Source organism: Klebsiella sp. D-Nf1, from assembly GCF_002810515.1.
GTDB lineage: Bacteria > Pseudomonadota > Gammaproteobacteria > Enterobacterales > Enterobacteriaceae > Klebsiella > Klebsiella variicola.
The window spans coordinates 57,672-114,927 of the sequence record NZ_PIOK01000006.1 but is presented as its reverse complement, the minus strand read 5'-3'; the positions used below and the strand labels follow the sequence as shown (position 1 = coordinate 114,927).

Below are 57,256 nucleotides of genomic sequence, written 5' to 3'. Positions count from 1 at the left end.
ATCGTGATCGTTCTTCCATTTTGCTCTGAAGATGACTGATTTCCCATGACCGATTCCCTGTTTAAATTCAGCTGAGATTGTATTCGTAGTTATTTCGCCCACGCAACTTAATTGGCGTGAGCGGTAACAGGAAATAATGTGGGAAATAGATCACGTAATGCAGATTGATAAACATTTAAGCCGCTCTTTTTTGTGATTCGAATTGCATTTATTCGCAGAGCACCCTTGATCTTACGGAGTAAAGGGAAGACATTTCAATTCACTTGCAATCGTTCCTGCAATCGATTTCAAGAAGGGGATTTTATCATCTTTATCTGTTGAAATGTGTAAGGAGTTAACATGAAAGCACTTGATTTGCGTGGTATTGTTCCAGCCCCCGTTACCCCTTTTACCCGTGATGGACGCATCGATCATAAAGCGATCAAACGCTTAGGTTCCTGGCTTGGCAGCGTGAAAGGCGTGAAAGGTCTGGTGGTGCTGGGACATGCCGGGGAAGGTACCTTCCTGACGCATCAGGAGCAGGCCGACGTTATCCGTAGTTTTGTTGACTCGACCGAAGGCCGCGTGCCGGTCATCGCCGGTATTACTGGCGAAGGGACGGAAGTGGCGGCGCTGGAAGCACAGCGTGCCGTCGACGCTGGCGCCTCTGCTGGCCTGCTGTATCCTTCCCATGGCTGGCTGCGTTTTGGCTACCAAAAAGGCGCTCCGCAGGATCGCTATCGCGTGGTATACGAAGAGAGCGGCTTACCTCTTATTTTGTTCCAGTATCCGGATGTCACTAAAGCCACCTATAACCTCGAAACGATGCTGGATATCTCCGCGCAACCGGGAGTCTTTGCGATGAAAAATGGCGTGCGGAATATGCGCCGCTGGGATACGGAAATTCCGGTTATTCGCCGCGAACGCCCCGACTTACAGATCCTCAGCTGCCATGATGAATATCTGCTGCATACTGCTTTTGATATTGATGGTTTCCTGGTGGGGTATGGCAATATTGCGCCAGAACTCCTGTTAGAGCTGCTGGAAGCCGGTAAAGCGCAGGATTATGTGAAGGCCAAAGCGGTTCACGACCGTCTGCTGCCGGTCACCAGAGCCGTTTATCACCGTGGCTCACATATGGAAGGCACGGTCGCACTGAAACATGCTTTGGTTGAACGTGGCATTCTGGAACACGCGACCGTTCGTTCACCGTTGTTACCGCTGGAACCCGGCGCGGAAGAAGAGATCAAAGCGGCTATCCGTGAAGCAGGTATTAAAAAAGCGGTTATTTAATTCATTATTTGTATGTTAAACCCGTATTCAGCATGAATACGGGTTGGTTTTACCAGGGACTATCCGGTTTTATTTAATATATAAGGTTGGCCATATAATATTCTGTAAAGATAATATAATGAGGCTGTCATGAATAATTTAGAAAAAACATCTTCCGCTGTACCCGCACAAATAGAAAAACTTCCCTTCGCTCAATTAATTCGCCGTATTGGTCCGGGCATTGTTCTTACCGGAGTCGTTGTCGGCCCCGGCGCTATCACCACCGCGTCGATGTTAGGGGCGGACTATGGCTACTCTCTGCTATGGCTGCTGATCCCCATTGCCTTTATGGGGATCACATTTATGTTGACGACCTATCGTATCTCTATGCTCACCGGAATGCCGTCAATCGAGGCGATACGTCACTATTACGGTAAAGTCGCCTCGGGGTTTGTGGGGGTGGCTACTTTTTTAGCCTGTCTTTTTTTTACCATGGGGAATATCTCGGGGACCGGGGCCGGCATGAACCTGGTTTTCGGCATTGACTGGAAACTCGGTGCATTAATTATGATTGCGGTGATGATCTATTGCTATTTCTCTAAAGGCGTTTATTCCAAAGTCGAAAAAGGGATCACTATTTGTATTGTGGCAATGATTATCGCCTTTTATATCACCCTGGTGGGAACGGGGGGACCAGACTGGAAAGCCAGCGGCGAAGGATTAACGCATTGGATCTTTCCTGCGGGTAGTTTAGTCACCGCCCTGGGCTTTATCAGTACCAATGCCTCCCTGACGACCGGGATCTACGGGACTTACCTTGGCAAAGAGAAAAAATGGAAAAAAGATGACCTCTTTAATGGTGTGATGGTGGCGGATACCGTCGCCCATATTATCGGTGTGCTGCTGATCAGCGGGGCGATTATTCTGGTAGGAGCCATCGTCCTTTTTCCGCAGGGGATATCAATCAATACGCCGACGCAGCTGGCCGATTTGCTAACGCCAAGCATGGGGCGGGCGGCAAAATACATTATGGGTATCGCGTTATTGGGGGCGGGTTTCTCATCTCTACTGGGGAATACTCAGCGTGGGGTTGTGCTGCTCAATTCGGGGTTCAACAAATCTACCGGGCTGGAGAGTAAAGCGGTTCAGTGGGGATCCATGGTGGTGCTGGTGGTGGCGGGGTTAATCTGCTTTAGCTTTGGCGGTTCGCCGGTGCAGTTAATTTACTTAGCGAATGTGGCTACGGCGGTATCCACGCCGGTCGCCGGCCTGTTTATTTGTCTGCTGCTGTGGCGAAAGGATATTAATAAGGGATACAAGGCGCCACGGTTATTACAAATATGCATGGCGATCAGCTATCTCTTTTGTTTGTTGCTCACTCTCGTTGCGCTGATAAATACCTTACCTAAGTTTATGTCCTCTCTTTCAACCCTGTTTTGAGGTGGGGTATGGCAGATGCTGCGCGGTTAAGCGAAGGCTGGAATCAGATGCGTCCCGGCATGGGCGTTGTGCAAGTACGTATAACAGAGGGAAAATAAAATGGAAGAGACTGTTTTACTGGATGTGCAGAGAATACAGACCTCCGAACAGAGCAGCATTATTCTTCACTCTGTCCGGGCGGTTGATTTAGTGAATCACCTGGTACCTGAGTTACACCTCCTCGATAGTCACAGCGAGCCATACAACGCCCAAAAAACAGTGGTGAACTGCCTTTATGCCGGACAGCAGCTTGCCAGAGAACGGCGGGTTGTTTTGCCATTATTGCCAGAGTCGCTCTATTTGCTGGGCGGGGTGGTGATTGCTGCCGGGAAGACCATCGAGAAAAAAGAGGTTATTACCCATAATCGTCTGTGCGAAGAGGCCGGGAGGCTGCTGAAAGACGAGGCGGTATGGGAGAGTATCGACATTATAAGAAGTGTTGCTCTGCCTGTTTACCGCCGGCTGGTGAAAGAGCAGCGCACCCACGTCGCCTCTTTATTACAGGCCATGCTGCATATCCTTGCCTGGCGTAGCGAGAGTGGCTGGGCGCGGGACCAGGCGCAAAGAATACTATGGGCCGGGGGGGTGTTCGGAACGGCAGGCATCGATTCGCTAATCGATTTCGATCTGGCATTGGCAGAAAAAGAGATGACGTTCCCGTCATTGCGTGAATGGTTAACCGTGACGGCATTTCTGGCCCACTTCCCTGCGGGCCCGGTCTTTTCTGATTAACCACCACTTCCCGATAGCGCAATCGGGTTGTTACTGAGGCGGCAGGCACACGCCGATGCCGCCGATGCCGCAATAGCCGTGCGGGTTTTTATACAGATACTGCTGATGATCGTCCTCGGCATAGTAGAACGGTTTGGCGGTAGCGATCTCGGTAGTGATGTGACGGGTATCGTGCGCATCATTCATCGCCGCCTGGAAGCGGGCGAGACTGGCCTTTGCCGCTGCCGTTTGTTCCGGCGTCAGCGGGTAAATCGCCGAACGGTACTGGGTACCGTGATCGTTCCCCTGTCGCATGCCCTGCGCCGGGTCGTGATTTTCCCAGAACACCTGCAATAACTGCTCATAGCTAATCACCTGCGGATCGTAAACCACGCGCACTGCTTCCGCGTGTCCGGTCTGGCCGCTGCACACTTCGCGATAGGTCGGATTTGGCGTATAGCCGCCGGTATAGCCTGCGGCGGTGCTGTAAACCCCCGGCAATTGCCAGAACAGGCGTTCAACTCCCCAGAAGCAGCCCATGGCGAACAGCGCCACTTCCATCCCCGCCGGGACGTTGGTCATCGAGTGGCCGTTAACTGCGTGGAGCGTCGCCACTGGCATGGGGGTATTGCGTCCAGGCAGCGCATCCGCCTGGGCGACAAGATGCGTTTTATCAAATAGACTCACGGTTGGCCTCTCAATACAGAAATCGTCGTTAAGGTTGTAACGAAGCGTGTCTTTTAACACAATAAACACGCGTAATACGTCTAGATTAATACATAAGAATTATTTGGGTTATTGCCACTTTTTCAACCCTGGTTGTTAGGGTTTTGTTAAGCCGTGGAGCGGCGCCAGTGTTTCCTGTGGGGGGAAACAGGGATATTCAGGAGAAAATGTGCTAAAAATCCGCCAGTTATGTGTCACCAGCCTTTTGCTGGTCAGCGGGGTCGCCAGCGCAGCGAATGTGCGTTTGCAGGTTGAGGGATTATCCGGGGAACTGGAGAGAAACGTTCGCGCCCAGCTTTCCACGATCCAGAGTGATGAAGTCACGCCGGATCGTCGCTTTCGCGCGCGCGTCGATGACGCCATTCGCGAAGGTCTGAAAGCGCTGGGTTATTACGAGCCGACGATTGAATTTGATTTACGTCCGCCGCCGCAAAGAGGGCGTCAGGTGCTGATCGCCAAAGTGACCCCGGGTGAACCGGTGCGCATTGGTGGAACCGAGGTCATTCTGCGCGGCGGCGCCCGCACCGATAGCGACTATCTGGCGCTGCTAAAAACGCGTCCGGCCATCGGGACGGTGCTGAACCATGGCGATTATGACGGTTTCAAGAGCTCGTTGACCCGCGTCGCCCTGCGCAAAGGCTACTTTGACAGCGAGTTCAACAAAAGCCAGCTCGGGGTCTCCCTTGACCGCCACCAGGCGTTCTGGGATATCGATTACGACAGCGGCGAGCGCTATCGCTTTGGTCACGTCACCTTCTCCGGATCGCAAATTCGCGATGAATACCTGCAAAACCTCGTGCCGTTTAAAGAGGGCGACTACTACACCTCGCAGGATCTGGCCGAGCTAAACCGCCGCCTGGCGGCGACCGGCTGGTTCAGTTCAGTCGTGGTGGCGCCTGATTTCGCTAAATCACGGAAAACCAAGGTGCTGCCTCTGCAGGGCGTTGTTTCGCCACGCAAAGAGAACACCGTGGAAACCGGGGTTGGTTTTTCAACCGATGTCGGGCCGCGCGTGAAAGCCACGTGGAAAAAACCGTGGATGAACTCGTATGGCCACAGCCTGACCTCCAGCGTCAGCCTCTCCGCTCCGGAGCAGCAGTTCGACTTTACCTATAAAGTCCCGCTGCTGAAGAGCCCGCTCGAGCAGTACTATCTGATGCAGGGCGGCTTTAAGCGCACCGATCTTAATGACACCCAGGCCGACTCCACCACGCTTGGGGTATCGCGTTTCTGGGAGATGTCGAGCGGCTGGCAGCGGGCGATCAACCTGCGCTGGAGCCTGGACCACTTTACCCAGGCGAACGTCACCAACACCACCATGCTGATTTACCCTGGGGTCTCGGTGAACCGCACTCGCTCTCGCGGCGGTCTGATGCCCACCTGGGGCGATTCACAGCGCTACTCCGTGGACTACTCCAACACCATGTGGGGCTCGGACATCAACTTCATCGTGATGCAGGCCCAGGACGTCTGGATCCGTACCCTCTATGACCGCCACCGCTTTGTGGTGCGCGGCAACCTTGGCTGGATTGAAGCGGACAACTTTGACAAGGTGCCGCCGGATCTGCGCTTTTTCGCCGGGGGCGACCGCAGTATTCGCGGCTATAAATACAAATCTATCTCGCCGAAGGACGATGACGGCAAGCTGATCGGGGCCTCGAAGCTGGCGACCGGCTCGCTGGAGTATCAGTACAACGTCAGTGGTAAATGGTGGGGCGCCGTGTTTGTCGATAGCGGCGAAGCGGTCAGCGATATTCGCGAGAGCGATTTCAAAACCGGCGCCGGGGTGGGCGTGCGCTGGCAGTCGCCGGTGGGGCCGATCAAGCTGGATATCGCCCGGCCGATCGGCGACAAAGAAGAGCATGGTTTACAGTTTTACATCGGTCTGGGGCCTGAATTATGAGTTTATGGAAGAAGATAAGCCTCGGCGTCTTAATCGTGTTGGTGCTCCTGCTGGGCACCGTCGGGTTCCTGGTGGGGACGACCACCGGCTTGCATCTGGTGTTCAAAGCGGCGGATCGCTGGGTACCGGGGCTGGATATCGGCAAAGTCACCGGTGGCTGGCGTGATTTAACCCTCGATAATGTTCGCTACGAGCAGCCCGGCGTGGCGGTCACCGCCGGCCAGTTTCACCTCAGCGTCAGGTTGCGCTGCCTGTGGGACAGCAGCCTGTGCGTGAACGACATCGCGCTGCGCGATATTTACGTCGCTGTCGATACGAAGAAGATGCCGCCCGCCGCGCCGGTCGAGGAAGAAGACAGCGGGCCGCTGAATCTCTCCACCCCTTATCCGATCACCCTCAGCCGCGTCGCACTGCATAACGTCAACGTCAAAATCGACGATACCGCAGTGTCCGTGCGCGATTTTTCCACCGGCCTGAACTGGCAGGAGAAAAACCTGACCCTGACGCCGACCTCGCTGCAGGGGCTGCTGATCGCCCTGCCGAAAGTGGCGAAAGTGGCGCAGGAGCAGGTGGTCGAGCCGAAAATCGACAACCCGAAGCCGCAGGAAAAACCGCTCGGCGAGACGATGACCGACCTCTTCTCGCAGCCGGTGCTGCCGGCAATGACCGATGTCCATCTGCCGCTGAACCTCAATATTCAGGCGTTCCGCGGGGAACAACTACGCCTGACCGGCGATACCGACATCACCGTGTATAACCTGCTGCTGAAAGTCAGCAGTATCGACGGTCAGATGAAGCTCGACGCCCTCGATATCGACTCCGATCAGGGCAAGGTCAGCGCCTCGGGCCACGCGCAATTGCAGGATAACTGGCCGGTGGACATTACCCTCGCCGGAACGCTGAACGTTGACCCGATGAAAGGGGAGAAGGTGCAGCTGAAGGTGGGCGGCGAAGTGCGTAAAACGCTTAAGGTCGGGGTGGACTTAAGCGGGCCGGTCGCGGCCACGCTGCGCGCGGATGCGCAGCTGGCGGAGGCCGGGCTGCCGCTCAATATGGAGCTGAAGAGTAAGCAGCTCGCCTGGCCATTCAGCGGCGAGAAGCAGTTCCAGGCCGACGACGTCCAGCTGAAGTTTAGCGGCAAAATGACCGACTACGCGCTGGCCTTCTCCACGGCGGTGAAAGGTCAGTCGCTGCCGCCGGCGAAAATCACCCTCAACGCCAAAGGCAATGAGCGGCAGATTAATCTCGACAAGCTGACGGTCAACGCCCTGGAAGGGAAAACCGAGCTGAAGGCGCTGCTCGACTGGCAGCAGGCGATCAGCTGGCGCGGCGAGCTGACCCTCGATGGGATCAACACCGCCAAAGAGGTGCCGGACTGGCCGTCGAAGCTCAACGGCATGATCAAGACCCAGGGCAGCCTGTACGGCGGCAGCTGGCAGATGTCGGTGCCGGAGCTGAAAATTACCGGCAACGTGAAGCAGAACAAAGTGGATGTTTCGGGCTCGCTGCAGGGTAACAGCTATCTGCAGTGGAAAATCCCGGGCCTGCACCTGGCGTTAGGCCCGAACAGCGCCGATATCAAAGGTGAGCTTGGGGTGAAGGATCTTAACCTCGACGCCACTATCGATGCCCCGCATCTGGATAATGCATTGCCGGGGCTCGGCGGAACGGCGAAGGGGCTGGTGAAAGTGCGCGGCACCGTCGATGCGCCGCAGCTGCTGGCCGACATCACCGCCCGGGCGCTGCGCTGGCAGGAACTGACCATCGCCCAGGTCAACGTCAAAGGGGACGTGAAATCCACCGATCAGATTGGCGGTAATCTGGATGTGCGGGTAGATCGCATTAGCCAGCCGGGGGTCAATATCAGTTTGGTGCAGCTCAATGCCAAAGGTACTGAGAAGCAGCATGAGCTGCGGCTGCGCGTGCAGGGCGATCCGGTTTCCGGCCAGCTGACGCTGGCAGGCAGCTTCGATCGTCAGGCCGAACGCTGGAGAGGCTCGCTGAGCGATACCCGCTTCCAGACGCCGGTGGGGCCGGTAGCGCTGACGCGCAGCATTGCGCTGGACTATCGCAACCAGGAGCAGAAAATCAGCATCGGGCCACACTGCTGGACCAACCCGAACGCCGAGCTCTGCGTCCCTGAGACCATCGACGCGGGCGCCAGTGGGCGAGCGCGAGTGAATCTCAACCGCTTCGATCTGGCGATGCTCAAGCCGTTTATGCCGGAGGCGACCCAGGCCAGCGGCGTCTTTACCGGTAATGCCGATGTGAGCTGGGACACCACCAAAGAGGGGCTGCCGCAGGGCAAAGTGACCCTCAGCGGGCGCAACGTCAAGGTGACCCAGGTGGTCAATGACGCGCCGCTGCCGGTGGCGTTCGATACGCTGAATCTCAGCGCCGACCTGCATAACAATCGCGCCGAGCTGGGCTGGCTTATCCGCCTGACCAACAATGGTCAACTGGATGGGCAGGTGCAGGTCACCGACCCGCAGGGGCGGCGTAATCTCGGCGGCAACGTCAATATCAGCAACTTCTCGCTGGCGATGATCAACCCGATTTTCGCACGCGGCGAAAAAGCCGAGGGGAGGCTCAACGCCCGTCTGCGTCTGGGCGGCAACGTGAAAAGCCCGCAGCTGTTCGGCCAGATGCAGCTCAGCGGGGTGGATATCGATGGCAACTTCATGCCGTTTGATATGCAGCCGAGCCAGCTGGCGATGAACTTCAACGGCACGCGCTCGACCCTGCAGGGGACGGTGAACACCCGCCAGGGGCAAATCGCTCTCAGCGGCAACGCCGACTGGACGCAGATCGATAACTGGCGGGCGCAGATTGCGGCGAAGGGCAGCCGGGTGCGGATCACGGTGCCGCCGATGGTGCGTCTCGATGTGTCGCCGGACGTGGTGTTTACCGCCACGCCGAGCCTGTTCAGCCTTGATGGCAAGGTGGATGTGCCCTGGGCGCGGATCGTGGTCAACGAGGTGCCGGAGAGCGCGGTTGGCGTGTCTTCTGATGAAGTGATGCTGGATAAAAACCTCAAGCCGATTAATCAGCAGAGCGCCGGTATCCCGATCAACAGCAACCTGACGATCCACGTCGGCAACAACGTGCGTCTGGAAGCCTTTGGTCTGAAAGCGCGTCTGACCGGTGATTTGAAAGTGGCGCAGGACAAGCAAGGCTTGGGCCTAAACGGGCAGATCAATATTCCGGACGGCCGCTTCCACGCCTATGGTCAGGATCTGATTGTTCGCAAAGGGGAGCTGCTGTTCTCCGGTCCGCCGGATCAGCCGCTGCTGAATATCGAAGCGATTCGTAACCCGGATGCTACCGAAGACGATGTGATCGCCGGCGTTCGCGTCACCGGTTCCGCCGATCAGCCGAAAGCGGAGATCTTCTCTGACCCGGTGATGTCCCAGCAGGAAGCGCTGTCTTATCTGCTGCGCGGCCAGGGTTTGAGCAGCGGACAGAGCGATAGTGCCGCGATGACCTCAATGCTTATTGGAATGGGGGTTGCACAAAGTGGTCAGGTTGTGGGTAAAATCGGCGAGACGTTTGGCGTAAGCAATTTGGCGTTGGACACCGAAGGGGTAGGCGACTCTTCCCAGGTGGTGGTCAGCGGCTATGTACTGCCGGGTCTGCAGGTAAAATACGGGGTCGGTATTTTCGATTCCCTGGCGACGCTGACTTTACGTTATCGCCTGATGCCTAGGCTATATGTGGAAGCGGTGTCTGGCATTGACCAGGCGCTCGATTTGCTCTATCAGTTTGAGTTTTAGCAATGCGAATATTTGTTTACGGCAGTTTACGACGCAAACAAGGCAACAGCCACTGGATGACCAACGCTCAGTGGCTGGGCGCTCATAGTGTCAACGATTATCAGCTGTACAGCCTGGGCCACTATCCAGGCGCGGTGCCCGGCGAAGGCACAGTACATGGTGAAGTTTATCGTATTGATGCATCGACGCTAGCCGAACTGGATGCGCTACGCACGAAGGGGGGCGAGTATGCACGCCACCTCATTCAGACGCCTTACGGCAGCGCATGGATGTATGTGTATCAACGTTCCGTTGAGGGATGCACGTTGATAGCGAACGGCAACTGGTTGGATCGCGACCAGTATTAACCACGACAGCGCCACCTTCGGGTGGCGTTGTTTTTTATGCCCCGCTCCTACCAGAGCGGCAGACGATCCTTTGCCAGCCACATCGCGGAAGCCAGCGTCGTCAGCGCGAGAAATAATAATCGTCGTGTTGGGGTGCTGAACATTACATGACCTCCTCAAGCGTGGTATGGGGGGCGATATGCCGGAGGTAACGCCGCATCGCCGAGCGCATCTTCAGCCAGTCAGCCATCCGGTGTGACAATAACCAGGCCGTTGGGCCAATCAGCTCCAGTACCGCCAGTATCCCGCCAAAGCAGAGTAACAATAGGGACAGCATGTCCAGTGAATCCTGAACCTGCCACCAGACGCTCCGGCCTGACTGACGGGCACTGATAAGTTCAACAGCGAGAAATAGCAGATACATCACCAGCGCGAGGCCGTAAAACAGGTAATAGAGCAGCGCCAGTTGTCGGCGACCTGGATAGAGTGGATGGTTTTTTATATAAGCCGCGCCGTCGCTGGCATTGTATAGCGCGTGGATCGCATGGCTGTCGCGCTCGTACACGGCGACGAGGCGATCGCCACTGGCTATAAACGGTGGCTGACGACGATAGAGAATGGGATGCAGCGCGAAATTGGCGCAGCCTGCCTGCCACCAGAAGGCCAGCGGTACGGAGCCGCATTGTATCCCGAGGCCGTGATATTCCCGGGTTGGGTTGCCCGCATACCACTTCTTAAAGTGGGTATCGGTGATAATTTCTGTCTTAACGGCATAGCGTTCCGGCAGGGCTTGCGTAACAGGCATCGCCGACTGGCGGACGGCCCGCGCCGTTGCAGGTAGCCGCTGGCAAAACGAAAAGTCGCGGCGGCGGGCCATTGCCATCTTCGCCAGCAGATCGCGCATGGCGGGGTGCCGTTTTAGCGCCGGGTGGAACAGTCGCTCGCAGAGCCCTGTTAACAGTGCGATGAAGGCCAGTATCGCGATAATGCCGCAGCCGAATCTTCCCCATTCTGAGGTGCTCATCAAGAGCGGGATAAGGGAGACGATGAGCGTCAGCAGGCTGATAAGCAGTAACGGACGGGCCCAGCGCTTTACGCGTTGACTGGGCTCAAGGAGCGTTTCGCCATCGCTGAGCCAGTGGATCCAGTAACTGCCGTTGGGCAGGCGGCGTACGCCAAGATGCAGAGTCTGATTGATCTTCAGGCGGTCAAAAAGCGCGGGGTCTTTAAAATAGCGTTTATCGGTATAAAAGACATGTTCGCCGGCGATAAGGCGCAGATACCCTTGTTTTTCACAGGCGGCGGTCGTGAAGCCAGAACAGCTAAGAGTGAAATAGCGAGCGCTTTTCACGGGACACCCTCCATGGTGTTATCGCGGCTATCCGTGCCGCAATCAGGCAGGGCATGACCCTGCCTGAGACAGAATTACTTCTGCTTAGCGCGCTCGAAAGAGGCAACGATTTCAGCTTTCGCTGCTTCCGCGTTGTCCCAACCGTCGACTTTAACCCACTTGCCTTTTTCCAGATCTTTGTAGTGCTCAAAGAAGTGAGTGATCTGGGCTTTCAGCAGTTCCGGCAGGTCGTTCACATCGTTGATGTGATCGTATTCTTTGCTCAGCTTGGTGTGCGGTACCGCAACCAGTTTCGCATCTTCACCGGATTCGTCGGTCATCTTCAGAACGCCAACCGGACGGCAGCGGATAACTGAACCTGGTTCCAGCGGGTACGGCGTCGGGACCAGCACGTCAACCGGGTCGCCGTCCAGGGACAGGGTGTGGTTGATGTAACCGTAGTTGCACGGATAGAACATCGCCGTGGACATGAAACGGTCAACGAACAGTGCACCGCTCTCTTTGTCGACTTCGTATTTGATGGGGTCTGCGTTCGCCGGGATTTCGATCACGACGTAGATGTCTTCCGGCAGATCTTTGCCCGCAGGTACGTTGAGTAAGCTCATGTCTGTTTCCTTTAAAATGTATGGCAAACAAGTGCTCGGTATTATAGCCAACTCACATCGAAAGTCTTCGCTTCTTTTTCCCCATATCGCCGCGGAGTGCTCTGAATTTTGCGCGCAAAAATGACATGAAAATCCATAAACATAGCTACATCATGAATAAATTTATGTAAACGTTTTCATTGCATGTGATTGATTTATCAAACCGCTTAAAAAAACGTCATAAACCGCAACAGCTGCGCTCCTCGCGAAGCCTTATCGGCTCTCCGCTGGGCAAAGAGGCGAGCATTAACATTTCATTTACTTTTTTGAAGTGTGATGTAACGCATTCAGTTACATCACCGATTGTCTATAGTTTGTTCGCAGGTGAGACTTTAACCAACAATAACCCTACGAGGATACCCTTATGTGGAAGCGCTTACTTCTTGTCACAGCAGTTTCCGCAGCTATGTCGTCTATGGCGATAGCTGCCCCGCTAACCGTAGGTTTTTCGCAGGTCGGTTCTGAATCCGGCTGGCGTGCGGCGGAAACCAGCGTCGCGAAAGAGGAGGCCGCCAAGCGCGGTATCACCCTGAAGATCGCAGATGGTCAGCAAAAACAGGAAAACCAGATCAAAGCAGTGCGCTCCTTTATCGCTCAGGGGGTCGACGCGATCTTCATTGCACCGGTGGTGGCCACCGGCTGGGAACCGGTGCTGAAAGAGGCGAAAGAGGCCAAGATCCCGGTCTTCCTTCTCGACCGTTCCATTGATGTTAAAGATAAAGATCTCTACATGACCACCGTGACCGCCAACAACGTGCTGGAAGGCCAGCTGATTGGCGACTGGCTGGTGAAAACGGTCGACGGTAAGCCGTGTAACGTCGTTGAACTGCAGGGCACCGTTGGGGCCAGCGTGGCTATCGATCGTAAGAAAGGGTTCGCCGACGCGATTGCCAAAGCGTCGAATATCAAAATTATCCGCTCTCAGTCCGGCGACTTCACCCGCAGCAAAGGGAAAGAGGTGATGGAGAGCTTTATCAAAGCTGAGAATAACGGCAAAAACATCTGCATGGTCTTCGCCCATAACGATGACATGGTGATCGGAGCCATCCAGGCCATTAAAGAGGCTGGCCTGAAGCCGGGCAAAGATATCCTCACGGGCTCCATCGACGGCGTGCCGGATATCTATAAAGCCATGATCGCTGGTGAAGCCAACGCCAGCGTCGAACTGACGCCAAACATGGCCGGCCCGGCGTTTGATGCGCTGGAGAAATTCAAAAAAGACGGCACCCTGCCTGAGAAGCTGACCATTACCAAATCGACCCTCTACCTGCCGGATACGGCGAAAGAAGAGTTAGAGAAGAAGAAAAATATGGGCTACTGAGTGGGGAGCCCCTCATTCCATCCCTCTCCCCAGTGGGAGAGGGGGAAAAGCAGCGTTCCAGTAACCCCGAGAAGCCCAGCGCGACCCGGGGTAACCTGACATCATTTGAAGGTGACATCGATTATGAGCGCCGAGGCACACCAGGAGATCCTTCGCACCGAAGGACTCAGTAAATTCTTCCCCGGCGTTAAGGCGCTGGATAACGTCAACTTTAGCCTGCGGCGCGGCGAAATCATGGCCCTGTTGGGCGAAAACGGCGCCGGAAAATCGACGCTGATCAAAGCGCTTACCGGCGTTTATCATGCCGATCGCGGCACCATCTGGCTGGAAGGCCAGGCTATTTCGCCCAAAAATACCGCCCATGCCCAGCAGCTGGGGATTGGTACCGTCTACCAGGAAGTGAACCTTCTACCCAATATGTCGGTGGCGGATAACCTGTTCATCGGCCGTGAGCCGCGGCGGTTTGGCCTGCTGCGACGCAAAGAGATGGAGGCACGGGCGACGGCGCTGATGGCCTCCTACGGCTTTTCTCTCGACGTGCGCGAACCGCTGAACCGCTTTTCGGTGGCGATGCAGCAGATCGTCGCTATCTGTCGGGCCATCGACCTGTCGGCCAAAGTGCTGATCCTCGATGAGCCCACCGCCAGCCTCGATACCCAGGAGGTGGAGATGCTGTTCACCCTGATGCGCCAGCTCAGGGATAACGGCGTCAGCCTGATCTTCGTCACCCATTTTCTCGACCAGGTCTATGCGGTCAGCGACCGGATCACCGTGCTGCGTAACGGCAGTTTCGTCGGCTGCCGCGAGACCCGCGAACTGCCGCAGATTGAGCTGGTGAAAATGATGCTGGGTCGCGAACTGGACCACAATGCCCTGCAGCGGGCGGGTCGTACCCTGCTGAGCGATAAGCCGGTGGCGGCGTTTGAAGGCTACGGTAAAAAAGGCACTATCGCGCCGTTCGACCTGCAGGTCCGTCCGGGCGAAATTGTGGGTCTCGCCGGCCTGCTGGGTTCCGGACGCACGGAAACCGCCGAGGTGATCTTCGGCATTAAAACGGCGGACAGCGGGAAGGCGTGGATCAAAGGCAAACCGCAGACCCTGCGCTCTCCGCATCAGGCTTCCTGCCTCGGGATCGGCTTCTGTCCTGAAGATCGCAAAACCGACGGCATTATCGCTGCCGCTTCGGTGCGGGAAAATATCGTCCTCGCCCTGCAGGCGCAGCGCGGCTGGCTGCGGCCGATCCCCCGGCGCGAACAGAACGAGATCTCCGAGCGCTTTATTCGCCAGCTGGGGATCCGTACCCCGAGCGCGGAGCAGCCGATCGAGTTTCTCTCCGGCGGCAACCAGCAAAAGGTGCTGCTCTCCCGCTGGTTGCTGACCAAACCGCAGTTCCTGATCCTCGATGAGCCGACCCGCGGCATCGACGTCGGCGCCCATGCGGAAATTATTCGCCTGATTGAAACCCTCTGCGCCGATGGTCTGGCGCTGCTGGTCATCTCCTCTGAACTGGAGGAGCTGGTGGGTTACGCCGATCGGGTCATTATCATGCGCGATCGCCGACAGGTAGCGGAGATCCCGCTCGCCGAGCTCTCTGTACCGGCGATCATGAACGCTATTGCGGCATAAGGAGTAACTCATGATGCCTCGATCTCTTTCGCAAACCGGCCCTGAGAAGCGACGCTTCAGCTGGCCGAAGGGCACCCCACAGATCATTGCCTTGCTGCTGGTTCTGCTGGTCGACAGCCTGGTCGCGCCCCATTTTTATCAGGTGGTGCTCCAGGACGGCCGCCTGTTTGGCAGCCCGATCGATATTCTTAACCGCGCCGCCCCGGTGGCGCTGCTGGCCATCGGCATGACGTTGGTGATAGCCACCGGCGGTATCGACCTGTCGGTGGGGGCGGTAATGGCGATTGCCGGCGCGACGGCCGCCTCGATGACCGTCGCCGGGCACAGCCTGCCGGTGGTGGTGCTGGCCTCACTGGGGGCCGGTGCGCTGGCCGGTCTGTGGAACGGTATCCTCGTGGCGATCCTTAAGATCCAACCTTTCGTGGCGACGCTGATCCTGATGGTGGCCGGACGCGGGGTGGCGCAGTTAATCACCTCGGGGCAGATCGTCACCTTTGATTCCCCGGCCCTGGCATGGCTCGGCAGCGGATCGTTTCTGCTGTTCCCGACGCCGGTGATCATCGCCGCCGCCACGCTGCTGCTGTTCTGGCTGTTTACCCGTAAAACGGCGCTGGGCATGTTTATCGAAGCGGTGGGGATCAACATTCGCGCGGCGAAAAATGCCGGCGTGAATACTCGTATCGTGGTGATGCTGGCCTATGTGCTGAGCGGCGTTTGCGCAGCGATTGCCGGGATCATCGTGGCGGCGGATATACGCGGTGCGGATGCTAATAACGCCGGGTTGTGGCTCGAACTGGACGCCATTCTGGCGGTGGTCATCGGCGGCGCCTCCCTGATGGGTGGGCGCTTCAACCTGCTGCTGTCGGTGGTGGGGGCGCTGATTATCCAGGGGATGAATACCGGGATTTTGCTCTCTGGCTTCCCGCCGGAGCTCAACCAGGTGGTGAAAGCGGTGGTGGTGCTGTGCGTACTGATTGTCCAGTCGCCGCGCTTTATCGGTTTACTGAAAGGGGTACGCGGCCATGATAAAACGTAATTTACCGTTGATGATCACCCTGGCGGTGTTTGTGCTGGGCTACCTCTACTGCCTGACGCAATTCCCCGGCTTTGCCTCAACGCGGGTGATCTGCAATATCCTGACGGATAATGCCTTCCTTGGGATCATCGCCGTCGGCATGACCTTTGTGATCCTCTCCGGCGGGATCGATCTGTCGGTGGGGTCGGTGATCGCCTTTACCGGCGTCTTCCTCGCCAAAGCGATTGGCTTTTGGGGAATATCACCGCTGGTGGCGTTTCCACTGGTGCTGGTGATGGGCTGTGCCTTCGGTGCGTTTATGGGGTTGCTTATCGACGCGCTAAAGATCCCGGCTTTTATCATCACGCTCGCCGGCATGTTTTTCCTGCGCGGCGTCAGCTATCTGGTGTCGGAGGAGTCGATTCCGATTAACCATCCGGTCTACGACACCTTGTCCGGGCTGGCATGGACCATCCCCGGCGGCGGTCGTCTCAGCGCCATGGGGCTATTGATGCTGCTGGTGGTGGTGGCCGGTATTTTTGTGGCCCATCGCACCCGCTTTGGTAACCAGGTGTATGCCATCGGCGGCAACGCAACGTCAGCGAATTTAATGGGGATTTCGACTCGCAGCGCCACGATCCGTATCTATATGCTTTCCACCGGGCTGGCGACGCTGGCCGGGATCGTCTTTTCCATTTATACCCAGGCAGGCTATGCGTTGGCGGGCGTCGGCGTGGAGCTGGACGCAATTGCCTCGGTGGTGATCGGCGGCACACTGCTCAGCGGCGGTGTTGGCACCGTGCTGGGAACGCTGTTCGGGGTGGCGATTCAAGGGTTAATTCAGACCTACATCAACTTCGACGGCACCCTCAGCTCATGGTGGACGAAAATCGCTATCGGTATTTTGCTGTTTATCTTTATCGCACTGCAGCGTGGGCTGACCGTGCTGTGGGAAAATCGGCAGAATGCGGCGGTGACGCGGGTGAGCGGAGCGGGGAGTCGCTAACAGGGAACTCCCTTCCCGCAAGGCGGGAAGGGAGGGCAGGGATCAGGCGTCCGGGAACGCTTTAATGAAGTTCTCGACGTCTTCAACCATGTGGTTGTTACCGACAAAGAAGGAGCGGCGCTGGTGCAGGCTTTCCGGGATAATATCCAGAATACGCTCTTTACCGTCGCTGGCCTTACCGCCCGCCTGTTCGGCGAGGAAGGCCATCGGGTTGCATTCATACAGCAGGCGCAGCTTGCCGTCCGGGTGGCTGGCGGTGCTCGGATACAGGTAGATGCCGCCCTTCAGCAGGTTACGGTGGAAGTCCGCCACCAGCGAGCCGATATAGCGTGAGGTATAAGGACGCTGAGTCTCTTTGTCCTCTTCCTGGCAGTACTTAATGTACTTCTTCACGCCCTGCGGGAATTTGATGTAGTTGCCTTCGTTGATGGAGTAGGTATTGCCCTTCTCCGGGAAGCGCATGCGTTCCTGACACAGACAGAAGACGCCGAGGGACGGGTCGTAGGTGAAGGCGTGGACGCCGCAGCCGGTGGTATATACCAGCATCGTCGAAGAGCCGTAGACCACATAGCCCGCGGCCACCTGCCTGTTACCCGGCTGCAGGAAGTCTTCTTCTGTCACCGGCGTGCCGACAGGCGTGACGCGGCGGTAGATAGAGAAGATCGTTCCGACAGAGACGTTAACGTCGATGTTAGAGGAGCCATCCAGAGGGTCCATCAGCACCACGTATTTGGCGTGTTCACACCCTTCGAAGACAACAATTTCATCTTCTTCTTCAGAGGCGATCCCGGCAACAATATCGCGTGCTCGCAGTGCGGCTTTTAATTTTTCATTAGCGAACAGATCGAGTTTTTGCTGAACCTCGCCCTGAACGTTTTCAGCACCGCTGGCACCCAGGATATCGACCAGACCGGCCTTGTTGATATCGCGGTGGATGATCTTGGCGCCCAACTTTATTGCTGACAACAAAGCAGTCAGCTCACCGGTGGCGTGGGAGAACTCGTGCTGCTTTTCAACAATAAACTCACCTAACGTTTTCATAACTCGTTCCCTGCATTTTTATGTTGAGTAAAACGAACGCAACAATCTTAACAAAGAATCAAAAAAGTGCGCACTGGTGAATCGCGCCAGCAAAATACAGATTCGCCTGAAATGCATTTCGCCAGGGCCCGGGATATGGGTAAAATGTGCCCCGGATAAGAGAAGGAAATGACGAATGCGCATTCATATTTTAGGAATCTGTGGCACGTTTATGGGGGGCCTGGCCATGCTGGCGCGCTCCCTCGGTCATGAGGTAACAGGGTCGGATGCTAACGTCTATCCGCCGATGAGCACCCTGCTGGAAAACCAGGGGATTGATTTAATTCAGGGTTATGACCCCAGCCAGCTGGATCCCCGGCCAGATCTGGTGATCATCGGTAATGCCATGACTCGCGGCAACCCGTGCGTTGAAGCGGTACTGGAAAACAATATTCCGTATATGTCCGGCCCGCAGTGGCTGCACGACTTCGTGCTGCGCGATCGCTGGGTGCTGGCCGTCGCCGGGACACACGGCAAAACCACCACTGCCGGGATGGCGACCTGGATCCTCGAAGCCTGCGGCTATAAACCGGGCTTCGTGATCGGTGGCGTACCGGGTAATTTCGAGGTCTCTGCGCGTCTGGGCGACAGCCCGTTCTTCGTCATTGAAGCGGATGAATACGACTGTGCCTTCTTCGACAAGCGCTCCAAGTTTGTTCACTACTGCCCGCGGACGCTGATCCTCAACAACCTTGAGTTCGATCACGCGGACATCTTTGACGACCTGAAGGCGATTCAGAAACAGTTCCACCATCTGGTGCGCATCGTGCCGGGCAAAGGCAAAATCATCCTGCCGGAGAACGACATCAACCTGAAGCAGGTGATGGCGATGGGCTGCTGGAGCGAGCAGGAGCTGGTGGGCGAGCAGGGTCACTGGCAGGCGAAGAAACTGAACGCCGACGCCTCGCAGTGGGAAGTGCTGCTCGACGGCGAAAAAGTCGGCGAGGTGAAGTGGGCGCTGGTCGGCGAGCATAATATGCATAACGGCCTGATGGCGATTGCCGCGGCGCGTCACGTCGGGGTACTGCCGGCGGATGCCGCGAACGCGCTGGGCAGCTTTATCAACGCCCGCCGTCGCCTGGAGCTGCGCGGTGAAGCCAACGGCGTCACCGTGTATGACGATTTCGCCCATCATCCGACGGCGATCCTCGCCACGCTGCAGGCGCTGCGCGGCAAAGTGGGTGGCACCGCGCGTATTCTCGCCGTGCTGGAGCCGCGCTCTAACACCATGAAAATGGGCGTTTGCAAGGACGATCTGGCGCCGTCGCTTGGTCGCGCTGATGAAGTGTTTCTCCTGCAGCCGCAGCATATTCCGTGGCAGGTGGCTGAAGTGGCGGAAGCCTGCGTCCAGCCGGCCCACTGGAGCGCCGACGTCGATACCCTGGCAGACATGGTGGTCAAAACCGCCCACCCGGGCGACCATATCCTGGTGATGAGCAACGGCGGCTTCGGCGGCATTCATCAAAAGCTGCTGGATAAGCTGGCGCAAAAAGCGGCCGCGGCAGAGTAAGGGCGAACGCCTCCGATCACTGCCCTCCGCGTGAGGGCAGTTTTGTTTTCGCCACCAGGGATTGTGCCATGCTGATCTGCGAAAGATTACGTTCTACCGACTCGCCCCATTTCGCCACGCTGGACGCGCTCTACGCGCGCGCCTTTCCGTGGCACGAGCAGCGCGAAAGCGAGGCCAAACTTCAGGCGCTGAGCAACCCGCACTACGCGCTGGAAGCGTGGTTCGATGACGGCGTATTTATCGGCCTCAGTGGCTGCTGGCAGTTTGCCGGCTACGGTTATATCGAACATCTGGCGATCGACGATACGCTGCGCTCCCGCGGCTATGGTAAACAGCTGCTGGCGCAGATCCTGACGCGCGCGCCGCTGACCATTCTGGAAATCGATCCGCTGACGACGGCGATCGCTCACAAACGGCTGCGTTTTTATCAGTCGATGGAATTTCATGCCAATGCGTGGGCGCATCATCACCCGAGCTATCATCAGGGCATCGCGGATCATGAGCTGTTGGTGCTGAGCTACCCGCAGCCGATCGATGAGCGACAGTACCAGCAGTTTGCCCGGGATCTCGGGCGCGAGGTGATGGGGCGGGAGTAGCCCGGAACGGGGCGTCGCCCCGCTCCGGGAATTCACTGGTTACAACCTTACTCTTTGGCGATCGGCGTCTCGTTCTCCGCGACTTTATTGTCGCCCTGAATCTGCGCGATTTTCTGCTCAACGGCGGCCACCTGGGCGCTGTCGTGCAGCAGAGTGTAGGTCAGATCAAACTGCGCGCTGGCGCCCGGCTGCAGCTGCTTCACGCGTTTTTGTTCGCGTTCAATGGTGACCGGATAGGCGTAGCTGGTGCCCGGTTCGATACCGGTGACGTAGCCCTGTTTGATGGTGTCGGTGTTTTTCCATAGCGTCAGGACCGGCAGCTGACGGGTATCAAACTGAATGGATGCCCCTTTATCGCCCGCTTTGTTGACCACCGCGGCCAGGGTCTGGTGATTTTCATCGGCCAGCGGCTGAATATTAAATACCATCTCGTCAAAATCTTTGGTCGGTCCCTGATAGGTCTGCCAGGTTTTTAACCCGCTCTTCGCGTAATCATTGAACGGGCTGATGCTGGACATCGGGGCGAGGAAGCGCGCGCCTTCTTCCAGAATCGGGGTGCCGAAGTTGCTGTGGTAGATAATCTGATAATCATGCGGATAGTCGGCATGGTTGGTTAAGACATCATGCAGGCTGAAGCTGTTGCTGCCCGGCACGTAGCGCAGTTCGGTCAGGGTCTGCAGATCGGCTTTTTTGAAGGTGCTCTCTTTCACCAGCCCGCGGATGCGGATTTCATACGGCGCGCTGTCAGCCACCTCGACTTCTACCCGCGACGCCGGGGTGTTGCCCGCCTTGCCGTGCAGGGTATAAATCTGCCCGTCCGCGGTCACCGGATGGCCGGTCCATTCATAGCCGCAGCGGACCATCATCTCGTTGAATCCTTCCAGCCAGCCGAGGCCATTGCGACTTTCCAGGTTGATAAACGCCGGGTTGACGACCTCTTTAACCGGCGAATCCCAGCCCATCCGGCTGCCGAAACCCTCAATACGCAGTAAGTTCATGCCGCGTGTCGGGCTCAGGGTGATGGTCAGGCCGTCTTTACTGTGAATGGTGAGGATTTTGCTGCCTTCCTGCTTACCGCCGTGCAGGACTTTTTGCTCAATGCTGAACGCATGGTCTTTTACCTTCAGCTGATCGCTGCTGATCTGCCAGTTTCCTTTATCCATACCCTCTTCAGCGTTCGTCAGCACCCATGTTTTTGCCGTGGCTGAGCCAGAAACCAGCAGGGCGATAGTCGTCAGAACCAATGTCTTTTTCATTTTTATTCCCTTTTTGCTGAATCGATTGTGTCATTGACGTGTGAAATCTACCGGCATGGGGGTGATTAAAATGTGAAGCGCCTCACCTGGTGAGAAAGTGGCCGTTTTGATGATGTTAAATGCGATGAGAGTCGTATTATTTTGCTAAGTAATGCGAATTTATCACCACAATATGTGATCTACATTGTTTTTAGCTTTAACGATTCATCTTGGCAGCAAGGCAAAAAACAACCGTATCGTCGTGCGGATGAGGGGCCCCAGGCGATACGGAGGGTACATCCCTGCTGGCGCAGCGCTTGCGCTGACACTGGAGAAGGTAGGCCGGATGAGGCGTTAGCCGCCATCCGGCACAACGACGGGAACGGAGTCTGGTACAGGCCGCCCGGCGGCGCTGCGCTTGCGCGGGCCTACGAAACAGAGTAACCGGTTGATATACAGGGTTCCGTAGGCCGGATAAGGCGTTAGCCGCCATCCGGCACAACGACGGGAACGGAGTCTGGTACAGGTTGTCCGGCGGCGCTGCGCTTGCGCGGGCCTACGGTGTTGAGTAACCGTTTGATATATAGGGTTCCGTAGGCCGGATAAGGCGTTAGCCGCCATCCGGCACAACGTCGGGAACGGAGTCAGGTACAGGTTGCCCGGCGGCGCTGCGCTTGCGCGGGCCTACGAAACAGAGTAACCGTTTGATATATAGGGAACTGTAGCCCGGATAAGGCGCAGCGCGCCGCCATCCGGGAGACTATTGCGGGCAAAAACAGCGGGACTTAGCCTTCGTTTTCAGCCAGTTCGCGCAGATACTGGAAGATCAGGCGCGCCGATTTCGGCGGCTTGTTGCCCTCTTTCTCTTTCTTCGCATTGCGGATCAGCGAACGCAACTGCTGACGGTCAGCATCTGGCCACAGGTTCAGCACTTCAGCGACAGCGTCATCCCCATCGTCAATCAGTCGATCGCGGATCTGCTCCAGCTTGTGGAACAGCGCAACCTGCTGGTTGTGGCGGTTTTTCAGCTTGTCCAGCGCCTGACGAATCGGATCGACATCGCGGTTGCGCAGCATCTTACCGATAAGCTGCAGCTGGCGGCGGCGACCCTCTTTTTTGATACGCTGGGCGAGTTCGATGGCGTCACGCAGGTCAGTATCCAGCGGAATTTTATCCAGCGCATTTTTCCCCAGGTCAACGAGTTCCGCGCCAAGACGCTTCAGTTCTTCCGCGTCGCGCTTAATTTCACTCTTACTGACCCAGATGATTTCATCATCTTCATCTTCAACGTCATCACCGGGCACGTCGTCGAGCCAGTCATCGGGCTGCTTTGTCATCTTCAGGCTCCTTAAAAAAAGAGGCTAATGTTACCAGTTAAGGCGCGCACTGAAAAACGGTTCTCTGTTAGACTTCAGTTAACTCCTTCTTACATTATGGCATTAGCAATGAAAGTCATCTCTCAAGTTGCACAGCAGCGTAAGACGCTGGAAGAAGCCGTTACCACGGCACTGGAACTGGCGGCAGGTAAATCTGACGGTGCGGAAGTCTCCGTCAGCAAAACGACGGGCATCGGCGTCAGCACCCGCTATGGCGAAGTGGAGAACGTAGAATTCAATAGCGACGGCGCGCTTGGCATCACCGTCTATCATCAAAACCGTAAAGGCAGCGCCTCCTCGACCGATCTGAGTCCGGACGCCATCGCCCGCACCGTACAGGCGGCGCTGGATATTGCGCGCTACACCTCCCCGGATCCGTTTGCCGGTGTGGCCGATAAAGAGCTGCTGGCCTTTGACGCCCCGGATCTGGACCTGTTCCACCCGGCGGAAGTCTCCCCGGACGAAGCCATCGAACTGGCCGCTCGCGCGGAGCAAGTGGCCCTGAAGGCAGATAAGCGCATCACTAACACCGAAGGCGGCAGCTTTAACAGCCACTACGGCATCAAAGTGTTCGGTAACAGTCACGGCATGCTGCAAAGTTACTGCTCGACTCGCCATTCGCTCTCCAGCTGCGTCATCGCGGAAGATGACGGCGATATGGAACGCGACTACGCCTACACCATTGGCCGGGCGATAGAGGATCTGCAGTCACCGGAATGGGTTGGGGAAGAGTGCGCCCGCCGCACCCTGTCGCGTCTGGCGCCGCGTAAGCTGTCGACCATGAAGGCGCCAGTGATTTTCGCCAACGAAGTGGCGACCGGGCTGTTTGGTCACCTGGTGGGCGCGATTGCCGGTGGTTCGGTATACCGCAAATCCACCTTCCTGCTCGATTCGCTGGGCACACAAATTTTGCCTGAGTGGCTGACCATCGAAGAACATCCGCACCTGCTGAAAGGGCTGGCCTCCACGCCGTTCGACAGCGAAGGCGTGCGCACCGAGCGTCGTGACATCATCAAAGACGGGGTGCTGACCCAGTGGCTGCTGACCAACTACTCGGCGCGTAAGCTGGGGATGAAAAGCACCGGCCACGCCGGGGGCATCCACAACTGGCGCATTAACGGCCGCGGCCTGAGTTTTGCAAAGATGCTTAAAGAGATGGGCACCGGTCTTGTGGTTACCGAACTGATGGGGCAGGGTGTCAGTGGCGTCACTGGCGACTACTCACGCGGCGCATCTGGCTTCTGGGTAGAAAACGGCGAAATTCAATATCCTGTCAGTGAGATCACCATTGCAGGAAATCTGAAAGAAATGTGGCGTAATATCGTGACCATTGGCGATGATATTGAAACGCGCAGCAACATTCAGTGTGGTTCTGTGCTGCTGCCGGAGATGAAAATCGCCGGGCAATAACACCTGTTTGCTTAAATAATAAAAAGGAAGTGAGCAATGCGTAAAAAACTGTTAGCGATGCTGGCTGTCTCTGCTTTTGCGCTCGGTTCAGCATCGGCCTTCGCCGACCTGGGCGAAGACATGGACACTCTGGCAGAAAACCTGCAAGTGGTACAGAAAACCACCGACGCCGGCGAGCTGAAAGCGGCGCTGAATAAAATGCGTACGGCGGCAGTCGATGCCCAGAAACAAACGCCGCCGAAGCTGGAAGGCAAAGCGGCCGACAGCGCTGAGATGAAAGATTACCGTCATGGTCTGGATATTCTGATCGGCCAGATCGACGGTGCGCTGAAGCTGGCGAACGAAGGCAAGGTGAAAGAGGCGCAGGCCGCTGCGGAAGAGTTTAAAACCACCCGCAACACCTACCATCAGAAGTATCGCTAATCGTCGTTTTCGGGAGGTATCAGCCGATGCCTCCCGCCTGTAATCCTACCGATATCACACTTTTCCTCTCTCTTTTTCCGGCCTTTCCGCTGCCGCGGGCGGCTCAGTCACGCTCATTGTTGTGATACGTCTCACGCCATAGCGCCTGTTTTGATATTTTTCCGATGAATATGTGTGGTCGATCACGCCTGCCGTCTCCCTTTCCACTTCGAAGTGGAAAACAACTCGCTACAAACTCCTTCCCCCCGGCGCTACTTTGATTCCCAGAGACATCAGCGGGGTATCAGAAGTGAATAACGGAGCGGTAATACACGACGTAGGGGAGCAGGCAGCGCAGACCGAACGCCTGGCTGACAAGATGCTGCAGCAGGTTTTTGCCCTGTTAAGCCGTCACGGCATCGTCCCTAACGACGTTCAGGAGCAAATGCTGACTTCCCACGTGCGGGCCATGGCCCACCGGTCAATCAGCGGTGAACCGCTGCCGGAAGTGGATGCCAGCCTGTTCGAAGAGATTTCACCAGATTCAATGATGCTGGCCCGCGAAGTGGTCGCACAGTTCGGCAACCTGCCTGATGAAGAGGCCTGGTTGTTGTCCGTCCACTTCGAAGTCGCAAAAGAAAACCTGTAAGGAGCAAAACATGGAACAAATCACCGTAGTTATTGGCGACCGTCTGGGTAAAGGACAAAAAGTCGCGGCAGGCGCAGAAAAAGCCGGCGCACGTGCAGTGGTCGTCCCTGGCGTTGCTGCCGATATGAAACTTGGCGACATGATGAAAGCGGAAAACGCCTCTTTCGGCATCTCCTTCTGCGGCAGCGGCGGCGCAGGCGCTATCACCGCGCAGACCAAGTACGGCTACAAAGCAAAATACGGCATGCGTTCTATTGAAGAGGGCGTCACCGCCATCAACGAAGGCTGCAACGTGCTGGGCTTCGGCTTCATGGATAAAGAAGAGCTGGGCGAGCGTCTGGTTGAAGCCTGGAAAAAGAAATACGGCGCATAAGTATGAAAGAGCAATTCACCACCACGGTGAGGGTTGCAGGCAAAGGCGAAAGCAAATCACGGGCCTTCGCCGATGCCCTGAACCATGTGCAGGCTGCGGTGATGAAGTCATCATCGCGCATCCTACTGCGTATTGAGCCACAGGACGTGACGGTTGTTCATGCGCGCGAAGCGGTACGAAAAGAGGCGTTTCTGTTCATCTTTTTGCGCCGTGAACGACGGACCTACAGCGTGGAGCTGGACGTCACCGTCAACGTGACCGCCATCGATCTCGATAAAGTGGATTTCGTCACGCAAACCTGATTGTTACCAAAGGGTCAGATTATGTTCCTGATAATTTTAATAAAATCGCTCATCATCGGCGGCCTGGTCGGCGTCGGCGTGGGCGCCGGAGCGGCACGCATGTTTCACGCGCCCACCACGCAAGGGATGGGGGCGTTTCGTACCTTGGGCGAGCTGAATTCCTGCGAAGGCGATCCGGCTTCTCACTTCTCTTTTGGTCTCGGCTTCTTCTTTAACGCCTGGGCCTCTTCCGTTGCAGCAGGCTCCTTCACCCAGGACGTTGACCACCGCATTATCCCGAACTGGGGCGCGGCGGCGTTGATGGTGAAAAATCGTAACGTTGGCGAAACGCTACACGATCCGAAAAAAATGGCGATTGCCTGCGGCATCATCGGCATGATCGTCGTCGCCTTCCTTAACCTGACCGCCTCTTCCGTACCGGAAGCGCTGCAGGTCACCGCCGTTAAGGTATTGGTTCCGGCGGCAAACCTGCTGGTGAACACCGTGATGCCGGTGATTTTCTGGCTGGCGGCTATTGATGCCGGTAAGAAATCAGGCTTCTGGGCGACGATTTTCGGCGGCGCGGCGCAGCTGATTATGGGTAACGCCGTACCGGGTCTGGTACTGGGGATCCTGATCGGTAAAGGCGTAGAAGAGAGCGGCTGGAACCGGGTAACCAAAGTGATGATGATCGCCATTGTCGCGCTGTTTGTCCTCAGCGGCTTCTTCCGCGGCTTCGACATGAAGATGCTCGAATCCTTCCATCTGACCGTGCCGAACTGGCTGGACATGATCCACAACTCACTCAGCGGCAAGTAACGGGAGCCTGATAATGGAACAGAATAAAGGTTTTTGGTATGCCGACTGGTCGTTCCCGATCTTTGTTGGCCTGCTCTCCTCCGGCGTCTTCGCCGGGACGCACATGTACTATCTGTACGGCATCGGCGCCTTTAACGAAGTGGCCTTCGTGGCGATGTTGAAGGCAGGGATTGATACCGGCGCGTACGGCGCGGTGGCGGCATTCGGCGCCAGCTTCCTGTTCGCCCGCATTATCGAAGGTTCGCTGGTGGGGATCCTCGATATCGGTGGCGCCATTCAAACCGGTATTGGCCTCGGCGTTCCGGCGCTGCTGCTCGGCGCGGGCTTTGTCTTCCCGGTGGCGAACTTCGCCGCGTCGCTGGTCACCGGCCTGGTCCTTGGTCTGGCAGTGGGTTACATCATCATTCTGGCGCGTAAGTTCACCATCAACCAGAGCGATTCCACCTACGGCGCCGACGTAATGATGGGGGCCGGTAACGCCTCTGGCCGCTTCCTTGGCCCCTTGATCATCCTCAGCGCGATGACCGCCTCGATTCCTATCGGGATTGGCTCGCTGGTTGGCGCGCTGCTGTTCTACATCTGGCAGAAACCGATCACCGGCGGCGCCATCCTCGGCGCGATGATCCTCGGCTCCATCTTCCCGGTGGCGATTAGCTAGCCGCCTGATGGCGCTGCGCTTATCAGGCCTACACGTCAGCGCGATTGGTAGGCCGATGACCTCGCCATCCGTACACTCTTTTCATCAGGAGATAGCTATGTTTGATTTACTCCTGCGCCGTGCGCGCCTCGTCGACGATACCCTGACTGATATCGCCATCCAGGACGGGAAAATCGCGGCGCTGGGCGAGATTAGCGCGCCCTCCCGCAAAACCATCGATCTGCACGGCAACAGCTACGTTAGCGCCGGCTGGATTGACTCCCACGTTCACTGCTACCCGAATTCGCCGATTTATCACGACGAGCCGGATAGCGTGGGTATCGCCACCGGCGTCACCACCGTGATTGATGCCGGCAGCACCGGCGCCGACGACGTTGACGATTTCTATCAGCTGACCCGCAAAGCGGCGACGGAAGTTTATGCGCTGCTCAATATCTCCCGCGTCGGGCTGATTGCGCAGAACGAACTGGCCAATATGGCCAATATCGACGCCGAGGCGGTGAAGCAGGCGGTGCAGCGTCATCCTGATTTTATCGTCGGCCTGAAAGCGCGGATGAGCAGCAGCGTAGTGGGCGAAAACGGCATTACGCCGCTGGCGCGCGCCAAGACCATTCAGCAGCAAAACGGCGATCTTCCGCTGATGGTGCACATCGGCAATAACCCGCCGAACCTCGATGAAATCGCCGACCTGCTGAGCCGCGGCGACATCATTACCCACTGCTATAACGGCAAGCCGAACCGCATTCTGAATCCCGCCGGCGAACTGCGTAGCTCGATTACTCGCGCCCTGCAGCGCGGCGTGCGCCTCGACGTCGGGCACGGTACCGCCAGCTTCAGCTTTGAGGTGGCGCGCCGGGCGATTGCGCTGGGCATTCTGCCGCACACCATCAGCTCCGACATTTACTGCCGCAACCGGATCGACGGCCCGGTGCGTTCGCTGGCGCTGGTGATGTCGAAATTCCTCGCCATCGGCATGACCCTGCCGCAGGTAGTTGACTGCGTGACCGTCAGCGCCGCCGAGGGGCTGCGCCTGTCGCGTAAAGGGCGGCTGGAAGTGGGCTTCGACGCCGATTTAACGCTATTTCGCCTGGAGCACCGGCCCACGCTGCTGGTGGATGCCGAAAAAGAGAGCCTCCAGGCTGACAACATTCTGGTGCCGCTGGCCGCGATCCGCGCGGGCAAAGGCTATCTGACCGAACAAGGGAGCGCGGAACATGCCTTCGATTTTTGAGAAATACCATTTAAAACAGGTGATTAATACTTCTGGCCGGATGACGGCGCTGGGCGTTTCCACGCCGCGCCCGGAAGTGGTGGAAGCCGCGATGGCCGGTATGAACCAGTACTTTGAAATGAAAGACCTGGTGAATAAAACCGGCGAGTACATTGCCAGGTTGCTGGACGTGGAAGGGGCGACCGTTGTCTCCTGCGCCTCCGCGGGGATTGCCCAGTCGGTAGCGGCGGTGCTGGTGAAAGACAGCGACTGGCTGCTGGAGAACCTGCACGTCACGCCGATAGAGAATAACGAAATCGTCATGCCGAAGGGCCACAACGTCAACTTCGGCGCGCCGGTCGGCACCATGGTGGCGCTGGGCGGCGGTAAGCTGGTGGAAGCGGGCTACGCCAACGAATGTTCCGCCGATCAGTTGGCGGCGGCAATCACCCCGCGCACCGCGGCGATCCTGTATATCAAATCCCACCACTGCGTGCAGAAAAGCATGCTCAACGTCGCGCAGGCCGCGGAAGTGGCGCGTCAGCATGGCTTGCCGCTGATTGTCGATGCGGCGGCGGAAGAAGATCTGCAGTGCTACTACCGCATGGGCGCCGACCTGGTGATCTACAGCGGCGCGAAAGCCATTGAAGGGCCGACCAGCGGGCTGGTCATCGGCAAAACGCAGTACGTCGAGTGGGTTAAGCGCCAGTCGATGGGGATTGGCCGGGCGATGAAAGTGGGCAAAGAGGGCATTCTCGGCCTGACCTGCGCCATTGAACACTACCTGACGGCGAGCAAAGAGAGCGGTCAGCAGATGGTGGCGAAGATGACGCCGTTTATCGAACAGCTCAACACGCTTAACGGCGTGACCGCCCGGGTGGTGTGGGATAGCGCGGGTCGCGATATCGCCCGCGCCGAAATCAAATTCAACGAAGCGGTGACCGGCGTGAAGACCGGCGATCTGGTTAACGCGCTGAAGCAGGGCGAATACGCCATCTACTTCCGCGGCTATAAAGCCAACGAGGGCATTATCGAAGCCGATGTCCGCAGCGTGAACGCGGAGCAACTGGCGGTGGTCGCCCGCCGCATCGCGGAAGTGCTAAACAAGGAGAAACAAGCATGAAACTGACCCCAAACTTTTACCGTGACCGCGTGTGCCTGAACGTCCTGGCGGGCAGCAAAGACAACGCCCGCGAAATTTACGACGCGGCGGAAGGTCACGTCCTGGTCGGCGTGCTCTCCAAAAACTATCCGGACGTCGCCAGCGCGGTGGCCGATATGCGTGACTACGCGAAGCTGATCGATAACGCGCTCTCCGTCGGGCTGGGCGCAGGCGATCCAAACCAGTCGGCGATGGTGAGCGAGATTTCGCGCCAGGTGCAGCCGCAGCACGTCAACCAGGTGTTCACTGGCGTGGCCACCAGCCGCGCGCTGCTCGGGCAGAACGAGACCGTGGTGAATGGCCTGGTTTCGCCGACCGGTACGCCGGGAATGGTGAAGATCTCAACTGGCCCGCTGAGCAGCGGCGCGGCGGATGGCATTGTGCCGCTGGAAACCGCCATCGCGCTGCTGAAAGACATGGGCGGCAGCTCCATCAAATACTTCCCGATGGGCGGCCTGAAGCACCGCGCCGAATTCGAAGCTGTGGCGAAAGCCTGCGCCGCGCACGATTTCTGGCTTGAGCCGACCGGCGGTATCGATCTGGACAACTACAGCGAGATCCTGAAAATCGCCCTCGATGCCGGGGTGAGCAAAATCATCCCACATATCTACAGCTCGATTATCGATAAAGCCAGCGGCAACACCCGCCCCGCCGATGTGCGCCAGTTGCTGGAGATGACCAAACAGTTAGTGAAGTAGTGCCATTGTCCCTCACCCTAACCCTCTCCCGGAGGGAGAGGGGACCATCCGGTTTTCTCCCTCAGAGAGAGGGGACCGTCTGGTTTTCTCCCTCTCCCCTTGGGAGAGGGGCGGGGTGAGGGGAAACATCCCCCACTGAACCATCAAGGAGTTGCTATGCCTGTCGCTCGTCATCTGCTTGTCGCTTCACTGTCCCTGTTTGCCGCCGCCGCGGGCGCCGCGCAAACCCACTACGCCTGGGTAGGTACCTATAACCCCAATGGCGAAGGTCTGTACCGCTTTACCGTCGATGCCAACACCGGCGCGCTGCGTGACAGGGCACTGGTGAGCTCGTTGCCAAACGTCGCGCAACTGACCGTGTCGCGCGATGGCAAAACGCTGTATGCCGCCAGTGAAGTCGAAAAAGGCGTCGTGCAGGCGTGGCGCATTGAGAAGAATGGCGAATTGACAGCACTCAGCCAGGTTGCCTCCGGCGGCGCCGGGCCGGTGTATCTCTCCCTGACGCCGGAGGGTAAACATCTGCTGGTGGCCAACTACGTCAGCGGGAGTATCGCCGTGCTACCGGTGAAAGAAGATGGTAGCCTGGGCGAGGCAGTGGACAAGCATCAGGATGAAGGCCCGGCAGGCGCCGAACGCCCGGCGGCGGCCGTCGAGGGCAGCTTCGCCATCAGCGATCACAATGGCCCGCACGCCCATATGATCGCCGCCGATCCCAGCGGGAAATTTGTTTACTCCACCGATCTGGGGCTGGATCGGATCTATCAGTACCGGCTGGATAGCGCCAGCGGCAAGCTGACGCCGAACGATCCGCCGTTTATCGCCGCTTCGTCGCCGGGAGCCGGCCCACGCCACTTCGTCTTTACGCCAAAAGGTGACGGTCTGTGGTTGATTAACGAAGAAGCGTCGACGCTGACTTTCTATCATCTGGATAAGCAAAGCGGCCTGCTGCGCGAAGGTAAAACAGTCTCCGCGCTGCCGAAAGAGTATAAGGGCACCAGCTTTGCCGCCGGCCTGGCGCTGAGCAACGACGGCAAGCAGCTGTACGTTGCCAACCGCCTGCACAACAGCATCGCTCACTTTAGCGTGCTGGCGGATGGCCGCCTGAGCCACCAGGAGGATATCTGGACGCGTGGGGATTACCCCCGTACGCTGACCCTGGATAATCAGGGGCAGTGGCTGTACGTCATGAACCAGCGTAGCGATAATATTACCCGTTTTAGCGTGGCGCCGAAGGATGGCAAATTAACCTTTGCCTCCGACTACACGCCGGTCGGTAGCCCATCGCAGATGGTGATATCCGCCCAACCCTGAGCCGTAATTACAAGGAACTGACATGCGATTTCCCAACCAACGCTTAGCGCAACTCTTCGCCCTGCTGCGGAATGAAACGCTGCCGCAGGATGAGCTGGCGCAGCGGCTGTCGGTTTCCACCCGTACTGTGCGCGCCGATATTACCGCCCTGAATGCGCTACTGGCGCAGTATGGCGCGCAGTTTATCCTCAACCGCGGCAGCGGTTATCAACTGAAAATTGATAACCCGGCGAGCTTTCAGGCGCTGGAGGCGACCGCGCCGAAGACACAGCATGTGCCGCGAACCGCCCAGGATCGCATCACGTTTCTGCTGGTGCGCTTCCTGACGTCGGCGTTCTCCATCAAGCTGGAAGATCTGGCGGATGAGTGGTTCGTCAGCCGCGCGACGCTGCAAAATGATATGGTCGAGGTGCGCGAGCGCTTCCAACGCTATCAGCTCACCCTTGAAACCCGACCGCGCCACGGCATGAAGCTGTTCGGCAGCGAAGTGTCGATTCGCGCTTGCCTGACCGATCTGCTGTGGGAGCTGACCCAACAGGGCAGTATCAATCCGCTGATCGGCGCCGAGGCGCTGGAGGCGGAAGTGCCTGCGCTGCTGGAGCCGGTGCTGCAGGAGACGCTCACCCGGCACCATATTCGCCTCACTGATGTCGGTGAGCGCTTTATCTGCCTGTACGGCGCGGTCGTGGTACGCCGCGTTAGTGAAGGCTACCCGCTGGCCGACTTCAGCGCCGAAGATGTGGCGCAAAACGTCCGTGACGCCGCGCGCGATTTGGCGGGAGAGCTGCAGCGGCTGGCTGGAAAGCCCTTCTCGCCTGCCGAAGAAGAGTGGCTGTGCGTCCATCTCGCCGCCCGCCAGGTGCAGGACGTCGACCCGGAAACCATCAGCGCCGACGACGACGAAGCGCTGGTGAATTACATTCTGCGCTACATCAACAGCCAGTATAACTACAACCTGCTGGACGACGCCCAGCTGCACGCCGATCTGCTGACCCACATTAAGACCATGATCACCCGCGTGCGCTACCAGATCATGATCCCCAATCCGCTGCTGGATAACATCAAACAGCACTACCCGATGGCCTGGGATATGACCCTCGCCGCGGTCTCCAGCTGGGGGAAGTACACGCCTTATACCATCAGCGAAAACGAAATTGGCTTCCTGGTGCTGCATATCGGCGTCGGGCTGGAGCGCCATTACAACATCGGCTACCAGCGTCAACCGCAGGTGTTGCTGGTGTGCGATACCAGCAATGCGATGGTGCGGATGATCGAAGCGATCCTGCAGCGCAAATATCCGCAGCTGGAGATCGCCGCCACGATTTCCCAGCGCGAGTACGAACAGCGGGAAGCGATCGAGGCGGATTTTGTTATCTCCACGGTGCGCATCAGCGAAAAAGACAAACCGGTGGTGACCATCGCGCCGTTTCCCACCGACTATCAGCTGGATCAGATTGGCAAGCTGGTGCTGGTGGACCGTACCCGTCCGTGGATGCTGAATAAGTACTTCGATGCCGCTCACTTCCGGGTGGTCGATAAGCCGATGGATCAGCAAACGCTGTTCGCTGAGCTGTGCCAGCAACTGCTGGAGGAAGGCTTTGTTGACGCCGAGTTTCATGCTTCGGTGGTCGAGCGTGAGGCGATTGTCAGCACCATGCTCGGCGATGGCATTGCGCTGCCGCACTCCCTGGGACTGCTGGCCAAAAAGACGGTGGTCTATACCGTTATCGCCCCGCAGGGCATCGCCTGGGGCGACGAAACCGCCCATATCATCTTCCTGCTCGCCATCAGTAAGCGCGAGTACGAAGAGGCGATGGCGATCTACGATATTTTCGTGACTTTCCTGCGCGAGCGCGCCATGAGCCGCCTCGCCGCGACCCGCAGCTTCGATGAGTTTAAAACGGTGGCGATGGAGTGCGTCAGCCGGTTTTGAGAGGCGTTTTCCAGATTCGAATGTAATTCAAATGTAATGCTATACTGCATTACAAAATTCCCCTTTCTGGAGGCATAATGGCCACGCTCAATGTTCGACTGGACGATAAACTCAAAAAAGAGGCTTATGCCGTGCTGGAGAAACTCGATATGACACCAACGGAGGCGGTACGCCTGCTGTTTCAATACATTGCGGAAAATGGCCGCATGCCGGTGAAAAGTATGACCATCAGTGATGGCGAAGCGGCGTTATTACGCACCGTTCGCGAACGGCTGGAAAACCCACGGCCGGGGGTTAAGGTGAGTCTGGATGACCTATGAACTGGAGTTTGATCCACGAGCCTGGCGCGAATGGCAAAAGAGAGAAAGCGGCCGTTTATCATCAGGCGAATAAACGGCTCTAAACGCTATCGCAAATGATGTACCACCTGGTTGCTGCTGCCGCGCCAGATCAGCGCCGGGTCTTTTAAATCCTGCACAAACTTACCGTCGACCAGCACGTTGATCAGGTTCACTACCTGCATCTGCGCCTCATTCAGCTCATCCAGTTTATAGCCGGTCCAGACCCAGATATCTTTGCCGGGGCATTCGGCGCGCACGCGCTTAACCAGTTTGAGGATCTCCGCGATGTTTTGCGGATGCAGCGGATCGCCGCCGGAGAGTGAAATCCCCTGGCGCTTGATGCGGGTATCGTTGAGGTCGGCAATGATGCGGTCGGCCATCTCGGTGGTAAACGGCATACCGGAGTTCACCCGCCAGGTGCTTTTGTTGTAGCAGCCGGGGCATTCGTGGACGCAGCCGGAGACAAACAGGGTGCAGCGGGTGCCGGGGCCGTTGACGATATCTACCGGGTAGTACTGATGGTAATTCATTTTTCGCTTCTCAATTAACGCCATAGCCGCGTTGGCTGCGCTCGCTCACCCCAGTCACGTACTGAATGTACGCTCCCGGGGATTCCCTCGTTTGCCGCCTTGCTCTGACGCTAATTGCTTTGCGAAAACGAAGGAGTGCGGCCATTTCCCGGCGTCGCTGCGCTCGGCCGGGCTACCAGGGGCTGATACCCTCACCCCGGCCCTCTCCCACGGGGAGAGGGGGAAAACCAGCGCCGGGCTCAACGCCGGGCTCGAACTGTTCCCTCTCCCTTGAGGGAGAGGGTTAGGGTGAGGGTGAGAACCCTGTGCAGAATTTAACCGATCTGCCCATTGCCCAGGTGCTTAACGCGGCGCTTGACTTCTTCCTGCTTGCCGGCGTTGAACGGACGCGCGTCCGGGCTGCCGAGATAACCGCATACCCGACGAGTAACCGACACGCGTGCAGCGTCGTGGTTACCGCATTTCGGGCAGGTAAAGCCCTTGCTGGTGCACTCGAACTCGCCGGTGAAACCGCACTCGTAGCATTCATCGATCGGCGTATTGGTCCCGTAGTACGGCACGTGTTCATAGCTGTAATCCCACACGTCTTCCAGCGCCTTCAGGTTGTGCTGGATGTTCGGGTACTCGCCGTAGCAAATGAAGCCGCCGTTGGCCAGCGGCGGGTACGGTGCTTCGAAATCGATCTTGTCGTACGGGTTGACCTTCTTCTCGACGTCAAGGTGGAAGCTGTTGGTGTAGTAACCTTTATCGGTCACGCCCTCCACCACGCCAAACTCGGCGGTGTCGAGACGGCAGAAACGGTCGCACAGGTTTTCGCTCGGCGTGCTGTACAGGCTAAAGCCGTAGCCGGTCTCTTCCTTCCACAAATCGACGGCGTCGCGCAGGCGCTGGACGATGGCTACACCTTTCTCACGCAGCGCCTTGCTGTCGTACATATGTTGATTGCCGTACAGCGCATTGATGGTCTCATGGATACCGATATAGCCCAGTGAGATGGACGCGCGGCCGTTTTTGAAGATCTCGGAGACATCATCGTCGGCTTTCAGCCGCACGCCGCAGGCCCCTTCCATATACAGGATCGGTGCCACGCGGGCCTTCACTCCTTCCAGACGGGCAATACGGGTCATCAGCGCTTTGCGCGCCAGCTGCAGGCGCTCGTCCAGCAGCGCCCAGAAGGCGGCTTCGTCGCCTTTCGCTTCCAGGGCGATACGCGGCAGGTTGAGGCTGATGACGCCGAGGTTATTGCGGCCGTCATGCACCTGCTCGCCGTTCTCGTTTTCCCACACCCCGAGGAAGCTGCGGCAGCCCATCGGCGTTTTAAATGACCCGGTGACTTTCACCACCTGATCGTAGTTGAGGATATCCGGGTACATGCGCTTGCTGGCGCATTCCAGTGCCAGTTGCTTGATGTCGTAGTTCGGATCGCCGAACTTATGGTTCAGGCCGTCGCGAATGGCGAAGACCAGTTTCGGGAATACCGCGGTTTTGCGGTTTTTACCGAGGCCGGCGATACGGTTACGCAGAATCGACTGCTGGATCAGGCGCGATTCCCAGCGGGTGCCGAGGCCGAAGCCAAAGGTGACGAACGGCGTCTGGCCGTTGGCGGTATGCAGCGTATTCACTTCATATTCCAGCGACTGGAAGGCGTCGTAGCACTCTTTTTCGGTACGGGAGCGGGCATAGCCTTCGGCATCCGGGATCTGCCACTCTTCGGCGATTTTGCGATGCTTTTTGAAGCTCTCGGTGACGAACGGCGCCAGCACTTCATCGATACGGTTGATGGTGGTGCCGCCATAAATATGGCTGGCGACCTGGGCGATGATCTGCGCCGTCACCGCGGTGGCGGTAGAGATAGACTTCGGCGGCTCGATCTCCGCGTTGCCCATCTTAAAGCCCTGGGTCAGCATCCCTTTCAGGTCGATCAGCATGCAGTTGAACATCGGGAAGAAGGGCGAGTAATCGAGGTCGTGATAGTGGATCATGCCGCGCTCGTGGGCCATCACCACATCGTGGGGCAGCAGGTGCTGCCGCGCATAGTGCTTGGCGACGATACCGGCCAGCAGGTCGCGCTGGGTCGGGATGACTTTGCTATCCTTGTTGGCATTTTCGTTGAGCAGCGCGGAGTTGGTCTGCTCGACGAGGCCGCGGATCTCCTGATTGAGGCGGCCGCGCTTCTCGCGCTGGCTATCGCGGTCATGGCGATACTCAATGTAGGCGCGCGCCAGCTGCTTATAGGGGCCGGACATCAGCTGGTTTTCTACCGCAGTCTGGATCTCGTTGATGTCGACCTGGGCGCGGCCCTGCATTTGCTGGCTAACGACTTCTGCGACGGTGGCGCAATAGTCTGCGTCATCGACTCCCGCTGCTTTAGCTGCACGTAGAATTGCTTCCTGAATGCGCTCTGACTTGAACGGCACTTTACAGCCATCACGTTTCATCACATGCGGTGTCATGATCACTCCATATATAGAACAGGTTATCCACAGAGGCGGAGGTTATTCCAAAGACGCGCCACACTACGGCTAGTGCCGTTTGCCTTCAGATCCGGCCCGTTTTATCCACATCTCATCACCGCCAGACATCGACAAGATATGGTGACATAATAGACGATTAATACAACATGTAGGGCCGGGACGCATTTTAAGTTCTATATGTAGTGATTTGCATCAAAGATGTTTGCGATTTTATTGACCCAGAACAAGGTAAAAAGGTGAGAGTACGGATGATGGGCGCTGGCACGAAATGTAAATTTATCTGGCTGGAAAATAAGCAAAAATGCCTGGCATCCACCTCCGATGCCAGGCATTACGCTCCGGTTTCTGTCGGGCAAAAAGTACCTTACGCCTGCAGCCACCATACGGCTTCGAACGGCCGCAGCGTCAGACCGGTCGGGCGGGGCGTGGTTTCGGCATAGTTGCTGATGATCATCTTCCAGTCGCCCTGGGCTTCCTCTGGCTGCCAGGTCTGCAGGTCGCGGCTCAGGTTGGCGGCCACCACCAGCGTTTGCCCCTGCCACTGGCGGCGATAACACCACAGCGATGGATGGTCCGGCAGCAGATCCTGATAATCCCCCCAGGTCAGCACCGGCGTGGTTTTGCGCAGCGTAATCAGCTGCTGATAGGCATAAAACACCGAATCGGGGTCCGCCAGCGCCGCCTCGACGTTAATCTCCCGGTAGTTATCGCCAAGGCCGATCCACGGCTCACCGTCGCTAAAGCCGCCGTTCTCGCCGGCGTGCCATGGCATCGGCGTGCGGCTGTTGTCGCGCGACTTACTGGCGAGGATTGCCAGCAGTTCGTCCGGGCTTTGCCCCTGCGCTGCGCGTTCGATAAACATATTGTGGCTTTCGACGTCGCGATAGTCGCTGATGTTGCTAAAGTGCGGGTTGGTCATGCCGATCTCTTCGCCCTGATAGATATAGGGTGTGCCCTGCATGCCGTGCAGCACCATCGCCAGCATCTTTGCCGCCGGTACCCGATACTCACCTTCGTCGCCAAAGCGCGACACGATGCGCGGCTGATCGTGGTTACACCAGAACAGCGCGTTCCACGCCCGATTGTGCATCCCCTGCTGCCAGTGGCGGAACAGCGCTTTCAGCGCCACATAATCCGGGCGGGCGAGGGTCCATTTTTCGCCGCCGGGATAATCGACCTTTAAATGGTGGAAGTTAAAGGTCATCGACAGCTCGCGGCCGTCCAGCGCGGCGTACTGCTGGCAGTGCTCCAGCGAGGTGGAGGACATTTCGCCGACGGTCATCAGGTTACGGGGAGTAAAGACATCGCGGCTCATCTCCTGCAGGAATTCATGCACCCGCGGGCCGTCAGTGTAGAAGCGGCGGCCATCACCGTCCGCATCGCAGGGGAAGGTCTGGTCTTTCGAGATCAGGTTCACCACGTCCAGGCGCAGACCGTCGACGCCGCGGTCGGCCCAGAATTCACAGACCTTTTTCAGCTCGGCGCGCACCGCCGGGTTCTCCCAGTTGAGATCCGCCTGCTCAATGGCGAACAGGTGCAGATAATACTGTCCGCTGTCGGCATGCCACTGCCAGGCGTTACCGCCAAACTTGGAGCGCCAGTTGTTCGGCAGCGCGTCCGGTTCGCCGTCGCGCCAGATATAGAACTGACGGTAGGGACTCTCCTTATTCAGCGACTGACGGAACCATTCGTGTTCGGTCGACGTGTGGTTCAGCACCATATCCAGCACGATGCGGATGCCGCGGGCCTTCGCTTCCGCCACCAGGGCGTCAAAATCGGCCATCGTGCCGTAGGAGGGATCGATAGCGGTGTAGTTCGCCACATCGTAGCCGTTGTCTACCTGCGGCGAGACGTAGAACGGCGTTAGCCAGATAGCGTCGACGCCGAGCTTTTGCAGGTAGTCGAGACGGGCGGTAACGCCGCGCAGATCGCCGGTACCGCTGCCGGTGGTATCCTGAAAACTCTTCGGATAGATTTGATAAATAACGCCGTTTTGCCACCAGTGGGGAAGATGATTCATAGTGCTTTCCTGCTGCAACGAGGGGCGCCAAAGGCGCCCCGAAAGAAGAAGTTAGACAATCTGCAAGGTGCCCTGACGGTACTTGCGCTGATACACCACGGTGGTCAGGATAATCGGCACCACCACCGCGATAGCCATCGCCATGGCGTACACCTGCCAGTAGGTTGGCTGGATGGAGAGGATGCCCGGCAGGCCGCCGACGCCGATGCCATTCGCCAGCACGCCGTTCAGGCCGCACAGCAGGCCAGCGAGGCCGGAGCCGATCATCGCGCACAGCATCGGGAAGCGGTACTTCAGGTTGATACCGTACATCGCCGGTTCGGTAACCCCGAGGTAAGCAGAGATTGCCGCCGGCACCGAGATTTCGCGTTCATTCTGTTTACGGCTGGCAATAATAATGCCGACCACCGCCGATGCCTGGGCAATGTTGGACAGCGCAATCAGCGGCCACACCGGGGTGCCGCCCATGCTCTGGATCATCTGCATATCGATAGCGAGGGTGGTCTGGTGGACACCGGTAATCACCAGCGGCGCGTAGAGGAAGCCGAACAGCGCGGCGCCGATCGGCGCGAAGCTGCCGGTTAACAAATGGCGCACCGCGAAGGCCACGCCGTCGCCGATCAGGCGGCCGAACGGACCAATGATGGCGTGCGCCAGAAACACCGCGAGGATCAGCGAGCAGACCGGGACAATGACCAGGTAGAGGTAGTCAGGCACGATGCGTTTGAGGCGCGTCTCGATAAAGCCGAGCGTCAGGCCCGCCAGCAGGGCCGGGATCACCTGCGCCTGGTAGCCGACTTTCGCAATCGTAAACAGGCCGAAATTCCACACCTCCGGCACCTGCTGGCCGAGGAGATAGGCGTTCATCAGCTGCGGAGAGACCAGGGTGACGCCAAGGACGATCCCGAGGATCGGCGTGCCGCCCATCTTCTTCACCGCTGACCAGCAGATCCCCACCGGCAAATAGAAGAAGATAGCCTCGCCAATCAGCCACAGGAAGTCATAGATGGTTTTCAGCGACGGGTGCATCTGAGCCAGCGTCTGGCCGTTGCTCATGGGTAAGTCGCCGATGACGTTACGGAAACCGAGGATCAGACCGCCACTGATTAGCGCAGGAAGCAGCGGGAAGAAGATCTCGGCAAAGTGCGAGATCAACTGCTCATGCCACTTCATATTTTGCCGCGCGGCCTGCTTGACCTGCTCTTTATCGGCGGAGGTCTGGCCGGTGGTAGCCAGCAGGGCCTTGTAGTAATCGCCCACCTCGGTGCCGATGACCACCTGGAACTGACCGGCGTTAGTGAAGCATCCCTTCACCATGCGCAGCTGTTCAATCTCTTTTGGTTTGGCGATGGCCGGGTCGTTCAGCACAAAGCGCAAACGGGTAATACAGTGGCTGACGGTGGCGATGTTGCCGCGCCCGCCCACCAGTTCGATCAGTTTATCGATGTCCTGCTGGTTTACTTTGCTCATGATGAAGCCTCAAAAACAGAGGGGAGAGATGCCGTTTTTACCTTGAGGGCATCCTAACCGTTTCGCTTGATTTGCAAAATGGGAACGTTCCCGAAACCCGGCGACGATCACATAAATCGTCCGAACGAGATTAATTCAGGGCGGCGGGAATCACGATCTGGCGGGGATCGACGCTACCGGCGATCTGCTCGATCAACTGCCGGGCGGCCCGGCGTCCGGACTCGGCATAGCCGGGATCGACGGTCAAGATTTCCGGGTGGAGAAACTTCATCAGCGGCGTGCTGCCGACGCTGGCGAGCTGCAGCGCAGCGCGGCCCTGCTGCTGGAGGTACTTGCTGGCGCCGAGGGCGAGGGTATCCGTCGCGCAGACCAGGGCGCTGGTTTCGGCCGTTAGCACGCTGGCGACGGTGTCATACCCCTGTTTCATGCCCAAGCCCGGCAGAGCGGCGGTGGGCGTCAGGCGATGCTTTTTACAGAAGGCGAGGTAGGCGAGATGGCGGCGTTCGCCGGTGGTGACGTCGCTGTGCGGTACGCCAAGAAAACTGATGTGGCGATGTCCGCGATCGTAGAGCCGCTGCATCAGCAGCGTGATGGCGCCTTCGTCGTCATAGCACACCGAGGCGAAACCGGGGGCATCGCGGGCCAGCAGTACCAGCGTATCGCGCCAGGGGGCGAGCATCGCCTCATCAATGCCGGTAAAACCAAACAGCACCACGCCGTCAATATTACGCCGGGCGAGCATGCCGAGATGCTCTTCCACCAGTCCCGGGGAGAACTGGCTCTCCATCATAATCGGATCGTAACCCTGCTCGTAAAAGGCGGGCAGCATGGTCTGCACGGCAAGGTTTTCCGACAGGGAATCCAGACGGGTGACGATAATCGCCACCACTTTATCGCTCTGGCCGCGCATGGCGCGGGCGGAGCGGGAGGGGGAGAAACCGTGCTGCTGCATCACCGCTTCGACGCGCTCGCGGGTCCGTTCGCTGACCCCGCTCTCGTTGTTAAGGACGCGGGATACCGTCGATTTTCCTACGCCGCTTAAACGCGCGATATCTTTGATGGTCAGCCGGTTCTGCATGCGGAATTCTCGTCAGGGTTGGTAGAAGTGAGCCTAATGCTACTCAACCAAACCGCAATGAGCAAAGTCTGGTTTACGTTCGGTTTAGTTGCGCGGGCTTATCATCGCCATAAATGCCACACATGTCTCAACGAGCGCGCTATAATCCGCGCCGTTTATATTCACTTACCGGAGAATTTATGGACCCCGATCCCACTCCTCATCCTCGATGGAGCAACCTTTCTTTCCGGTAAGCCTGTTTAACACTGCTTTACCGGAAAGCGTAAAGCAGTGACGTCCTTGATGTCCCTGCCATAAAAATTACATGCCTGACAGGTAGGCTTTGCTACGCCTGTTGGCAACGCTGCGTTCGCTCGCGCGAGCGCGGAGGGACTGTTTATGTTGAAGAATTATACCCGGCAGCTGTTCGCGCAGCTTAGCCGCCATCTGCCACGCCGTTTGGTCCAGCGCGATCCGCTGCCTGATGCCCGTAACCTGACCAGCGTGCCGATCCCGGACTCGCTCGGCAAGCGCTGCCTGGACGTTGCGGCGATGGATGACCAGGAGATCTGGCGTGCCTTTGACAGCCACCCGGAAGGGCTCAATGAAGGCGAAGTGGCGGCAAAGATCCTCAAACATGGGGACAACCAGATCCCGGCGCAGAAGCCCTCGCCGTGGTGGGTGCATCTGTGGACCTGCTATCGCAACCCGTTCAACCTGCTGCTGACGGTGCTCGGCATCGTCTCCTATTCCACCGAAGATCTGTTCGCCGCGGGCGTTATCGCGCTGATGGTCGGCATCTCGACGCTGCTTAACTTCATCCAGGAAGCGCGCTCGACCAAAGCGGCGGATGCGCTAAAGGCGATGGTCAGCAATACCGCCACGGTGCTGCGGGTGGTGAACGAGCAGGGAGAGAGCCGCTGGCTTGAACTGCCTATCGACCAACTGGTGCCAGGAGATATCGTCAAGCTGTCGGCGGGAGATATGATCCCGGCGGACCTGCGCATTATTCAGGCACGCGATCTGTTTGTCGCTCAGGCCTCGCTGACCGGCGAATCGCTGCCGGTAGAGAAAGTCGCGCGCAGCCGCGACCCGCTGCAGCAGAACCCGCTGGAATGCGACACCCTGTGCTTTATGGGGACCAACGTGGTGAGCGGCTCGGCGCAGGCCATCGTCTACGCCACCGGCGGCGGCACCTGGTTCGGCCAGCTGGCCGGGCGCGTCAGCGAGCAGGAAAGCGAGCCGAACGCCTTCCAGAAGGGCATCAGCCGGGTCAGCATGCTGCTGATCCGCTTTATGCTGGTGATGGCCCCGGTGGTGCTGTTGATTAATGGCTACACCAAAGGCGACTGGTGGGAAGCGGCGCTGTTCGCGCTGTCGGTGGCGGTCGGCCTGACGCCGGAGATGCTGCCGATGATCGTCACCTCGACGCTGGCGCGCGGGGCGGTGAAGCTGTCGAAACAAAAAGTGATCGTCAAACACCTCGACGCCATTCAGAACTTTGGCGCGATGGATATTCTCTGCACCGATAAAACCGGCACCCTGACTCAGGACAAGATCGTGCTGGAGAACCACACCGATGTCTCCGGGAAGTCCAGCGAGAGAGTGCTGCATACCGCCTGGCTCAACAGCCATTACCAGACCGGGCTGAAAAACCTGCTCGACACCGCGGTGCTGGAAGGCGTGGAGCTGGAGGCCGCCCGCGGCCTCGCGGAGCGCTGGCAGAAGGTGGATGAGATCCCGTTCGACTTCGAACGCCGCCGCATGTCGGTGGTGGTGAAAGAGCAGGACGACGCGCATCAGCTGATCTGTAAAGGGGCGTTGCAGGAGATCCTTAACGTCTCGACTCAGGTGCGCTATAACGGCGAAATCGTACCGCTGGACGACACCATGCTGCGCCGCATCCGCCGGGTCACCGATACCCTGAACCGTCAGGGACTGCGGGTGGTGGCGGTGGCAACCAAATACCTGCCGGCGCGCGAGGGCGATTACCAGCGTGCGGATGAATCCGACCTGATCCTCGAAGGCTACATCGCCTTCCTCGATCCGCCGAAAGAGACCACCGCCCCGGCGCTGAAGGCGCTGAAGGCCAGCGGCATCACGGTGAAAATCCTCACCGGCGACAGCGAACTGGTGGCGGCGAAGGTGTGCCATGAAGTGGGGCTGGATGCGGGCGAAGTGGTGATTGGCAGCCAGATTGAAGCCATGAGCGACGACGACCTGGCAGCGCTGGCGAAGCGCACCACTTTGTTTGCGCGTCTGGCGCCGCTGCATAAAGAGCGTATCGTGACGCTGCTGAAACGCGAAGGTCACGTGGTGGGCTTTATGGGCGACGGCATCAACGACGCCCCGGCGTTACGCGCGGCGGATATTGGCATTTCCGTTGACGGTGCGGTGGATATCGCCCGTGAGGCGGCGGATATCATACTGCTGGAAAAAAGCCTGATGGTGCTGGAGGAGGGGGTGATCGAAGGCCGCCGCACCTTCGCCAACATGCTCAAGTACATCAAAATGACCGCCAGCTCCAACTTCGGTAACGTCTTTAGCGTGCTGGTGGCCAGCGCCTTCCTGCCGTTTCTGCCGATGCTGCCGCTGCACCTGTTGATTCAGAACCTGCTGTACGATGTCTCCCAGGTGGCGATCCCGTTTGATAACGTCGATGATGAGCAGATCCGTAAACCGCAGCGCTGGAACCCGGCCGATCTCGGGCGCTTTATGGTCTTCTTCGGACCGATCAGCTCGATTTTCGATATCCTCACCTTCAGCCTGATGTGGTGGGTGTTCCACGCCAATACCGTGGAGATGCAGACTCTGTTCCAGTCCGGCTGGTTTATTGAAGGGCTGCTGTCGCAGACGCTGATTGTGCACATGATCCGCACCCGGCGCATTCCGTTCGTTCAGAGCCGCGCCGCGTGGCCACTGTTCGCCATGACGCTGGTGGTGATGGCCGTGGGCATTGCGCTGCCGTTCTCGCCGCTGGCGGGCTACCTGCAGCTGCAGGCGCTGCCGCTGAGCTACTTCCCGTGGCTGGTGGTGATCCTGGCGGGCTACATGGTGTTGACCCAAACCGTCAAAGGTTTCTACAGCCGTCGCTACGGCTGGCAGTAATGGTTTCGCCCCTTTGCCGTTCGGCAGAGGGGCTTACCGGTATTTCTCTTAAATCTCATCAAGTTGTGAAGTCCGTCATCGCCATGTGTTGACGCAATTTTGTGCGCATGTTAACCCAATGTTTTGCTTTTTTTTGGCCCGTCATAAAAAGGAACATTGATGCTTAACACCGTGCGTTACAGTCTGCTGACCAGCGGAATAGTACTGAGCAGCATGGCGCTTGCCGCCCCGGCCGGCGATCTGCCGCTGATGCCGTGGCCCGCCCATGTGGAGCGCCCGCAGGCGCAGGGGGCGCTGGCGCTAAATAATCAGCTAACGCTCAACGTCAGCGGCGACGATCTGGGCGAGACGGCTAACCGCTGGCGAGAACGCCTTGCGCGGCAAACGGGCTGGACGCTGCAGCCGCAGATGGCGCCGGCAAAAAGTCCAACCATTAACGTGATCGTCAGTAAGAAAGTCCCTTTCCTGCCGCAGCCGGATAGCGACGAAAGCTATCAGCTCGTGGTTAACGCTGAGGGCGCGACCCTGAAAGCGAATACGCGTTTTGGCGCGCTGCGCGGCATGGAAACGTTGCTGCAGCTGGTGCAAAACGGCCCTGACGGCACCACTATTCCTTACGTCACTATTGATGATGCGCCGCGCTTTCCGTGGCGTGGACTGCTGCTGGATTCCGCCCGTCACTTTATGCCGCTGCCGGTGATCAAACGGCAGATTGACGGTATGGCGGCGGCAAAGCTTAACGTGCTGCACTGGCATCTGACCGACGATCAGGGCTGGCGTTTCGCCTCCAGCCGCTATCCGAAGCTGCAGCAGCAGGCCAGCGACGGCCTGTTTTATACCCAGGCGCAGATGAAAGACATTGTGCGTTACGCCGCCGAACGCGGTATTCGCGTGGTGCCGGAAATCGATATGCCGGGACACGCCTCGGCGATCGCCGTGGCTTATCCGGAACTGATGAGCGCGCCGGGGCCTTACGCGATGGAGCGCCACTGGGGCGTGCTGAAACCGGTACTCGATCCGACGAAAGAAGCGACCTACGCCTTTGCCGAGGCGATGGTCAGCGAACTGACGGCTATCTTCCCCGATCCGTATCTGCATATTGGCGGCGATGAAGTGGATGACAGCCAGTGGCGCGCCAATCCGGCCATCCAGAAATTCCTCAAAGAGAAGGGGCTGGCGGACAGCCACGCGCTGCAGGCGTACTTCAACCGGCGGCTGGAGACGCTACTCGAAAAACATCACCGGCAGATGGTCGGCTGGGATGAGATTTACCATCCTGATTTGCTGAAGAGCATTCTGATCCAGTCGTGGCAGGGGCAGGACGCATTAGGCGAAGTCGCTAAACACGGCTATCGCGGCATTCTCTCCACCGGTTTTTATCTCGATCAGCCGCAGTACACCGCTTATCACTATCGTAATGAAATTATTCCGCAGGGGCTCAACGGTGTGGATACGATAACTGATAGCGACAGCGCTCAGAGCTGGCAGTTTTCGATGCCGCGCCTGAAGGGCAGCGCGGTAGAGGGCAGCTTTACGCTGGTAAAAGGCGATAGCGGCTGGCGCGGATTTATTGATTTTAAAGGTAAATCACGCCGCGCGGTGCAGGATATCGAATGGCTCGGCGACAATCAGGTGACATTCCGCGTCGATACCTGGATGGGGGAAACCCGCCCGGTGCTGACCATTAACGACGACACGCTCGGCGGCTACTTCCTCCTCGGCAACACGCGCTATCCGGTTGACGGCAAGCGGCTGGACGCCGTGCCGGAGGGCATTCAGCCGACGCTGCCCGACGCGCAGCAACAGAAGAATCTGCTCGGCGGTGAGGCGGCGCTGTGGGCGGAGAACGTCGCCGCGCCGGTGATCGACATCAAGCTGTGGCCGCGGGCTTTTGCGGTGGCGGAGAGGCTCTGGTCGGCCGAGGACGTGAAAGACAGCGACAATATGTATCAGCGCCTGCAGGCGATGGATAGCTGGTCAACGGTCTCCGTCGGCTTGCAGCAACATGCCCAGCAACTGGAGCAGTTCACCCGGCTGGCGAACAGCGGCCATACGCTGGCGCTGCAGATCCTCGCCGAGGCGCTGGAGCCAGCGCACTATTACACCCGCCAGCACCTGAAGTTCCAGGCGAGCAATTATCATCAATTCGAACCGCTTAACCGGCTGGCCGATGCGCTACCGGCGGAGAGCGATACTGTACGCAGCCTGAATCAGTGGGCGGAGCGGCTGATCAGCGATGCCGAGGATACTGAGAGCGCTGATGCGCTGCGCCACGTCTTTACCCGCTGGCAGAACAACAGTGGCGATGCGCTGGCGCTGACCGACGGCAACTATCAGCTGGCAGCGATGAAACCCGTTGTGCAGCAGGTTGATAAGCTGGCGAGTCTGGGACTGCGCTTGACCGATCTGGTGGTACGACAGGGAACGCTGGACGATAAAGAGTACGCCTCCATTCAGGCGCAACTGGATAGTGCGGCGAAAACCCAGGATGAACTGGTGATTGCGGCGGTCTATCCGCTGGAGAAACTGTTGCGGGCAACGAAGATAAAATAGGGTAATTCCCCCACCCCGTGGATGACGCAAGCGCCTGGGGTGAGGGCAGTGAAGCGATTAGCGACGGATCGCGATGGCTTCGATCTCGATCTTCACGTCTTTCGGCAGACGTGCGACTTCCACGCAGGAGCGCGCCGGGAAGGTGGCATTATGCTCGGTGAAGAACGCTTCGTAGGTGGCGTTAACGGTAGCGAAATCGTTGAGATCTTTCACGAAAACAGTGGTCTTGACGATGTCGCCGACGGTCAGGCCTGCGGCTTCAACGATCGCTTTCACGTTGTTCAGCGACTGGCGCGCCTGCGCGGACACGTCTTCCGGGACGCTGCCGGTTTTCGGGTCGACCGGGATCTGGCCAGAGGTGATGATCATGCTGCCCAGGTCAACGCCCTGAACGTATGGGCCAATTGCTGCTGGTGCATTTTCCGTCGCAATAGTTTTGCTCATGTTATCTCCAGATGAACTGAGTAATGTTACGCAAAATCATTCAGGTTGCCGCCAGAGGGTAAGCGCTGTGCCGCCGGCGCAGACGCCGCCTGAAGGACGAAGCGTAGGGTGGTAGCCATTATAGGGAGGCCTACCACCAATACCAACCGCATTTAGTTGGCCAGCACCACATAATGAGAAAACTCTTTTTCACAGTATTTGCATTTGAGTGCGATATCATCGGCGCGTTTTTTCACTGCAAAACTGGAAGAAACCGGTTCAGCATGGCTGATACAGTTGCTGTTCGGGCAGACCAGCACGCTGTTGATGCGATCCGGCAGGCTCGGGCGGGATTTGCCCACTACTTCGTACTCATCAATGCGGTTTACTGTCGCCTGCGGGGCGTACAGCGCCAGCTGGTTGACCTGCTCGTCGGTGAGGAAGGTATTTTCGATTTTAATTAAATCTTTACGGCCCATCTCACCGGAGGGCAGGTTCAGGCCGATGGTGATACGCTGGTCGGTTTCGGTCAGTTTGAACAGGGTGAGCAGCTTAAAGCCGACCTGCGCCGGGATATGGTCAATCACGGTGCCGCGTTTAATGGCTTCTACTTGCAGTTTATTGTCGTGTGTCATCTCTCATTTCCCCCTTACAGTGCCAGCTCGCTATTCAGTACCAGTGCCAGTAACGCCTGGCGGGCGAAGATGCCATTGCCGGCCTGCTGGAAGTACCAGGCGTGCGGCGTTTTATCGACATCGGTGGTGATTTCGTCAATGCGCGGCAGCGGGTGCAGCACTTTCATATTGGTGCGCGCCCCTTCGAGGTCGGCGGCGCGCAGGACGAACTGCGCTTTCACGTTGGCGTATTCCGACGGATCCAGACGCTCTTTCTGCACGCGGGTCATGTACAGAATATCCACTTCCGCCATCACATCGTCGATGGCGCTATGCACGCTCCAGGCGATACCTTTTTCATCCAGCATATCGAGGATGTACTGCGGCATGGCCAGCGCGTCCGGGGCGATGAAGTAGAAGCGGTTGCCGCTGAATTTCGCCAGCGCCTGGGTCAGGGAGTGCACGGTACGGCCATATTTCAGATCGCCGACCATCGCCACGTTGAGGTTCTCGAGGCGTCCCTGGGTCTCCTGAATAGTGAACAGATCGAGCAGGGTCTGGGTCGGATGCTGATTGGCGCCGTCGCCGGCGTTCAGCACCGGCACGCCGCCGGAAAATTCGGTCGCCAGGCGCGCGGCGCCCTCCTGCGGATGGCGCATCACGATGGCGTCAACGTAGGTGCTGATGACGGAGATGGTATCCGCCAGGGTTTCCCCTTTTTTGCCCAGCGAGGTGTTGGCGCTGTCAGAAAAGCCGACCACGCTGGCACCCAGACGGTGCATCGAGGTTTCAAAAGAGAGACGGGTACGAGTCGAGGCTTCAAAGAAACAGCTGGCGATAACCTTATGCTTCAGCAGCTCGGGTTGCGGATTGGCTTTCAGCTTTGCCGCAGTCGCCAGCACCAGTTCGAGGTCTTCGCGGCTGAGATCGTTTATGGAAATGATATGTTTTTGATATAGCGGGTTAGCCATGCTTATCTCCTGACGCCTGGGCAAAAAAAAAGCCCCTTAAATAAGGGGCTTCGGGAATCCAATGAGCAACGGAAAGAAAAACGCCAGGCCAGCGTCTGCGTTCAGACGCGCTAAGACAGAATGTCGTACGCAATTGGCCATGCTTCCTCCCGGCAAAACGACTGGCATTATACGCAGACCGTTATGACGATCAAGCGATTCATTCACAAACAGGTAATCGTTTGCCTGCAGAAAAGTGCGCCAGCGCAAAGAACCGTGAAACTGTACTGGTATGGCAGTGGCAATGGGGGTATAAAACAGTAAAATGAAATGCTGTTTTATATTCGAGGTAAGTGATGATTATTGGCAATATCCACCATCTGCAGCCATGGCTGCCTGCCGCGCTGCGCGAGGCCATTGAGCACGTCATCGCCCATGTCAACGAGGCGACGCCGCTGGGTAAACACGATATCGACGGCAATAACCTGTTTTATCTGATTTCCGAAGACACCACTGAGCCGCAGGCCGCGCGCCGGGCGGAATATCATGCCCGCTATCTCGATATCCAGATTGTGCTCCGCGGCATTGAGGGGATGACTTTCAGTGCCTTACCGGCGGGAGAACCACAGACCGACTGGCTGGCGGAGAAAGACATCGCTTTTCTTGCCGAAGGCCAGCAGGAGAAAACGGTGATCCTCAACGAAGGGGATTTTGTGGTGTTTTATCCCGGTGAAGTGCATAAACCGCTGTGCGCCGTAGGCGCCCCGGCGAAGGTGCGCAAAGCGGTAGTGAAGATGTTGATGGCGTAAAATGGTGAGCCGAATCCCGGATAAGCGCCGTGCCATCCGGGATTTGACCGCCAGCGAGGGGCTACTTGCCCAGCGTCGCCACCATCACCGCTTTGATGGTATGCATCCGGTTTTCCGCCTGGTCAAACACCACGCTCGCCGCCGACTCAAACACCTCGTCAGTCACTTCCATGCCGCCGTGCAGGCCGTAATCGGCGGCCATCTGTTTACCCAGCGTGGTCTGGTCGTCATGGAATGCTGGCAGGCAGTGGAGGAACTTGACCTGCGGATTGCCGGTCAGCGTCAGCATCGCACTGTTAACCTGATAATCGCGCAGCAGGGCGATACGTTCGGCCCATTTTTCCTTCGCCTCGCCCATCGATACCCAGACGTCGGTATAGATAAAATCGGCGCCTTTCACCCCCGCGGCGATATCTTCCGTCAGGGTGATGTTGCCACCCTGCTGTTTGGCCAGTGCCGTACAGGTCTCCACCAGCTGAGACTCCGGCCAGCAGGCAGATGGCGCTACCAGGCGCAGATCCAGACCGGTCAGCGCTGCGGCTTCGAGCATCGAATTGCCCATGTTGTTGCGCGCATCGCCGGCGTAGACCAGCGTCATCTGGTTAAAGGCTTTGCCCGGCAGGTGCTCTTTCATGGTCAGCAGATCCGCCAACAGCTGGGTAGGGTGGAACTCGTTAGTAAGGCCGTTCCATACCGGCACGCCGGCGTATTGCGCCAGCGTCTCCACCACCTCCTGGCCGTGGCCGCGATACTGAATGCCATCGTACATCCGTCCGAGCACGCGGGCGGTATCTTTGATCGACTCTTTATGGCCAATCTGGCTGCCGCTTGGCCCCAGATAGGTCACGCGGGCGCCTTGATCGTATGCGGCAACTTCGAAAGAGCATCGTGTACGGGTTGAGTCTTTTTCGAAGATGAGCGCGATGTTTTTCCCTGTCAGTTTCTGGACTTCGATACCGTTTTTCTTATCGGCTTTGAGCTTTGCCGCCAGCTCGAGCAGGACGGTGATTTCTGCAGGCGTAAAATCGAGTAACTTTAAAAAATGCTTCTGGTAAAACGCAGACATGGTTCCCTCACCTGGCATAGGCCACTAATTGAATTAAAATTCAATTTATATGTATGAATATTCATTTGCAAGTCTGTGATCGAAATCTTTCACTGAGAAGTGGAGGCAATGACGGCGGTATGTGACAATAGGGACAACTGCCGCACATTATGAGGAACGAGCCATGGCAAACCCGGAACACCTGGAAGAACAGCGTGAAGAGACGCGTCTGATTATCGAAGAGCTGCTGGAGGATGGCAGCGATCCGGACGCACTGTACACGATTGAGCATCACCTCTCTGCAGACGATTTCGAAACCCTGGAGAAAGTGGCGGTGGAAGCGTTCAAGCTGGGCTATGAAGTGACCGAGCCCGAAGAGCTGGAAGTGGAAGAGGGTGACATGGTCATCTGCTGCGATATTCTGAGCGAATGCGCGCTGAATGCAGACCTGATCGATGCCCAGGTGGAACAGCTGATGACGCTGGCAGAAAAATATGACGTCGAGTATGACGGTTGGGGCACCTACTATGAGGACCCGAACGGTGAAGAAGACGGCGACGATGACGAAGATTTTGTCGATGAAGACGACGATGGTGTTCGTCACTAAGTCGCAGATGGATACGGCGGCGCCTGCCGCCGTATAGCAAGGAACCTCCATGGATTACCCGCAGATACTCTCCCCGATTATCAATTTCCTGCATTGCCCGACGCCGCAGGCGTGGATTGACGAAGCCCGCAAGCCGGAAAACCTGCCGCTGCTGTTGACCGACCATATGGTGTGCGAACTGAAAGCGGCGCAGAACGCCATGCTGCTGGTGCGTCGCTACGTGGCTGATAAAGCCGACGCCGACGAGCTGCTGGCCTGCCTGAAGCCGTATGAAGACTTCACCTACCGCTGGGGGCCGGAGCCGGATTTTGTCGCCCTGCATAAGCGGATCAACAAAAGCGCCATGCCGCAGACCGACGACCCGTGGGGCCGCCAGTTGCTGGACAGCATGATTTTGCTGATTAAAGAGGAGCTACATCACTTCTGGCAGGTGCGGGAGATGATGCTGGCGCGCGATATCCCCTACGTCAAAATCACCGCCAGCAACTATGCCCGCGGCATGCGGCGGGAGGTGCGTTCGCACGAGCCGGTGATGCTGATCGATAAGTTGATCTGCGGCGCTTATATCGAGGCCCGCTCCTGCGAACGCTTTGCGGCGCTGGCGCCGTGGCTGGATGACGATCTGCAGAAGTTTTATCTGTCGCTGCTGCGCTCCGAGGCGCGTCACTATCAGGACTATCTGGATCTGGCGCAGAAGATTGCCGGAGACGATATCAGCGAGCGGGTGCGCCAGCTTGGCGAGGCGGAAGCGGCGCTGATCCTCAGGCCGGAGGCCGAGTTCCGCTTTCACAGCGGTGTGCCGGTAGCGGCGTAACCCTCGGTATTCGGGCCCTGTAGCCCCGGTAGCCACTAACACCGGCAGTTTCAGTAGCCATGGGGAGAGAGAGCGTTGAGAGCTTCAGCTCGCAATGGTATGGGCCCGTAGGTCGGGTAAGGCGTTAGCCGCCACCCGACAAAAAAACGGCACCGCGAGCACGGGACATCCCCCCGGCTTGCGCTACGCTTAGCCGGGCTACCGAACTGTAGCCCCGGTAAGCGTAGCGCTACCGGGGACGCCTGCGATATCGAGGCGTTACAGCGTTTTAAGCATCCGCACTTCACAGTCAACGTGGCCGGTGCAACCCAGCGGCCCGTCAATGTGCTCGAAGCCGAGATGTTCATATAAGCCGATCGCTTCCGTCAGGAAGGCGGTGGTTTCCAGATAGCAGCGTTTAAACCCCTGCTCGCGGGCATAGTCCAACGCCAACAGCGCCAGCTTCTTCGCTAGTCCCTGGCCGCGGACGCTGGTCATAAAATACATTTTCTGCAGCTCGCAGATATCCGGCTCGCTGCAGGCGAGCGGCGCGACGCCACCGCCGCCAACCACTTCACCCTCTTTCTCCACCACCCAATAGGCAGAGCCCGGCTGGCTGTACAGCTCATACAGTTCATCGAGATTCGGGTCGGCGACCGTATAGCCTTTATCGGCGGTCAGGCCATATTCTGCCGATACCTGGCGGATGACGGCCGCTATCGCAGCGTTATCCTGTACCGCGATACGGCGTAAAGTAAAGGTCTGTGGCGCGGCAAGATTCATAGAATCACTCAATTTTAGCTTAAATAACCATACATTTCTTTAATACCATTATTCGTTTACAGGCGCAAGGTGCGCGTGAAATGTATTGCCGGGAAAATTCAAAATAATATATTCTGCTCGCTTAATGCCGATGCGCATTATTTATTATTTTTATATATGGTTTAAAGTACAAGGACGACTTTTTTATGAGTATGATTTCAGGACAATTGCAGCGTTCTGGCCATTCTTTTGTTTTTCATGGTCAGACCGGGCGCTATTTTATTATTTGTCTGGTTAATGTTATTTTTTCTGTAATTACTTGTGGGTTATTTATTCCATGGGCATGGGTACGGAGTCGCCGTTATCTTTGTGAGAATATGGAGGTTAATGGCGCCCGCTTTGCCTATCACGGGCGCGGTATCACGATTTTACTCAGCTGGCTGTTGATATTTGTCGTGCTGGTTTTACTCAGCTTAGCGCTTGCCATTTTCTCTCCCGGTAGTGAAGGGATGGAGACGCTGGCATTTCTTATCCTGCTGCCGGTAATGATAATTAAGGGGTTAAGCTACCATGGCACCATGACCTCTTTCGCGAATATTCGCTTTGGGGTTCAGTGTCATCTGCTGCGCGGATGGTGGATTATGCTCGGCTTACCCTTGCTGATATACGTGCTAACGGCGGTGGTGTTCGCCATGCTGGGGAGTCGTCTCTTTTACAATGGCCTAAATAGCATGCTGCTGGGGATCGTTGTGCTGTTTTTGCTGGCGCTGGTTATTATGGCGATAACCAGCGGTGTGGTTTACAGCCACTGGCTTGATCTCATCGGCAAAGGCGCAACCTTAGGCAAAAATAAATTTAATATTTATGTGAGTACTAAGCGTTGTGTGGTGATTTTTTTATGGGCAACGGCGATTTTGTTGCCGTTTATCGTCATTTTTATTGGTTTTTTATTTTCCGCATTCGCTCAACTGCTGACGGGCTGTATGTTTGGTCTGTGCAGTGAAGGTTCGGCACTGTTTATGGCATTGCGGCATCTTGGGGCGGTATTAGGGGGATATGTATTCCTCACTATCGGTATCGTGTTATCCATGGCATACCTTCGTGTGGCTTTACGTAATCACGCGATGAATAACCTGGTGCTGGGGGACAGCGTTCATTTTCGTTCCACCCTGACGTTTTTCGGTCTTGCTCCGCGTTTACTGGCGTTGACGTTTCTCACACCGCTGACGCTGGGGCTGGCCTATCCCTGGTTTAAGATTGATTTGCTACGCTATATTGCTGAAAACACGACGATGGTCGGTGAGCTCGATTCGCTCGATCTGCAGCCGGCGGCGCCACCGCAGCCGACGGTATCTGACAAACTGTGCGGCGGTTTTTTTCCGATGCTGCCGTTCCTGTAATGTAAAAAGGCCGGAGCAAGCTCCGGCCTTTTTTCTATCGCGAGCAATTACAGCCGCGAGCAATTACAGCGCGGCGATCACCGCCTGCTGCTCAATCAGCTTCGCTTTCGCTTCCGCGTAGCCTTCCAGCTTCTCGCGCTCTTTAGCGATCACCGCTTCCGGCGCGCGAGCGACAAAGCCTTCGTTGGACAGCTTGCTTTCGATGCGGCCAATTTCACCTTCGATTTTGGCCACTTCTTTCGCCAGACGCGCCAGCTCATCTTCTTTATTGATGAGGCCCGCCATCGGGATCAGCAGCTCGGCGCCGTCGATAATCTTGGTCACAGAGACCGGACCTTTATCATCGGCAGGCAGCACGGTAATGCTTTCCAGACGCGCCAGGTTCAGCAGGAAGCTGCGGTTGTCGTTCACACGACGCTCGGCCTCTTTGCTGCAGCCGCGCAGCAGCAGTTCCAGCGGTTTGCCCGGGGCGATGTTCATTTCCGCACGGATGTTACGCACGGCGACGATCGCCTGTTTCAGCCATTCGGTGTCGGTCAGCGCCGCGTCATCGACCTGAGAAGCATCGTACTGCGGGAACGGCTGCAGCATGATGGTATCGGCGGTGATACCGCAGATCGCTTTCACGCGCTGCCAGATGGTCTCGGTGATGAACGGAATGATCGGATGCGCCAGGCGCAGCAGACCTTCCAGCACGGTCACCAGCGTATGACGCGTCCCGCGCAGCTCCGCTTCGCTGCCACCGTTCATCACCGGCTTGGTCAGTTCCAGGTACCAGTCGCAGAACTGGTTCCAGGTGAACTCGTACAGGATGCCGGCGGCGATATCGAAGCGGAAGTTATCCAGCGCTTCGCGATACGCTTTCACGGTGTGGTTGAATTCCGCGAGGATCCAGCGGTCGGCCAGGGAGAGCACCATTTCGCCGCCGTTGAAGCCACAATCCTGATCTTCGGTATTCATCAGTACGAAGCGGCTGGCGTTCCACAGCTTGTTACAGAAGTTACGGTAACCTTCCAGACGCTTCATATCCCAGTTGATGTCGCGGCCGGTAGAGGCCAGCGCTGCCAGGGTGAAACGCAGGGCGTCGGTGCCGTGCGGCTCAATGCCGTTCGGGAACTGTTTCTCGGTGCGCTTACGGATTTTCTCCGCCAGCTGCGGCTGCATCATGTTGCCGGTACGTTTCTCCAGCAGCTCCGGCAGGGTAATGCCGTCAACCATATCCAGCGGGTCGATAACGTTACCCTTGGATTTGGACATCTTCTGGCCTTCGTCATCGCGGATCAGACCGGTCATGTAGACGGTCTTAAACGGTACCTGCGGCTTGCCGTTTTCATCTTTGATGAAGTGCATGGTCATCATGATCATGCGGGCGATCCAGAAGAAGATGATGTCGAAGCCGGACACCATCACGCTGGTCGGGTGGAACTGACGCAGGGCGTCGGTGTTTTCCGGCCAGCCGAGAGTGGAGAAGGTCCACAGCGCGGAGGAGAACCAGGTATCGAGAACGTCTTCATCCTGACGCAGGGCAACGTCGGCGCTCAGGTTGTTTTCCTGACGCACTTCGTCTTCAGTACGGCCCACGTAGACGTTGCCGTCGTTGTCATACCATGCCGGGATACGGTGACCCCACCACAGCTGACGGGAGATACACCAGTCCTGAATATCGCGCATCCAGGAGAAGTACATGTTTTCGTACTGCTTCGGCACGAACTGAATGTCGCCATTCTCAACGGCTTCTACCGCCGGCTTGGCCAGCACGTCCGCGCGCACGTACCACTGGTCGGTCAGCATCGGTTCGATAACCACGCCGCCGCGATCGCCGTAAGGGACGGTCAGGTCGTGCGGTTTAATCTCTTCCAGCAGGCCGAGGGCGTCAACCGCCGCAACAACGGCTTTACGCGCCGCGAAGCGTTCCAGTTTCTGGAACTCCGCCGGGATCTCGCTGGAGTAGACGTCGGATTCGTTACCTTTGGTGTCGTAGACTTCCGCGCTTTCGCGGATGTCGCCGTCAAAGGTCAGGATGTTGATCATCGGCAGCTGATGACGACGACCCACTTCGTAGTCGTTAAAGTCGTGCGCCGGGGTGATCTTCACGCAGCCGGTGCCTTTTTCCATGTCGGCGTGTTCGTCGCCCACGATCGGGATGCGACGGTTAACCAGCGGCAGCACCACGAATTTACCAATCAGATCTTTGTAACGCGGATCTTCCGGGTTAACGGCCACGCCGGTATCTCCCAGCAGGGTTTCCGGACGGGTGGTGGCGACCACCAGGTAATCTTTACCGTCAGCGGTTTTCGCGCCATCGGCCAGCGGGTAGCGGATGTGCCACATGGAACCTTTCGATTCGCGGTTCTCCACTTCGAGGTCGGAAATGGCGGTGCGCAGTTTCGGGTCCCAGTTAACCAGGCGTTTACCGCGGTAGATCAGGTCTTCTTTGTACAGGCGAACAAAGACTTCTTTCACGG

53 protein-coding genes (2 of these 53 only partly in view) are annotated in these 57,256 nt (G+C 57.6%); 32 read left to right on the top strand and 21 right to left on the bottom strand.

Annotation, left to right across the window (positions count from 1 at the left end):
* A protein-coding gene (locus CWM54_RS21320; protein ID WP_023339457.1) for a LacI family DNA-binding transcriptional regulator crosses the window boundary here: on the bottom strand, positions 1-47 show its beginning. The gene continues 976 nt to the left of window position 1, outside the view; only the first 47 of its 1,023 coding nucleotides appear in the window; its start codon is at positions 45-47; the stop codon falls past the left edge of the window.
* A gap of 292 nt (positions 48-339) precedes the next feature.
* Between CWM54_RS21320 and CWM54_RS21315 the strand changes: the two genes are divergently transcribed.
* The 3 genes from CWM54_RS21315 (at position 340) to CWM54_RS21305 (ending at position 3,462) form a co-directional block, all read left to right on the top strand.
* Positions 340-1,272 carry a dihydrodipicolinate synthase family protein gene (locus CWM54_RS21315; protein WP_100681702.1) on the top strand — a complete coding sequence of 311 codons (933 nt, stop codon included), beginning with the start codon at positions 340-342 and terminating at the stop codon, positions 1,270-1,272.
* 129 nt (positions 1,273-1,401) lie between these two features.
* Entirely contained in the window at positions 1,402-2,691 is a 1,290-nt protein-coding gene (locus tag CWM54_RS21310) for an Nramp family divalent metal transporter (RefSeq protein WP_100698417.1), read from the top strand.
* A 99-nt stretch (positions 2,692-2,790) separates the two neighbouring features.
* The gene (locus tag CWM54_RS21305) at positions 2,791-3,462 is read left to right on the top strand and encodes a hypothetical protein (RefSeq protein ID WP_100698415.1); all 672 of its coding nucleotides are present in this window, start codon (positions 2,791-2,793) and stop codon (positions 3,460-3,462) included.
* 30 nt (positions 3,463-3,492) lie between these two features.
* Here CWM54_RS21305 and msrA read toward each other — a convergent pair whose 3' ends face one another.
* On the bottom strand, positions 3,493-4,128 hold the full coding sequence (gene msrA / locus CWM54_RS21300; RefSeq protein ID WP_008807152.1) for a peptide-methionine (S)-S-oxide reductase MsrA: 636 nt from the start codon (positions 4,126-4,128) through the stop codon (positions 3,493-3,495).
* 208 nt (positions 4,129-4,336) lie between these two features.
* Here msrA and tamA point away from each other — a divergent pair, with 208 nt between their 5' ends.
* Genes tamA through CWM54_RS21285 form a run of 3 tightly spaced genes read left to right on the top strand, consistent with a single transcriptional unit; the run spans position 4,337 to position 10,190 of the window.
* The gene (gene tamA / locus CWM54_RS21295; protein WP_100698413.1) at positions 4,337-6,070 is read left to right on the top strand and encodes an autotransporter assembly complex protein TamA; all 1,734 of its coding nucleotides are present in this window, start codon (positions 4,337-4,339) and stop codon (positions 6,068-6,070) included.
* Positions 6,067-9,843 (top strand): autotransporter assembly complex protein TamB, encoded by a 3,777-nt coding sequence (tamB, locus tag CWM54_RS21290; protein WP_100698411.1) that lies wholly within the window; start codon positions 6,067-6,069, stop codon positions 9,841-9,843. The genes tamA and tamB overlap by 4 nt, the downstream gene beginning before the upstream one ends.
* A 2-nt stretch (positions 9,844-9,845) precedes the next feature.
* Positions 9,846-10,190 carry a gamma-glutamylcyclotransferase gene (locus CWM54_RS21285; protein WP_008807149.1) on the top strand — a complete coding sequence of 115 codons (345 nt, stop codon included), beginning with the start codon at positions 9,846-9,848 and terminating at the stop codon, positions 10,188-10,190.
* A gap of 142 nt (positions 10,191-10,332) precedes the next feature.
* On the opposite strand, the gene CWM54_RS21280 is transcribed toward CWM54_RS21285, so the two are convergent.
* The gene (locus CWM54_RS21280) at positions 10,333-11,520 is read right to left on the bottom strand and encodes a hypothetical protein (protein WP_100698409.1); all 1,188 of its coding nucleotides are present in this window, start codon (positions 11,518-11,520) and stop codon (positions 10,333-10,335) included.
* Between the two features lie 74 nt (positions 11,521-11,594).
* The gene (gene ppa / locus CWM54_RS21275) at positions 11,595-12,125 is read right to left on the bottom strand and encodes an inorganic diphosphatase (protein WP_061155991.1); all 531 of its coding nucleotides are present in this window, start codon (positions 12,123-12,125) and stop codon (positions 11,595-11,597) included.
* A gap of 403 nt (positions 12,126-12,528) precedes the next feature.
* Between ppa and ytfQ the strand changes: the two genes are divergently transcribed.
* The 4 genes from ytfQ (at position 12,529) to yjfF (ending at position 17,132) form a co-directional block, all read left to right on the top strand.
* Complete coding sequence (gene ytfQ, locus CWM54_RS21270) at positions 12,529-13,485, top strand: galactofuranose ABC transporter, galactofuranose-binding protein YtfQ (protein WP_100698407.1); 957 nt, start codon at positions 12,529-12,531, stop codon at positions 13,483-13,485.
* A gap of 123 nt (positions 13,486-13,608) precedes the next feature.
* Complete coding sequence (ytfR, locus tag CWM54_RS21265; protein WP_100698404.1) at positions 13,609-15,111, top strand: galactofuranose ABC transporter, ATP-binding protein YtfR; 1,503 nt, start codon at positions 13,609-13,611, stop codon at positions 15,109-15,111.
* 10 nt (positions 15,112-15,121) lie between these two features.
* Positions 15,122-16,147 carry a galactofuranose ABC transporter, ATP-binding protein YtfT gene (gene ytfT / locus CWM54_RS21260; protein WP_023323521.1) on the top strand — a complete coding sequence of 342 codons (1,026 nt, stop codon included), beginning with the start codon at positions 15,122-15,124 and terminating at the stop codon, positions 16,145-16,147.
* Positions 16,134-17,132, top strand: coding sequence for a galactofuranose ABC transporter, permease protein YjfF (gene yjfF, locus CWM54_RS21255; RefSeq protein WP_002886825.1), 999 nt, complete (start codon positions 16,134-16,136; stop codon positions 17,130-17,132). Before ytfT ends, yjfF begins: the two co-directional genes overlap by 14 nt.
* Positions 17,133-17,174: 42 nt before the next feature.
* On the opposite strand, the gene fbp is transcribed toward yjfF, so the two are convergent.
* Complete coding sequence (fbp, locus tag CWM54_RS21250) at positions 17,175-18,173, bottom strand: class 1 fructose-bisphosphatase (RefSeq protein WP_008807144.1); 999 nt, start codon at positions 18,171-18,173, stop codon at positions 17,175-17,177.
* Between the two features lie 175 nt (positions 18,174-18,348).
* On the opposite strand from fbp, the gene mpl reads away from it, so the two are divergent.
* Both mpl and CWM54_RS21240 read left to right on the top strand, forming a co-directional pair.
* A complete protein-coding gene (gene mpl, locus CWM54_RS21245; protein ID WP_061155989.1) occupies positions 18,349-19,722 on the top strand; it encodes a UDP-N-acetylmuramate:L-alanyl-gamma-D-glutamyl-meso-diaminopimelate ligase in 1,374 nt (457 codons plus the stop codon).
* Positions 19,723-19,790: 68 nt separating this feature from the next.
* Positions 19,791-20,318: a GNAT family N-acetyltransferase gene (locus tag CWM54_RS21240; protein ID WP_100698402.1), complete on the top strand. Its 528-nt coding sequence runs from the start codon at positions 19,791-19,793 to the stop codon at positions 20,316-20,318.
* 47 nt (positions 20,319-20,365) lie between these two features.
* Here the strand turns inward: CWM54_RS21240 and CWM54_RS21235 are convergent, their stop codons facing one another.
* Positions 20,366-21,574, bottom strand: a complete 1,209-nt coding sequence (locus CWM54_RS21235; protein WP_100631246.1) for an aldose 1-epimerase family protein — start codon at positions 21,572-21,574, stop codon at positions 20,366-20,368.
* A gap of 764 nt (positions 21,575-22,338) precedes the next feature.
* Positions 22,339-22,890: a ribosome biogenesis factor YjgA gene (gene yjgA / locus CWM54_RS21230; protein ID WP_074387255.1), complete on the bottom strand. Its 552-nt coding sequence runs from the start codon at positions 22,888-22,890 to the stop codon at positions 22,339-22,341.
* A 96-nt stretch (positions 22,891-22,986) separates the two neighbouring features.
* Here yjgA and pmbA point away from each other — a divergent pair, with 96 nt between their 5' ends.
* From pmbA to CWM54_RS21165, 13 genes are all read left to right on the top strand, one after another.
* On the top strand, positions 22,987-24,339 hold the full coding sequence (gene pmbA, locus CWM54_RS21225) for a metalloprotease PmbA (RefSeq protein ID WP_061155986.1): 1,353 nt from the start codon (positions 22,987-22,989) through the stop codon (positions 24,337-24,339).
* Between the two features lie 36 nt (positions 24,340-24,375).
* Entirely contained in the window at positions 24,376-24,762 is a 387-nt protein-coding gene (gene cybC, locus CWM54_RS21220; RefSeq protein ID WP_061155985.1) for a cytochrome b562, read from the top strand.
* A 289-nt stretch (positions 24,763-25,051) separates the two neighbouring features.
* The gene (locus CWM54_RS21215; RefSeq protein WP_043519318.1) at positions 25,052-25,390 is read left to right on the top strand and encodes a PRD domain-containing protein; all 339 of its coding nucleotides are present in this window, start codon (positions 25,052-25,054) and stop codon (positions 25,388-25,390) included.
* A 10-nt stretch (positions 25,391-25,400) separates the two neighbouring features.
* Positions 25,401-25,763: an SFCGS family glycine-rich protein gene (locus tag CWM54_RS21210; RefSeq protein ID WP_015368576.1), complete on the top strand. Its 363-nt coding sequence runs from the start codon at positions 25,401-25,403 to the stop codon at positions 25,761-25,763.
* Positions 25,764-25,765: 2 nt separating this feature from the next.
* Complete coding sequence (locus tag CWM54_RS21205; RefSeq protein ID WP_015368575.1) at positions 25,766-26,065, top strand: DUF4312 family protein; 300 nt, start codon at positions 25,766-25,768, stop codon at positions 26,063-26,065.
* Between the two features lie 21 nt (positions 26,066-26,086).
* Complete coding sequence (locus CWM54_RS21200; RefSeq protein ID WP_015368574.1) at positions 26,087-26,863, top strand: DUF4311 domain-containing protein; 777 nt, start codon at positions 26,087-26,089, stop codon at positions 26,861-26,863.
* Between the two features lie 13 nt (positions 26,864-26,876).
* Positions 26,877-27,521: a DUF4310 family protein gene (locus CWM54_RS21195; RefSeq protein ID WP_061155982.1), complete on the top strand. Its 645-nt coding sequence runs from the start codon at positions 26,877-26,879 to the stop codon at positions 27,519-27,521.
* Between the two features lie 97 nt (positions 27,522-27,618).
* Complete coding sequence (locus CWM54_RS21190) at positions 27,619-28,752, top strand: amidohydrolase/deacetylase family metallohydrolase (protein ID WP_100698399.1); 1,134 nt, start codon at positions 27,619-27,621, stop codon at positions 28,750-28,752.
* Positions 28,736-29,854, top strand: a complete 1,119-nt coding sequence (locus CWM54_RS21185) for a DgaE family pyridoxal phosphate-dependent ammonia lyase (RefSeq protein ID WP_100698396.1) — start codon at positions 28,736-28,738, stop codon at positions 29,852-29,854. The genes CWM54_RS21190 and CWM54_RS21185 overlap by 17 nt, the downstream gene beginning before the upstream one ends.
* A complete protein-coding gene (gene dagF / locus CWM54_RS21180) occupies positions 29,851-30,591 on the top strand; it encodes a 2-dehydro-3-deoxy-phosphogluconate aldolase (protein ID WP_008807137.1) in 741 nt (246 codons plus the stop codon). Before CWM54_RS21185 ends, dagF begins: the two co-directional genes overlap by 4 nt.
* A 156-nt stretch (positions 30,592-30,747) precedes the next feature.
* Entirely contained in the window at positions 30,748-31,902 is a 1,155-nt protein-coding gene (locus tag CWM54_RS21175; protein ID WP_100698395.1) for a lactonase family protein, read from the top strand.
* A 22-nt stretch (positions 31,903-31,924) separates the two neighbouring features.
* Positions 31,925-33,835 (top strand): BglG family transcription antiterminator, encoded by a 1,911-nt coding sequence (locus tag CWM54_RS21170; protein ID WP_100698393.1) that lies wholly within the window; start codon positions 31,925-31,927, stop codon positions 33,833-33,835.
* Positions 33,836-33,912: 77 nt separating this feature from the next.
* Positions 33,913-34,155 carry a type II toxin-antitoxin system RelB/DinJ family antitoxin gene (locus tag CWM54_RS21165; protein ID WP_002886901.1) on the top strand — a complete coding sequence of 81 codons (243 nt, stop codon included), beginning with the start codon at positions 33,913-33,915 and terminating at the stop codon, positions 34,153-34,155.
* Positions 34,156-34,241: 86 nt separating this feature from the next.
* Here CWM54_RS21165 and nrdG read toward each other — a convergent pair whose 3' ends face one another.
* The 5 genes from nrdG to treR form a co-directional block, all read right to left on the bottom strand.
* Positions 34,242-34,706: an anaerobic ribonucleoside-triphosphate reductase-activating protein gene (nrdG, locus tag CWM54_RS21160; protein ID WP_100698391.1), complete on the bottom strand. Its 465-nt coding sequence runs from the start codon at positions 34,704-34,706 to the stop codon at positions 34,242-34,244.
* A gap of 314 nt (positions 34,707-35,020) precedes the next feature.
* Positions 35,021-37,159 (bottom strand): anaerobic ribonucleoside-triphosphate reductase, encoded by a 2,139-nt coding sequence (gene nrdD / locus CWM54_RS21155; RefSeq protein WP_100681688.1) that lies wholly within the window; start codon positions 37,157-37,159, stop codon positions 35,021-35,023.
* 385 nt (positions 37,160-37,544) lie between these two features.
* Positions 37,545-39,200 (bottom strand): alpha,alpha-phosphotrehalase, encoded by a 1,656-nt coding sequence (treC, locus tag CWM54_RS21150; protein WP_100681687.1) that lies wholly within the window; start codon positions 39,198-39,200, stop codon positions 37,545-37,547.
* 51 nt (positions 39,201-39,251) lie between these two features.
* On the bottom strand, positions 39,252-40,670 hold the full coding sequence (treB, locus tag CWM54_RS21145) for a PTS trehalose transporter subunit IIBC (protein ID WP_008807131.1): 1,419 nt from the start codon (positions 40,668-40,670) through the stop codon (positions 39,252-39,254).
* A 130-nt stretch (positions 40,671-40,800) separates the two neighbouring features.
* Positions 40,801-41,748 carry a trehalose operon repressor TreR gene (gene treR / locus CWM54_RS21140; RefSeq protein ID WP_100698389.1) on the bottom strand — a complete coding sequence of 316 codons (948 nt, stop codon included), beginning with the start codon at positions 41,746-41,748 and terminating at the stop codon, positions 40,801-40,803.
* Between the two features lie 113 nt (positions 41,749-41,861).
* On the opposite strand from treR, the gene mgtL reads away from it, so the two are divergent.
* The 3 genes from mgtL (at position 41,862) to CWM54_RS21125 (ending at position 47,388) form a co-directional block, all read left to right on the top strand.
* Entirely contained in the window at positions 41,862-41,981 is a 120-nt protein-coding gene (gene mgtL, locus CWM54_RS29545) for a mgtA regulatory leader peptide MgtL (protein ID WP_353074613.1), read from the top strand.
* A gap of 145 nt (positions 41,982-42,126) precedes the next feature.
* A complete protein-coding gene (mgtA, locus tag CWM54_RS21130) occupies positions 42,127-44,835 on the top strand; it encodes a magnesium-translocating P-type ATPase (RefSeq protein ID WP_100698387.1) in 2,709 nt (902 codons plus the stop codon).
* A 159-nt stretch (positions 44,836-44,994) separates the two neighbouring features.
* Positions 44,995-47,388: a beta-N-acetylhexosaminidase gene (locus tag CWM54_RS21125; protein WP_100698385.1), complete on the top strand. Its 2,394-nt coding sequence runs from the start codon at positions 44,995-44,997 to the stop codon at positions 47,386-47,388.
* A gap of 57 nt (positions 47,389-47,445) precedes the next feature.
* Here the strand turns inward: CWM54_RS21125 and ridA are convergent, their stop codons facing one another.
* The 5 genes from ridA to CWM54_RS21105 form a co-directional block, all read right to left on the bottom strand.
* On the bottom strand, positions 47,446-47,832 hold the full coding sequence (gene ridA, locus CWM54_RS21120) for a 2-iminobutanoate/2-iminopropanoate deaminase (RefSeq protein ID WP_061155965.1): 387 nt from the start codon (positions 47,830-47,832) through the stop codon (positions 47,446-47,448).
* Positions 47,833-47,984: 152 nt separating this feature from the next.
* Positions 47,985-48,446, bottom strand: a complete 462-nt coding sequence (gene pyrI / locus CWM54_RS21115) for an aspartate carbamoyltransferase regulatory subunit (protein ID WP_061155964.1) — start codon at positions 48,444-48,446, stop codon at positions 47,985-47,987.
* A gap of 14 nt (positions 48,447-48,460) precedes the next feature.
* A complete protein-coding gene (gene pyrB / locus CWM54_RS21110; protein WP_074387240.1) occupies positions 48,461-49,396 on the bottom strand; it encodes an aspartate carbamoyltransferase in 936 nt (311 codons plus the stop codon).
* A 2-nt stretch (positions 49,397-49,398) separates the two neighbouring features.
* Positions 49,399-49,458: a pyrBI operon leader peptide gene (locus CWM54_RS29410; protein ID WP_227650304.1), complete on the bottom strand. Its 60-nt coding sequence runs from the start codon at positions 49,456-49,458 to the stop codon at positions 49,399-49,401.
* Positions 49,433-49,537: a pyrBI operon leader peptide gene (locus tag CWM54_RS21105; RefSeq protein WP_012969080.1), complete on the bottom strand. Its 105-nt coding sequence runs from the start codon at positions 49,535-49,537 to the stop codon at positions 49,433-49,435. Before CWM54_RS21105 ends, CWM54_RS29410 begins: the two co-directional genes overlap by 26 nt.
* A gap of 194 nt (positions 49,538-49,731) precedes the next feature.
* Between CWM54_RS21105 and CWM54_RS21100 the strand changes: the two genes are divergently transcribed.
* On the top strand, positions 49,732-50,184 hold the full coding sequence (locus CWM54_RS21100) for a YhcH/YjgK/YiaL family protein (protein ID WP_061155962.1): 453 nt from the start codon (positions 49,732-49,734) through the stop codon (positions 50,182-50,184).
* Between the two features lie 61 nt (positions 50,185-50,245).
* Here the strand turns inward: CWM54_RS21100 and argF are convergent, their stop codons facing one another.
* Both argF and argL read right to left on the bottom strand, forming a co-directional pair.
* Positions 50,246-51,250 carry an ornithine carbamoyltransferase gene (gene argF, locus CWM54_RS21095; RefSeq protein WP_100698383.1) on the bottom strand — a complete coding sequence of 335 codons (1,005 nt, stop codon included), beginning with the start codon at positions 51,248-51,250 and terminating at the stop codon, positions 50,246-50,248.
* Entirely contained in the window at positions 51,220-51,315 is a 96-nt protein-coding gene (argL, locus tag CWM54_RS29540) for a putative translational regulatory protein ArgL (protein ID WP_370736902.1), read from the bottom strand. The genes argF and argL overlap by 31 nt, the downstream gene beginning before the upstream one ends.
* A 98-nt stretch (positions 51,316-51,413) precedes the next feature.
* Between argL and rraB the strand changes: the two genes are divergently transcribed.
* Positions 51,414-51,836 (top strand): ribonuclease E inhibitor RraB, encoded by a 423-nt coding sequence (gene rraB, locus CWM54_RS21090; RefSeq protein WP_008807126.1) that lies wholly within the window; start codon positions 51,414-51,416, stop codon positions 51,834-51,836.
* Between the two features lie 49 nt (positions 51,837-51,885).
* Positions 51,886-52,650: a tRNA isopentenyl-2-thiomethyl-A-37 hydroxylase MiaE gene (miaE, locus tag CWM54_RS21085; protein ID WP_008807125.1), complete on the top strand. Its 765-nt coding sequence runs from the start codon at positions 51,886-51,888 to the stop codon at positions 52,648-52,650.
* A 258-nt stretch (positions 52,651-52,908) separates the two neighbouring features.
* Here the strand turns inward: miaE and CWM54_RS21080 are convergent, their stop codons facing one another.
* Entirely contained in the window at positions 52,909-53,412 is a 504-nt protein-coding gene (locus CWM54_RS21080) for a GNAT family N-acetyltransferase (RefSeq protein WP_061155958.1), read from the bottom strand.
* A gap of 185 nt (positions 53,413-53,597) precedes the next feature.
* On the opposite strand from CWM54_RS21080, the gene CWM54_RS21075 reads away from it, so the two are divergent.
* Entirely contained in the window at positions 53,598-54,791 is a 1,194-nt protein-coding gene (locus tag CWM54_RS21075) for a YjgN family protein (RefSeq protein ID WP_100698381.1), read from the top strand.
* Between the two features lie 63 nt (positions 54,792-54,854).
* Here the strand turns inward: CWM54_RS21075 and CWM54_RS21070 are convergent, their stop codons facing one another.
* Positions 54,855-57,256, bottom strand: partial view of a valine--tRNA ligase gene (locus tag CWM54_RS21070; RefSeq protein WP_100698379.1) — the 3' portion only. The gene runs 454 nt beyond the window's last position; only the last 2,402 of its 2,856 coding nucleotides appear in the window; the start codon falls outside the window, past its right edge; the stop codon is at positions 54,855-54,857.

Excerpts from the sequence above, each read along its gene's own strand:
- CWM54_RS21315 (WP_100681702.1), top strand. The coding sequence starts at position 340 with ATGAAAGCACTTGATTTGCGTGGTATTGTTCCAGCCCCCGTTACCCCT.
- CWM54_RS21310 (WP_100698417.1), top strand. The coding sequence starts at position 1,402 with ATGAATAATTTAGAAAAAACATCTTCCGCTGTACCCGCACAAATAGAA.
- CWM54_RS21305 (WP_100698415.1), top strand. The coding sequence starts at position 2,791 with ATGGAAGAGACTGTTTTACTGGATGTGCAGAGAATACAGACCTCCGAA.
- tamB (WP_100698411.1), top strand. The coding sequence starts at position 6,067 with ATGAGTTTATGGAAGAAGATAAGCCTCGGCGTCTTAATCGTGTTGGTG.
- CWM54_RS21285 (WP_008807149.1), top strand. The coding sequence starts at position 9,846 with ATGCGAATATTTGTTTACGGCAGTTTACGACGCAAACAAGGCAACAGC.
- ppa (WP_061155991.1), bottom strand. The coding sequence starts at position 12,125 with ATGAGCTTACTCAACGTACCTGCGGGCAAAGATCTGCCGGAAGACATC.
- ytfQ (WP_100698407.1), top strand. The coding sequence starts at position 12,529 with ATGTGGAAGCGCTTACTTCTTGTCACAGCAGTTTCCGCAGCTATGTCG.
- ytfR (WP_100698404.1), top strand. The coding sequence starts at position 13,609 with ATGAGCGCCGAGGCACACCAGGAGATCCTTCGCACCGAAGGACTCAGT.
- ytfT (WP_023323521.1), top strand. The coding sequence starts at position 15,122 with ATGATGCCTCGATCTCTTTCGCAAACCGGCCCTGAGAAGCGACGCTTC.
- yjfF (WP_002886825.1), top strand. The coding sequence starts at position 16,134 with ATGATAAAACGTAATTTACCGTTGATGATCACCCTGGCGGTGTTTGTG.
- fbp (WP_008807144.1), bottom strand. The coding sequence starts at position 18,173 with ATGAAAACGTTAGGTGAGTTTATTGTTGAAAAGCAGCACGAGTTCTCC.
- mpl (WP_061155989.1), top strand. The coding sequence starts at position 18,349 with ATGCGCATTCATATTTTAGGAATCTGTGGCACGTTTATGGGGGGCCTG.
- CWM54_RS21240 (WP_100698402.1), top strand. The coding sequence starts at position 19,791 with ATGCTGATCTGCGAAAGATTACGTTCTACCGACTCGCCCCATTTCGCC.
- CWM54_RS21235 (WP_100631246.1), bottom strand. The coding sequence starts at position 21,574 with ATGAAAAAGACATTGGTTCTGACGACTATCGCCCTGCTGGTTTCTGGC.
- yjgA (WP_074387255.1), bottom strand. The coding sequence starts at position 22,890 with ATGACAAAGCAGCCCGATGACTGGCTCGACGACGTGCCCGGTGATGAC.
- pmbA (WP_061155986.1), top strand. The coding sequence starts at position 22,987 with ATGGCATTAGCAATGAAAGTCATCTCTCAAGTTGCACAGCAGCGTAAG.
- cybC (WP_061155985.1), top strand. The coding sequence starts at position 24,376 with ATGCGTAAAAAACTGTTAGCGATGCTGGCTGTCTCTGCTTTTGCGCTC.
- CWM54_RS21210 (WP_015368576.1), top strand. The coding sequence starts at position 25,401 with ATGGAACAAATCACCGTAGTTATTGGCGACCGTCTGGGTAAAGGACAA.
- CWM54_RS21205 (WP_015368575.1), top strand. The coding sequence starts at position 25,766 with ATGAAAGAGCAATTCACCACCACGGTGAGGGTTGCAGGCAAAGGCGAA.
- CWM54_RS21200 (WP_015368574.1), top strand. The coding sequence starts at position 26,087 with ATGTTCCTGATAATTTTAATAAAATCGCTCATCATCGGCGGCCTGGTC.
- CWM54_RS21195 (WP_061155982.1), top strand. The coding sequence starts at position 26,877 with ATGGAACAGAATAAAGGTTTTTGGTATGCCGACTGGTCGTTCCCGATC.
- CWM54_RS21190 (WP_100698399.1), top strand. The coding sequence starts at position 27,619 with ATGTTTGATTTACTCCTGCGCCGTGCGCGCCTCGTCGACGATACCCTG.
- CWM54_RS21185 (WP_100698396.1), top strand. The coding sequence starts at position 28,736 with ATGCCTTCGATTTTTGAGAAATACCATTTAAAACAGGTGATTAATACT.
- dagF (WP_008807137.1), top strand. The coding sequence starts at position 29,851 with ATGAAACTGACCCCAAACTTTTACCGTGACCGCGTGTGCCTGAACGTC.
- CWM54_RS21175 (WP_100698395.1), top strand. The coding sequence starts at position 30,748 with ATGCCTGTCGCTCGTCATCTGCTTGTCGCTTCACTGTCCCTGTTTGCC.
- CWM54_RS21170 (WP_100698393.1), top strand. The coding sequence starts at position 31,925 with ATGCGATTTCCCAACCAACGCTTAGCGCAACTCTTCGCCCTGCTGCGG.
- CWM54_RS21165 (WP_002886901.1), top strand. The coding sequence starts at position 33,913 with ATGGCCACGCTCAATGTTCGACTGGACGATAAACTCAAAAAAGAGGCT.
- nrdG (WP_100698391.1), bottom strand. The coding sequence starts at position 34,706 with ATGAATTACCATCAGTACTACCCGGTAGATATCGTCAACGGCCCCGGC.
- nrdD (WP_100681688.1), bottom strand. The coding sequence starts at position 37,159 with ATGACACCGCATGTGATGAAACGTGATGGCTGTAAAGTGCCGTTCAAG.
- treC (WP_100681687.1), bottom strand. The coding sequence starts at position 39,200 with ATGAATCATCTTCCCCACTGGTGGCAAAACGGCGTTATTTATCAAATC.
- treB (WP_008807131.1), bottom strand. The coding sequence starts at position 40,670 with ATGAGCAAAGTAAACCAGCAGGACATCGATAAACTGATCGAACTGGTG.
- treR (WP_100698389.1), bottom strand. The coding sequence starts at position 41,748 with ATGCAGAACCGGCTGACCATCAAAGATATCGCGCGTTTAAGCGGCGTA.
- mgtL (WP_353074613.1), top strand. The coding sequence starts at position 41,862 with ATGCCACACATGTCTCAACGAGCGCGCTATAATCCGCGCCGTTTATAT.
- mgtA (WP_100698387.1), top strand. The coding sequence starts at position 42,127 with ATGTTGAAGAATTATACCCGGCAGCTGTTCGCGCAGCTTAGCCGCCAT.
- CWM54_RS21125 (WP_100698385.1), top strand. The coding sequence starts at position 44,995 with ATGCTTAACACCGTGCGTTACAGTCTGCTGACCAGCGGAATAGTACTG.
- ridA (WP_061155965.1), bottom strand. The coding sequence starts at position 47,832 with ATGAGCAAAACTATTGCGACGGAAAATGCACCAGCAGCAATTGGCCCA.
- pyrI (WP_061155964.1), bottom strand. The coding sequence starts at position 48,446 with ATGACACACGACAATAAACTGCAAGTAGAAGCCATTAAACGCGGCACC.
- pyrB (WP_074387240.1), bottom strand. The coding sequence starts at position 49,396 with ATGGCTAACCCGCTATATCAAAAACATATCATTTCCATAAACGATCTC.
- CWM54_RS21105 (WP_012969080.1), bottom strand. The coding sequence starts at position 49,537 with ATGGCCAATTGCGTACGACATTCTGTCTTAGCGCGTCTGAACGCAGAC.
- CWM54_RS21100 (WP_061155962.1), top strand. The coding sequence starts at position 49,732 with ATGATTATTGGCAATATCCACCATCTGCAGCCATGGCTGCCTGCCGCG.
- argF (WP_100698383.1), bottom strand. The coding sequence starts at position 51,250 with ATGTCTGCGTTTTACCAGAAGCATTTTTTAAAGTTACTCGATTTTACG.
- argL (WP_370736902.1), bottom strand. The coding sequence starts at position 51,315 with ATGAATATTCATACATATAAATTGAATTTTAATTCAATTAGTGGCCTA.
- rraB (WP_008807126.1), top strand. The coding sequence starts at position 51,414 with ATGGCAAACCCGGAACACCTGGAAGAACAGCGTGAAGAGACGCGTCTG.
- miaE (WP_008807125.1), top strand. The coding sequence starts at position 51,886 with ATGGATTACCCGCAGATACTCTCCCCGATTATCAATTTCCTGCATTGC.
- CWM54_RS21080 (WP_061155958.1), bottom strand. The coding sequence starts at position 53,412 with ATGAATCTTGCCGCGCCACAGACCTTTACTTTACGCCGTATCGCGGTA.
- CWM54_RS21075 (WP_100698381.1), top strand. The coding sequence starts at position 53,598 with ATGAGTATGATTTCAGGACAATTGCAGCGTTCTGGCCATTCTTTTGTT.